General features: G+C 76.0%; 49 protein-coding genes and 1 pseudogene (1 of these 50 only partly in view). 30 read left to right on the forward strand and 20 right to left on the reverse strand.

From position 1 onward, the window contains the following. The 3 genes and pseudogenes from KVT14_RS03600 to KVT14_RS03610 all read left to right on the forward strand — a co-directional run. Positions 1-327 (forward strand): annotated as a pseudogene (locus KVT14_RS03600) (hypothetical protein); the annotation flags it as partial. A 240-nt stretch (positions 328-567) separates the two neighbouring features. Further along, on the forward strand, positions 568-975 hold the full coding sequence (gene msrB / locus KVT14_RS03605; RefSeq protein WP_217614408.1) for a peptide-methionine (R)-S-oxide reductase MsrB: 408 nt from the start codon (positions 568-570) through the stop codon (positions 973-975). 70 nt (positions 976-1,045) lie between these two features. After that, positions 1,046-1,942 (forward strand): NERD domain-containing protein, encoded by an 897-nt coding sequence (locus KVT14_RS03610; RefSeq protein WP_217614409.1) that lies wholly within the window; start codon positions 1,046-1,048, stop codon positions 1,940-1,942. A 29-nt stretch (positions 1,943-1,971) separates the two neighbouring features. Here KVT14_RS03610 and KVT14_RS03615 read toward each other — a convergent pair whose 3' ends face one another. The 4 genes from KVT14_RS03615 to KVT14_RS03630 form a co-directional block, all read right to left on the reverse strand. Further along, complete coding sequence (locus KVT14_RS03615; RefSeq protein WP_217614410.1) at positions 1,972-2,439, reverse strand: MarR family transcriptional regulator; 468 nt, start codon at positions 2,437-2,439, stop codon at positions 1,972-1,974. A gap of 86 nt (positions 2,440-2,525) precedes the next feature. After that, positions 2,526-4,217, reverse strand: coding sequence for an MFS transporter (locus KVT14_RS03620; RefSeq protein WP_217614411.1), 1,692 nt, complete (start codon positions 4,215-4,217; stop codon positions 2,526-2,528). 131 nt (positions 4,218-4,348) lie between these two features. After that, complete coding sequence (locus tag KVT14_RS03625) at positions 4,349-4,876, reverse strand: MarR family winged helix-turn-helix transcriptional regulator (RefSeq protein ID WP_217614412.1); 528 nt, start codon at positions 4,874-4,876, stop codon at positions 4,349-4,351. Between the two features lie 113 nt (positions 4,877-4,989). Continuing rightward, on the reverse strand, positions 4,990-6,831 hold the full coding sequence (locus tag KVT14_RS03630; RefSeq protein WP_217614486.1) for a gamma-glutamyltransferase family protein: 1,842 nt from the start codon (positions 6,829-6,831) through the stop codon (positions 4,990-4,992). 193 nt (positions 6,832-7,024) lie between these two features. Between KVT14_RS03630 and KVT14_RS03635 the strand changes: the two genes are divergently transcribed. Beyond that, positions 7,025-7,864, forward strand: coding sequence for an LLM class flavin-dependent oxidoreductase (locus tag KVT14_RS03635; protein ID WP_217614413.1), 840 nt, complete (start codon positions 7,025-7,027; stop codon positions 7,862-7,864). Between the two features lie 93 nt (positions 7,865-7,957). Here KVT14_RS03635 and KVT14_RS03640 read toward each other — a convergent pair whose 3' ends face one another. The 3 genes from KVT14_RS03640 to KVT14_RS03650 form a co-directional block, all read right to left on the reverse strand. Beyond that, positions 7,958-8,536: a YdeI family protein gene (locus tag KVT14_RS03640; protein ID WP_217614414.1), complete on the reverse strand. Its 579-nt coding sequence runs from the start codon at positions 8,534-8,536 to the stop codon at positions 7,958-7,960. Between the two features lie 32 nt (positions 8,537-8,568). Beyond that, positions 8,569-10,092 (reverse strand): amino acid permease, encoded by a 1,524-nt coding sequence (locus KVT14_RS03645; protein ID WP_308160870.1) that lies wholly within the window; start codon positions 10,090-10,092, stop codon positions 8,569-8,571. 102 nt (positions 10,093-10,194) lie between these two features. After that, positions 10,195-10,659 carry a tRNA (cytidine(34)-2'-O)-methyltransferase gene (locus KVT14_RS03650; protein WP_217614415.1) on the reverse strand — a complete coding sequence of 155 codons (465 nt, stop codon included), beginning with the start codon at positions 10,657-10,659 and terminating at the stop codon, positions 10,195-10,197. Positions 10,660-10,785: 126 nt separating this feature from the next. Here KVT14_RS03650 and mgrA point away from each other — a divergent pair, with 126 nt between their 5' ends. Together mgrA and KVT14_RS03660 are read left to right on the forward strand one after the other, a co-directional pair. Beyond that, positions 10,786-11,826, forward strand: coding sequence for an L-glyceraldehyde 3-phosphate reductase (gene mgrA / locus KVT14_RS03655; RefSeq protein ID WP_217614416.1), 1,041 nt, complete (start codon positions 10,786-10,788; stop codon positions 11,824-11,826). Next, entirely contained in the window at positions 11,823-12,650 is an 828-nt protein-coding gene (locus KVT14_RS03660) for an alpha/beta fold hydrolase (protein WP_217614417.1), read from the forward strand. The genes mgrA and KVT14_RS03660 overlap by 4 nt, the downstream gene beginning before the upstream one ends. A 285-nt stretch (positions 12,651-12,935) precedes the next feature. On the opposite strand, the gene KVT14_RS03665 is transcribed toward KVT14_RS03660, so the two are convergent. Beyond that, entirely contained in the window at positions 12,936-13,892 is a 957-nt protein-coding gene (locus KVT14_RS03665) for an AEC family transporter (protein WP_217614418.1), read from the reverse strand. Further along, entirely contained in the window at positions 13,892-16,066 is a 2,175-nt protein-coding gene (recQ, locus tag KVT14_RS03670) for a DNA helicase RecQ (RefSeq protein ID WP_217614419.1), read from the reverse strand. The genes KVT14_RS03665 and recQ overlap by 1 nt, the downstream gene beginning before the upstream one ends. A gap of 702 nt (positions 16,067-16,768) precedes the next feature. Between recQ and mgtE the strand changes: the two genes are divergently transcribed. From mgtE to KVT14_RS03690, 4 genes are all read left to right on the forward strand, one after another. Next, a complete protein-coding gene (gene mgtE / locus KVT14_RS03675) occupies positions 16,769-18,172 on the forward strand; it encodes a magnesium transporter (RefSeq protein WP_217614420.1) in 1,404 nt (467 codons plus the stop codon). A gap of 78 nt (positions 18,173-18,250) precedes the next feature. Continuing rightward, positions 18,251-19,057: an IclR family transcriptional regulator gene (locus tag KVT14_RS23380; protein WP_217614421.1), complete on the forward strand. Its 807-nt coding sequence runs from the start codon at positions 18,251-18,253 to the stop codon at positions 19,055-19,057. A 297-nt stretch (positions 19,058-19,354) separates the two neighbouring features. Continuing rightward, the gene (gene eda, locus KVT14_RS03685; protein WP_217614422.1) at positions 19,355-19,993 is read left to right on the forward strand and encodes a bifunctional 4-hydroxy-2-oxoglutarate aldolase/2-dehydro-3-deoxy-phosphogluconate aldolase; all 639 of its coding nucleotides are present in this window, start codon (positions 19,355-19,357) and stop codon (positions 19,991-19,993) included. A 52-nt stretch (positions 19,994-20,045) separates the two neighbouring features. Continuing rightward, on the forward strand, positions 20,046-21,146 hold the full coding sequence (locus KVT14_RS03690) for a sugar kinase (protein ID WP_217614423.1): 1,101 nt from the start codon (positions 20,046-20,048) through the stop codon (positions 21,144-21,146). Positions 21,147-21,267: 121 nt separating this feature from the next. On the opposite strand, the gene glpK is transcribed toward KVT14_RS03690, so the two are convergent. The 3 genes from glpK to KVT14_RS03705 form a co-directional block, all read right to left on the reverse strand. After that, entirely contained in the window at positions 21,268-22,788 is a 1,521-nt protein-coding gene (glpK, locus tag KVT14_RS03695) for a glycerol kinase GlpK (protein WP_217614424.1), read from the reverse strand. 178 nt (positions 22,789-22,966) lie between these two features. Beyond that, positions 22,967-23,704: an MIP/aquaporin family protein gene (locus KVT14_RS03700; RefSeq protein ID WP_147796951.1), complete on the reverse strand. Its 738-nt coding sequence runs from the start codon at positions 23,702-23,704 to the stop codon at positions 22,967-22,969. Positions 23,705-23,814: 110 nt separating this feature from the next. After that, positions 23,815-25,632, reverse strand: coding sequence for a glycerol-3-phosphate dehydrogenase/oxidase (locus tag KVT14_RS03705; RefSeq protein WP_217614425.1), 1,818 nt, complete (start codon positions 25,630-25,632; stop codon positions 23,815-23,817). A 190-nt stretch (positions 25,633-25,822) separates the two neighbouring features. Here KVT14_RS03705 and KVT14_RS03710 point away from each other — a divergent pair, with 190 nt between their 5' ends. Genes KVT14_RS03710 through KVT14_RS03720 form a run of 3 tightly spaced genes read left to right on the forward strand, consistent with a single transcriptional unit; the run spans position 25,823 to position 28,197 of the window. Then, on the forward strand, positions 25,823-26,851 hold the full coding sequence (locus KVT14_RS03710) for a sugar-binding transcriptional regulator (protein ID WP_217614426.1): 1,029 nt from the start codon (positions 25,823-25,825) through the stop codon (positions 26,849-26,851). 25 nt (positions 26,852-26,876) lie between these two features. Then, positions 26,877-27,593, forward strand: coding sequence for a TetR/AcrR family transcriptional regulator (locus KVT14_RS03715; RefSeq protein ID WP_217614427.1), 717 nt, complete (start codon positions 26,877-26,879; stop codon positions 27,591-27,593). A 55-nt stretch (positions 27,594-27,648) separates the two neighbouring features. After that, positions 27,649-28,197, forward strand: coding sequence for an amino-acid N-acetyltransferase (locus KVT14_RS03720; RefSeq protein ID WP_147794439.1), 549 nt, complete (start codon positions 27,649-27,651; stop codon positions 28,195-28,197). Here KVT14_RS03720 and KVT14_RS03725 read toward each other — a convergent pair. Further along, the gene (locus KVT14_RS03725; RefSeq protein ID WP_308160878.1) at positions 28,194-29,078 is read right to left on the reverse strand and encodes an A/G-specific adenine glycosylase; all 885 of its coding nucleotides are present in this window, start codon (positions 29,076-29,078) and stop codon (positions 28,194-28,196) included. The genes KVT14_RS03720 and KVT14_RS03725 overlap by 4 nt on opposite strands. Before the next feature lie 328 nt (positions 29,079-29,406). Between KVT14_RS03725 and KVT14_RS03730 the strand changes: the two genes are divergently transcribed. Further along, positions 29,407-30,000, forward strand: a complete 594-nt coding sequence (locus KVT14_RS03730) for a hypothetical protein (RefSeq protein ID WP_217614429.1) — start codon at positions 29,407-29,409, stop codon at positions 29,998-30,000. Between the two features lie 84 nt (positions 30,001-30,084). Here the strand turns inward: KVT14_RS03730 and disA are convergent, their stop codons facing one another. Beyond that, positions 30,085-31,161 carry a DNA integrity scanning diadenylate cyclase DisA gene (gene disA / locus KVT14_RS03735; protein ID WP_166941069.1) on the reverse strand — a complete coding sequence of 359 codons (1,077 nt, stop codon included), beginning with the start codon at positions 31,159-31,161 and terminating at the stop codon, positions 30,085-30,087. Between the two features lie 118 nt (positions 31,162-31,279). Here disA and radA point away from each other — a divergent pair, with 118 nt between their 5' ends. From radA to KVT14_RS03765, 6 genes are all read left to right on the forward strand, one after another. Beyond that, complete coding sequence (radA, locus tag KVT14_RS03740) at positions 31,280-32,695, forward strand: DNA repair protein RadA (RefSeq protein ID WP_308160871.1); 1,416 nt, start codon at positions 31,280-31,282, stop codon at positions 32,693-32,695. 126 nt (positions 32,696-32,821) lie between these two features. Next, positions 32,822-33,481 carry a TetR/AcrR family transcriptional regulator gene (locus KVT14_RS03745; RefSeq protein ID WP_217614431.1) on the forward strand — a complete coding sequence of 220 codons (660 nt, stop codon included), beginning with the start codon at positions 32,822-32,824 and terminating at the stop codon, positions 33,479-33,481. Next, entirely contained in the window at positions 33,478-34,404 is a 927-nt protein-coding gene (locus KVT14_RS03750; RefSeq protein ID WP_217614432.1) for an ABC transporter ATP-binding protein, read from the forward strand. The genes KVT14_RS03745 and KVT14_RS03750 overlap by 4 nt, the downstream gene beginning before the upstream one ends. Continuing rightward, positions 34,401-36,050, forward strand: coding sequence for an ABC transporter permease (locus KVT14_RS03755; protein ID WP_217614433.1), 1,650 nt, complete (start codon positions 34,401-34,403; stop codon positions 36,048-36,050). Before KVT14_RS03750 ends, KVT14_RS03755 begins: the two co-directional genes overlap by 4 nt. A gap of 125 nt (positions 36,051-36,175) precedes the next feature. Continuing rightward, a complete protein-coding gene (locus KVT14_RS03760; RefSeq protein WP_217614434.1) occupies positions 36,176-37,384 on the forward strand; it encodes a hypothetical protein in 1,209 nt (402 codons plus the stop codon). Between the two features lie 305 nt (positions 37,385-37,689). Beyond that, complete coding sequence (locus tag KVT14_RS03765; RefSeq protein ID WP_217614435.1) at positions 37,690-38,625, forward strand: aldo/keto reductase; 936 nt, start codon at positions 37,690-37,692, stop codon at positions 38,623-38,625. 120 nt (positions 38,626-38,745) lie between these two features. On the opposite strand, the gene KVT14_RS03770 is transcribed toward KVT14_RS03765, so the two are convergent. The 3 genes from KVT14_RS03770 to KVT14_RS03780 all read right to left on the reverse strand — a co-directional run bounded on the left by KVT14_RS03770 (position 38,746) and on the right by KVT14_RS03780 (position 41,590). Further along, on the reverse strand, positions 38,746-40,392 hold the full coding sequence (locus KVT14_RS03770; RefSeq protein WP_308160872.1) for a HAMP domain-containing sensor histidine kinase: 1,647 nt from the start codon (positions 40,390-40,392) through the stop codon (positions 38,746-38,748). Continuing rightward, entirely contained in the window at positions 40,389-41,123 is a 735-nt protein-coding gene (locus KVT14_RS03775) for a response regulator transcription factor (protein WP_217614436.1), read from the reverse strand. The genes KVT14_RS03770 and KVT14_RS03775 overlap by 4 nt, the downstream gene beginning before the upstream one ends. Before the next feature lie 89 nt (positions 41,124-41,212). After that, entirely contained in the window at positions 41,213-41,590 is a 378-nt protein-coding gene (locus tag KVT14_RS03780) for a VOC family protein (protein ID WP_217614437.1), read from the reverse strand. 222 nt (positions 41,591-41,812) lie between these two features. Between KVT14_RS03780 and KVT14_RS03785 the strand changes: the two genes are divergently transcribed. Together KVT14_RS03785 and topA are read left to right on the forward strand one after the other, a co-directional pair. Further along, complete coding sequence (locus KVT14_RS03785) at positions 41,813-42,838, forward strand: phosphatase PAP2 family protein (RefSeq protein WP_217614438.1); 1,026 nt, start codon at positions 41,813-41,815, stop codon at positions 42,836-42,838. A gap of 84 nt (positions 42,839-42,922) precedes the next feature. Continuing rightward, positions 42,923-45,712 (forward strand): type I DNA topoisomerase, encoded by a 2,790-nt coding sequence (gene topA / locus KVT14_RS03790; protein WP_217614439.1) that lies wholly within the window; start codon positions 42,923-42,925, stop codon positions 45,710-45,712. 5 nt (positions 45,713-45,717) lie between these two features. Here the strand turns inward: topA and KVT14_RS03795 are convergent, their stop codons facing one another. Continuing rightward, entirely contained in the window at positions 45,718-47,067 is a 1,350-nt protein-coding gene (locus KVT14_RS03795) for an alpha-amylase family protein (protein WP_217614440.1), read from the reverse strand. Between the two features lie 103 nt (positions 47,068-47,170). Continuing rightward, on the reverse strand, positions 47,171-47,878 hold the full coding sequence (locus KVT14_RS03800) for a response regulator (protein WP_217614441.1): 708 nt from the start codon (positions 47,876-47,878) through the stop codon (positions 47,171-47,173). Between the two features lie 231 nt (positions 47,879-48,109). Here KVT14_RS03800 and KVT14_RS03805 point away from each other — a divergent pair, with 231 nt between their 5' ends. The 6 genes from KVT14_RS03805 to frdD all read left to right on the forward strand — a co-directional run bounded on the left by KVT14_RS03805 (position 48,110) and on the right by frdD (position 54,484). Then, positions 48,110-49,615 carry an anion permease gene (locus KVT14_RS03805; protein WP_254630346.1) on the forward strand — a complete coding sequence of 502 codons (1,506 nt, stop codon included), beginning with the start codon at positions 48,110-48,112 and terminating at the stop codon, positions 49,613-49,615. A gap of 85 nt (positions 49,616-49,700) precedes the next feature. Then, positions 49,701-51,119 carry an aspartate ammonia-lyase gene (locus tag KVT14_RS03810; protein ID WP_217614442.1) on the forward strand — a complete coding sequence of 473 codons (1,419 nt, stop codon included), beginning with the start codon at positions 49,701-49,703 and terminating at the stop codon, positions 51,117-51,119. Continuing rightward, positions 51,119-52,921 carry a fumarate reductase (quinol) flavoprotein subunit gene (frdA, locus tag KVT14_RS03815; protein WP_217614443.1) on the forward strand — a complete coding sequence of 601 codons (1,803 nt, stop codon included), beginning with the start codon at positions 51,119-51,121 and terminating at the stop codon, positions 52,919-52,921. The genes KVT14_RS03810 and frdA overlap by 1 nt, the downstream gene beginning before the upstream one ends. After that, entirely contained in the window at positions 52,918-53,679 is a 762-nt protein-coding gene (gene sdhB / locus KVT14_RS03820) for a succinate dehydrogenase iron-sulfur subunit (RefSeq protein ID WP_368858776.1), read from the forward strand. The genes frdA and sdhB overlap by 4 nt, the downstream gene beginning before the upstream one ends. Continuing rightward, entirely contained in the window at positions 53,676-54,125 is a 450-nt protein-coding gene (locus KVT14_RS03825) for a hypothetical protein (RefSeq protein ID WP_217614444.1), read from the forward strand. Before sdhB ends, KVT14_RS03825 begins: the two co-directional genes overlap by 4 nt. Beyond that, the gene (gene frdD / locus KVT14_RS03830) at positions 54,125-54,484 is read left to right on the forward strand and encodes a fumarate reductase subunit FrdD (protein ID WP_217614445.1); all 360 of its coding nucleotides are present in this window, start codon (positions 54,125-54,127) and stop codon (positions 54,482-54,484) included. The genes KVT14_RS03825 and frdD overlap by 1 nt, the downstream gene beginning before the upstream one ends. A 42-nt stretch (positions 54,485-54,526) precedes the next feature. Here the strand turns inward: frdD and KVT14_RS03835 are convergent, their stop codons facing one another. Next, entirely contained in the window at positions 54,527-55,684 is a 1,158-nt protein-coding gene (locus KVT14_RS03835; RefSeq protein WP_308160873.1) for a glycerol dehydrogenase, read from the reverse strand. A gap of 143 nt (positions 55,685-55,827) precedes the next feature. Between KVT14_RS03835 and KVT14_RS03840 the strand changes: the two genes are divergently transcribed. After that, entirely contained in the window at positions 55,828-56,832 is a 1,005-nt protein-coding gene (locus KVT14_RS03840; protein ID WP_217614447.1) for a Gfo/Idh/MocA family protein, read from the forward strand. Between the two features lie 88 nt (positions 56,833-56,920). Next, on the forward strand, positions 56,921-56,955 hold the 5' end (the start) of the coding sequence (gene tmk, locus KVT14_RS03845; RefSeq protein ID WP_308160874.1) for a dTMP kinase. The gene runs 649 nt beyond the window's last position; 35 of the gene's 684 nt are visible here — the first part of the coding sequence; its start codon is at positions 56,921-56,923; the stop codon falls past the right edge of the window.

Genomic DNA, 56,955 nt, shown 5'->3' on the forward strand with positions numbered 1-56,955 from the left:
GGTGCCCCGGCCGGCGGTGCGCGCCCGGCGCGCCAGGGCGGGGGCTCCTCCGCTCCGGCGTCCGGCGGCCGCGGCCGGTCCGACCGCGGGCGCGGCGTCCCGGTGCTCGGCGGCTCGATGGTCGCGTGGACCTCGGGCGGCGACGCGCCGTCCACCGGCTCGTACGGCGGCCGGGGCGGTGCCCCCGCGGGCGCGCGCTCGGGCGGCGCGGGCCGGTCGCGCGGCGCCGGTCAGGCCGGCGGCGCGGGTGCCGGTGCCGAGGGCCAGGGCGGTGCCCGTCGCCGCCGCGGCGGCCGCGGCCGCTCGGGTGGCGGCGCCCAGCAGTAGCCGACGTCGCGCCCTACGGGTTCCGGGCGGGCCCACGCCGATGGGCGTCGGCCCGGCCGGAAACCGCAGGCCGCGCGCCGAGACACCCGGCAGCACCGCCCGCGACCGGCCTCCGGTCGCGGGCGGTCGCGCGTCCGGGCAGGGTCGAGGAACACCGCGCCCCGCATCCGCGTTCTGCTGCCGGCGGACCAGCCCCGGCCGCACCGGGCGGGGCGTCCGCAGGGCGAGAGGAGCACCGCGATGGCGGACAAGACCTACGAGGTCACCAAGGACGAGTCGCAGTGGCGGGTCGAGCTGGACCCCGCCGAGTTCCAGGTGCTGCGCCTGGCCGGGACCGAGCGCCCGTGGACCGGCAAGCTGCTCGACGAGGAGCGCGAGGGCGTGTACCGCTGTCGCGCCTGCGGCAACGAGCTGTTCCGGTCCGAGACCAAGTTCGACTCCCACTGCGGGTGGCCGAGCTTCTTCTCCCCGCTGGCGGGTGACAAGGTCGAGCTGATCGAGGACCGCAGCCTGGGCATGGTGCGCACGGAGGTGCGCTGCGCGAAGTGCGGGTCGCACCTCGGGCACGTGTTCGACGACGCGCCGCAGACGCCGACGGGTGACCGCTACTGCATGAACTCGGTGAGTCTGACCTTCGACCCGAAGTAGGCTGCCCCCCGTGTGGGGGAGGGGAGCGCCGATGCTTCAGGGAAAGCGGTCTGCTGCCGATATCCCGGAGGTGGAACAGGCCCTGATCGTCCGCCGGTGGCGCCGCTACGGCGCCGACCGGCTGTACGTCACGGCCGAGACCGGCGCGCCCCTCGGCAGCGTCGACCTCGCCACGGGCCAGGTGGCCGTGGAGGCCGACGCTGCCGCGCTCGAGGGCGAGGGCCTGGAGCAGGCCGTGCGCGGCGCCGCGCAGGCCTACCTGCGCGCCGACGTGCCCGAGCTGGTCGTCCCGACCGCCGACGTCCTCCCGGAGGACGAGCCGCAGCCCGAGCCCGAGCCGCGCCCCCGGGGCCGGCGCGCCCGCCGGGACGCGTGCGAGGAGGCCCCGGCCGACGACGCCGCGGACACCCCCGCGCGCCGCGGCCGGCACCGCGCCGACGACCTCGTGAGCCCGCGCCCCGACGCCGAGCCGCGCGGCGCCCGCGAGAGCCTCTGCGACCGCCTCGACCGGCTGATGCTGGACGGGTGGCACGTGCTGCACGACGTCCCCGTCGGCCGGCAGGGCTCGGTGGTCGCCCACCTGCTGATCGGCCCGCCCGGGGCGTTCGCCGTCGCCGAGCGGCCCGCCGCCGCGTCCGGGCCGGAGCGCCTGGTGCTGGACTCCCGGCACCTGTCCGCGGACGGTCGCGGCGTCGCCGACCTGCGCGACGTGCGGCTGACGGCCGCCCGCGCGGGGTCGCTGCTGCGCGCCGCCGTCGGGTCGCCGGTCGCGGTGCGGGGCGTGCTCGTCGTGCACGGCACCGTCGAGGTGCTGGCCCCGTCGCCCTACGACGCGCTGGTGCTGCCGGACGCGGACGTGCCGGACGTGTTCGCCGCGATGCCCGTGCGCTGGTCGCCGGGGCGGGTCGACGCGGTCGCGGCGATCGCCCGGCGCCGGAGCACCTGGGCGCTCAGCCGCGCGGTCTGACGCGCGCGGTCCCGGGAGGGCGCGCGCCGTCAGGACCCGGGCTGCACCCGCGGCGGCGTGGCCGCCAGCGACTCGTTGAGCCGGTGCAGCTGGTCCGCGAGCAGCCCCCGGTCCTCCGCCGCCCAGGTGCCCAGCGCGGCCGACAGGTAGGCCCGCCGCGCGACCCGCGCCGCGTCCACCCGGCGCGCGCCCTCGGCCGTGACGCGGATGAGCTGCCCGCGCGAGTCGTCGGGGTCGGGCCGGCGCTCGATGAGCCCGAGCTGCTCCAGGCGCCCGAGCTGGCGCGACATCGTGCCGCGGCCGACGCCGATGTGCTCGGCGAGCTCGCTGGCCCGGACGTCGGGCTCGCGCTCGATCCGGACCAGCAGCGGGTACGCCGAGGGCTCGAGGTCGGGGTGCACCTCGCGGGCGAGGCGCTCGGCCGAGGCGCGCGCACGGCGGAGCAGCAGCCCGAGCTCGGACTCGATGCGCGCGACGGGGTCGGTCGGGGTGTCCACCGACCCATTGTGGACGACGCGAGGCGCCCGGCCGTCGGTGGGACGGCCGGGCGCCTCGCGTCGTGCCGCGGGCGGACCCGCGGTGGTCAGGCCCGGTGGGCCGGGGTGCCCTGCTGGGCGTCCGTCAGCTCGGCCTCGGCCTGCTGGCCGACCGCCTGCTGGGCGCCGGGCGTGCCGGCCTCGGCCAGGACGGCCTCACCGGTCTGCTCCTGGTCGAGCAGCTGCTCGACGCCGGACCGGCGGCCGAGCGGCACCTCCTTGAGGAACAGCACGGCGATCAGGGCGATGACGCCCAGCGGGACCGCGATGAGGAACAGGTCCGCGATGCCGTGGCCGTAGGACGACTCGACGATCGTCTTGACCGGCTCCGGCAGCGTGGAGACGTCCGGCACCGAGGTGGTGCCGCCGCCGAGCGCGGCGGGGTCGATGCCCGCGGACACCAGGCCGTCGGTGAGGTAGCCGGTGATCCGGTTGCCGAGCACCGCGCCGAGGGCCGAGACGCCGATCGCGCCGCCGAGGGTCCGGAAGAACGCCACGGTCGCCGTGCCGGAGCCGGTCTCGGAGACGTCCAGGATGTTCTGCACCGCGAGGACCAGGTTCTGCATCAGCATGCCGACGCCCGCGCCCATGACGAACATGAACAGGCCGACCAGGACGAAGCTGGTGTCGTACCGGATGGTGCCCATCAGGGCCAGGCCGCCGGTCAGCAGCACGCCGCCCGCGATCATGAAGCCCTTGTAGCGGCCGTACTTGGTGATGAACCGCCCGGCGATCGTCGACGACAGGAACAGGCCGAGGATCATCGGGATGGTCAGCAGGCCGGACTGCGTCGGGGTCTTGCCGCGCGCCACCTGCATGTACTGGCTGAGGAACACCGAGGTGCCGAACATCGCCACGCCGACCGCGACCGACGCGATGACGGACAGGACGACGGTGCGGTTCTTGAACAGGTGCATCGGGATGATCGGGTCCGCGACCTTGTTCTCGACCACCACGGCGATCGCCAGCACCACGAGGGCGCCGACCACCATGACGGCGGTCTGCCACGACAGCCAGTCGAACTTGTCGCCGGCGAAGGTCACCCACAGCAGCAGCGAGGCGATGCCCACGGAGATGAGCGCGGCGCCCCAGTAGTCGATCCGCACGACCTTGCGGGCCATCTGCGGCAGGTGCAGCGTGCGCTGCAGCACGATGATCGCGGCGACCGCGAACGGCAGGCCGACGAAGAAGTTCCAGTGCCAGGACAGGCTGTCGGTGATGACGCCGCCGAGCAGCGGGCCGCCGACCATGCCGATGCCCATGATGCCGCCCATGAGGCCCATGTACCGGCCGCGCTCGCGGGGGCTGAGGATGTCGGCCATCAGGACCGTGGCGAGGGCGGTGAGGCCGCCGGCGCCGATGCCCTGCAGGGCGCGCATGCTGATCAGGAAGCCGACGGTCTGCGAGAAGCCGGCCGCCGCGGACGACAGCACGGAGATGACCAGCGCGATCTGGATGAGGAGCTTGCGGTTCACCAGGTCGGCGAGCTTGCCCCAGATCGGGGTGGTGATCGTGGTGGTGAGGAGGGTCGCGGTGACGACCCAGGTGTAGGACGACTGCGACCCCTTGAGGTCGCTGACGATCTTCGGCAGGGAGCTCGACACGACGCTCGTGGCCAGGATGGACACGAACATGCCGAGCAGGATGCCGGAGAGGGCCTCCATCACCTGCCGGTGGTTCATCGCGGGCGCGGGCCCGCGGTCGACGGTCGGGCTCTCGGCCCGGGTGGTGCTGCTCATGCGTGAACTCTGCTTTCGCCCTGGGATGCGGTGCCCGGCGCCGTCGGCGGACGTGGTGGTGGTGCGGCGCGGCCGGTGCGGTCGCGTGCTGCGGGGGCCGGTGCGCGCGGCTGCGCACCGACCGGGGTCGGTCAGGTGGCCGCTGCGGCGAGCGCCGGCGCGCGGGGGTCCTCGGCCGGGGTGCCCGTCGGGACCGGGTCGGCGGCGGGGCGCGTGCCGAACTCGGCCATCGTGTCCGCGATCCGCTCGAGGACCGTGGACGCCTCGGCCAGCTCCGCGGGCGTCCAGGCGCTGAACGCCTCGGCGGCCCGCGCGTCCATCGCGACCTTGGTGTCGGCCGTGAACGCCCTGCCGCGCTCCGTGAGCCGGACCGTGCGGACGCGGCGGTCGGTGCCCGGCGCGTCCGGGGTGGTGCGCTCGGCGTAGCCCGACTCGACCAGCTGGCTGGCCTGCCGGCTCGCGACCGAGATGTCGACGTGCAGGTGCTGCGCCACGTCGCCGATGCCCAGCTCGCCGACCTTGTCCAGCAGCCAGAGCAGGCTGAGGGCGGCGCGCGGGCACTCGAGGTCGCGCGCCAGCTCGGTGCCGACCTCGCGCTGCACGCGCTGCAGACGCGCGATGGCGTCGATGAGCACGCGGTAGGCGGGGGTGCTGGGCACGGCGGGGACCTCTTTCATTGGTTGCAGCAGGCAAACTATCACAACGGTTGCGCTGGGCAACTTGTTCCCCGGGTGATGTGAGGGTGATCACCGCGCCGGTGTGAGGTGCGGGGTCAGCGGCCCGCGGCGTAGCCCTGCATGCCGCGCGGGTTGGCGCCCGCGTGCAGCAGCCCGTCCGGCCGCACGCCCGCCGCGCTGACCCGGCCGAGGCTCCACGGCCCCGCGTCCCGCACGACGTGCCCCCGGCGCCGGAGCTCCGCGAGCACGTCGTCCCCGAGCCGCGACTCCGCCTCGACGCCCCGCCGCGTGCTCGTGCGCGGGTGGAACGACGACGGCACGTGCGTGGAGTGCCAGCCGGGCGCGTCGATCGCGGCCTGCAGGTCGAGCCCGCCGAGCAGGTGGTGCAGCAGGAACGGGATCGTCCACTGGTCCTGCTGGTCGCCGCCGGGCGTGCCGAACGCGAACCCGCCGCCGTCGCGGAGCACCAGGCCCGGGCTGAGGGTGGTCCGCGGCCGGCGACCGGGTGCGAGCGACGACGGCAGACCGGGCTCGAGCCAGAACATCTGCGCGCGGGTCGGCAGGCCGAACCCGAGGCCGGGGACGACGGGCGAGCTCTGCAGCCAGCCGCCCGACGGGGTGGCCGACACCATGTTCCCCCAGCGGTCGACGACGTCGACGTGGCAGGTGTCGCCGCGGGTCTCCCCGGACGGCCGGACGTCGAGCGCGGGCCCGTCGACCGCCGCCGCGCCCGCCGGCTCCGGCGCAGGACCCCGCGTCGGCTCGCCCGTCCCCAGCGCCGGCCCGCCCGCGGCGTCCTCGTACCGCCCGGGCCACACCGGCGAGCCGTCCGCGCCGGTGGACGGCGACCCGAACAGCGCGGCCAGCCGCGGCGTGCGGCCGTCCGGCGACCCGGGCCGCACCCCGTCCGACGCCGCCGGCCCGACGAGCCGCGCCCGCTCCGCGGCGTACGACCGGGACAGCAGCGCGTCGAGGGGCACGTCGCCGTCGGCCGGGTCGCCGTACCAGGCCTCGCGGTCGGCGAACGCCAGGTCCGTCACCTCGAGCGCGGTGTGCACCAGCTCCGCCGACCCGAGGTCCGCGTCCGCGACGCCGAGCTCCTCCAGCATCCGCAGCTGCTGCAGCAGGACCGGTCCCTGACCCCAGGCCGCGGTCTTGTGCACCTGCACGCCCGCGAAGTCGACGGCGACGGTCGGCTCCTCGGTGGGCCGCCAGGCCGCGAGGTCGTCGGCCGTCAGGAGCCCCGCGTGCGCCGAGCCGGACGAGTCGAGCACCGGCTGCCGCACGAACGCCGCCATCGCCTCCGCGACGAACCCCTCGTAGAACGACCGCCGCGCCGCCTCGATCTGCGCCAGCCGGTCCGCGCCCGCGGCGCGCGCCTCGGCGAGCACCCGCTCGTAGGTGTCGGCCAGCGCGGGGTTCCGGAACCGGGCCTCGGCCCCGGGGACGTCGCCGCCCGGGAGGTACACCTCGGCGGACGTCGGCCAGTGCTCGGCGAACAGCCGCTCGACGGTCCGGATCGTGCGCACCGCCGCGGGCACGAGCGGGTAGCCGTCGCGGGCGTAGCCGATCGCGGGGGAGAGGACGTCGGCGAGCGGCAGGGTGCCGTACCGCGCCAGGAGGTCGAGCCACGCGCCGAACGCGCCCGGCACGACCGCTGCGAGGTGGCCGGTGCCCGGGACGACGTCGAGCCCCTGGTCGGTGTACGCCTCGATCGTCGCCGCCGCGGGCGCCGTGCCCTGGCCGCAGACGACGAACGTGTGCCCGTCCGCTGCGCGGTGCCCGATGATCGGGGCGTCGCCGCCGGGGCCGTTCAGGTGCGGTTCGACCACCTGCAGCGTGAACCCTGCCGCCGCGGCGGCGTCGAACGCGTTGCCGCCCCGCTCGAGGACGGACTGCCCGACGGCGCTGGCGAGCCAGTGCGTCGAGGCGACCATGCCGTGCGTGCCGACGAGCTCGGGGCGGGTGGTGAACACGGGCGGCTCCAGGTGGTGCGGGCGGGCGGGGCACCGTCACGGTACGTCGACCCCCCGTCGACGCGCCGCCGGGCCGGGAGGCGGCCGTGTCGGAGGTCGTCGGTAGCGTGGCGGACGCAGCACAACGGTCGAGCACGGCGGCGAGGGGGACGCGATGAAGTTCGGCATCGTCGGGACGTTCGGCACGGTCGACCAGCTGGTCGGGCTGGCGGCCGAGGCGGAGGACGCGGGCTGGGACGGGTACTTCACCTGGGACGCGGTCGACATCGGGGTCGACGGCGACGTGTGGGACCCGTGGGCGGTGCTCGCGGCCGCCGCCGTCCGCACGGAGCGGATCACGCTGGGCGCGCTGGTGTTCGCGCTGCCGCGGCGCCGGCCGTGGGTCGTCGCGCGGCAGGCGCTGACCGTCGACCACCTCTCGGGCGGCCGCCTCGTGATCCCCGCGGGGCTGGGCGTGCCGGTCGACCGCGCGTTCGCGGGCGTCGAGGGCGAGCTCACGAGCACGCGCGAGCGTGCCGAGCTCCTCGACGACCACCTCGCGATCCTCGACCTGGCCTTCGGCGGGGAGACGTTCTCCTACCAGGGCACGCACCACCGCGTCACCGATCTGCGGTTCCGGCCGCGGCCGGTGCAGCGCCCCCGCGTGCCGATCTGGGTGGTCGGCGCCTACCCCAGCGAGCGGTCCATGGGGCGGGCGGTGCGGTACGACGGCCTGGTCCCGCAGCTGCGCGGCGACCGCGCGATGGACGAGCTCGGGCCGGCGGAGGTCGCGGAGATCGCCGCGTGGGTGCGCGAGCACCGGGCCCCCGACGCCGGCCCCTACGAGATCGTCCTCCAGGGCGTCCTGCCCGAGGACCCGGCCGAGGCGCAGGACCGGGTCGCGGCGCTCGCCGAGGCCGGCGCGACCTGGTTCGTCGAGTCGCGCTGGGAGGGACCCGGCTCGACGTACGAGGCGCTCGCGGAGCGCGTGCGCCAGGGCGTCCCGCGCGGGTGACCTGGCGCCGGACGGCGGCGCCACCTCGGGGTCCGTCGACGCCGGACCGCGTGGACGCACCCCACCGCGGCCCCGCGCGAGCCCGACGACGCGTCACCGCCGCGCCGGCACTCCCTCCGCGGCCCTCGTCGCCGTCTCGGCCACCCGTGCCGCCCGCGTCTCGGGGCGGCGGGCGTCGACCAACCACCGCAGCACGACCTTGCGGGCGCTCGGCGCGAACCCGTCCCAGTGCGCCCGCGCCCCCGGCAGGGCGTCCAGAGCCGCCGCGAGGTCCGGCGGCACCACCAGGTCCTCGACGTCGTCCAGCAGCGTCCACGACCCGTCCGCGCGCGCGGCGGCGACCACGGCGGCGCCGGCCGGCCCCATCCGCCCCGCGGCCTCCAGTCGCGCCACCCGCTCCTTGCTCAGCCGGGACCAGCCGCTCCCGCGCCGCCGGGGCGCGAACCACTGCCGGGTGCTGTCCGGGTCCGGCGCCCACGCCTGGCCGTCGATCCAGCCGACCGCCAGCGCCTCGGCGACCATCTCCTCGTAGCCGAACGTCGGCCGCCCGGAGCCGGGCTTCCAGCGCACCAGCCACACGCCGTCCGACGTGGCGTGGTGCTCCGCGAGCCACGCCCGCCAGTCCTCGACGGACTCGGCGTGGAACCGCGGCCGGTCGGCGAGCGACGCCATCGTCCCGGTCCTCGGGTCCGCCCGCGCCGGGGTCAGTGCCCGCCGGCGGGGGCGGGCAGGTCGTCGGCGGGGTCGGGCGCCTCGCCCTTGCCGACCCGCGAGTGCCGGTACGAGTACACGGCGTAGATCGCCAGGCCGACGGCCAGCCAGGCCGCGAACCGGACCCAGGTGAGCACCGTCAGGTTGGTCATCAGCCACAGGCAGGCCACGCCGGCGAGGATCGGCAGCACAGGCGACCACGGCACCCGGAACCCGCGCTTCAGGTCGGGGCGGGTGCGGCGCAGGATCGGGATGCCGAAGCTCACCAGCACGAACGCCGACAGCGTGCCGATGTTGATCATCTCCTCGAGGCGCTCGACCTCGGACAGGCCGGCGATGAGGGCGACGATGATGCCGACGCCGACCTGCAGCCGGATCGGGGTCTTGTACTTGTGCGAGGTGCGGGAGATGCCGCGGGGGAGCAGACCGTCGCGGCTCATCGCGAACACGATCCGGGTGAGGCCGAGCAGCAGCACCATGATCACGGACGTCAAGCCGATGAGGATGCCGATCGAGATCACCTTGCCCGCCCAGTCGGCGCCGACCAGGACGAACGCCGTGGTCAGCGAGGGCGAGTCGGACGCCGCGAGCTCGGTGTACGACACCATGCCGGTCACGACGACGGTGACCAGGATGTAGAGCACGGTGACGATGGCGAGGCCGCCGAGGACGCCGCGGGGGACGGCGCGCTGCGGGTTCTTCGTCTCCTCGGCCGTGGTCGCCACGACGTCGAAGCCGATGAACGCGAAGAACACCAGGGCGGCGCCGGACAGGATGCCCATGACGCCGTACTGCGACGGGTCGAAGCCGGACAGGAAGCCGAACAGCGGCTGCTCCAGGCCGGACGCCGACTCCGCGGGCTGCGACGGCGGGATGAACGGCGAGTAGTTCTCGGCGCGCACGTAGAAGAACCCGGCGACGATGACGAACAGCGTGATCGCGACCTTGATGATCGTGAAGATGCTGTTCACGCGGGTGCTGAGCTTGGTGCCGACGGCGAGCAGGGCGGTGAACACCGCGACGACCAGCACGGGTCCCCAGTCGAGGTCGACGGGCCCGAGCTCCAGCGTCGTCGGCACGTCGATGCCGAACAGGCCGAACGCGTCCGACAGGTACACGCCCCAGAACTTCGCGATCACGGCCGCGGCGAGCAGCATCTCGAGGATGAGGTCCCAGCCGATGATCCAGGCGACGAGCTCGCCCGCGGTGGCGTACGAGAACGTGTACGCCGACCCGGCGACGGGCAGCGTCGACGCGAACTCGGCGTAGCACATGATCGCCAGCGCGCAGACGACCGAGGCGATGAGGAACGAGATGATCACGCCCGGGCCGGCGTAGTTCGCGGCGGCGGTCGCGCCGACCGAGAAGATGCCCGCGCCGACGGCGACGGCGACGCCCAGGACCGCGAGGTCCCAGGCCGTGAGCGAGCGCTTGAGGGACCGGTCCGGGTCCTCGACCGACGCCAGCGAGTCCTCCACGGACTTCCGGCGCAGCACGCTGCGGTTGCTGATGGCCACGGGGACTCCCTCGGACGACGGCACGACGACGCGCGAGCATGCCGAAGCCTGTGCCTCCTCGCACGGCGGGGTCCGGTGGGTGAGACCGGATTAGTCGACCCGTCAGATCCCGCCCGGGAAGCCTAGTTGCCGCCAGGCCTCGTAGACAGCCGTCGATGCGGCGTTCGTGAGGTTGAGGGACCGGCGGCCGGGCTGCATCGGGATGCGCAGCAGGTCGGTGACGGCCGGGTGCTCCAGCGCCTCGGGCGGCAGGCCGGTCGGCTCGGGGCCGAACATCAGCACGTCCCCGTCCCGGTACTCGACGTCGGTGTACCGGCGCTCGGTGTGCGTGGTGAACGCGAACACCCGCGCGGGGGCGAGCGCCGCCATGCAGGCGTCCAGGTCGGGGTGCACGACGACGTGCGCGAGGTCGTGGTAGTCCAGGCCGGCCCGCTTCAGGCGCGGCTCGTCCATCACGAAGCCGAGCGGTTCCACCAGGTGCAGCGTCGCCCCGGTGGCGGCGGCCAGCCGGATGGCGTTGCCGGTGTTGCCGGGGATGCGGGGCTCGAAGAACACGACGTGCAGCACGCCGGTGATCCTCTCACCGGTCGGGCGGGGGTCCGACGCCCGGGGCCCCGACCTGCGTGGACGTGGGTGGTGGGGGCTAGCGTGGGGGCGGTGGGGCGAGGGCCCCGCACCCCCGAGAGGACGACGATGCCGACGATCCCTGTCTACCGTGCCGCCGACGACCGGTACGACGCGATGCCCTACCGCCGCACCGGACGCAGCGGGCTCGACCTGCCCGCCCTGTCGCTGGGGCTGTGGCACAACTTCGGCGACGTGAACCCGCTGGAGACGCAGCGCGCGGTCCTCCGCCGGGCGTTCGACCTCGGCATCACGCACTTCGACCTGGCCAACAACTACGGCCCGCCGTACGGCTCCGCGGAGGAGAACTTCGGCCGGCACCTGGTGCAGGACCTCGGCCCGTACCGCGACGAGCTCGTCATCTCCTCCAAGGCCGGCTACGACATGTGGCCCGGCCCGTACGGCGACGGCGGCTCCCGCAAGTACCTGCTGTCGTCGCTCGACCAGTCGCTGCGCCGGCTCGGCCTCGACTACGTCGACGTCTTCTACTCGCACCGGCCGGACCCGTCCGTGCCGCTCGAGGAGACGATGGGCGCGCTGCACACCGCGGTGACCAGCGGCAAGGCGCTGTACGCGGGCATCTCCAACTACTCGCCGTCGGCCACCCGCGAGGCCGCGCGGATCCTCGCCGACCTGGGCACCCCGCTGCTCATCCACCAGCCGTCGTACTCGATGTTCAACCGGCACGTGGAGCAGGTCGCCGAGGGGGAGACCGAGTCGCTGCTCGACGCGGTCGGCGACCTCGGCATCGGGATGATCGTGTTCTCCCCGCTCGCGCAGGGGCTGCTCACCGGCCGGTACCTGTCGGGCGACGTGCCGGCGGACTCGCGCGCCGCGACCAGCCGGTTCCTGTCGCCCGAGCAGATCGGCGACACCTACCTGGAGCGGGCGCGGGCGCTGAACGCGATCGCCGAGGCGCGGGGGCAGTCGCTCGCGCAGCTCGCGCTGTCCTGGGTGCTGCGTGACCAGCGGGTCACGTCGGCGCTCATCGGGGCGTCGTCGGTGGCCCAGCTCGAGGACAACGTCGCCGCCCTCCGGGCCGAGCCGCTGACGGCCGAGGAGATCGCGGCGATCGAGCCGCACGCCGTTGACGGGACCGCCCGCCGGTGAGCGCACGGCCGGTGCCGGTCGTGCTGCTGCACGGGCTCACCGACGCGTCGACGTGCTGGCCGACCGTCCTGCCGCGGTACGCGGGCGACGGCCGGGCGGTCGTCGCGCTGGACGCCCGCGGCCACGGCGGCACGCCGCTGCCGGACGAGCCGTTCACCGTCGCGGCGCTCGCGGCCGACGCCGCGGAGGCGCTGCGGGCGCTCGACCTCGGGCCGGCGCTCGTCGTCGGGCACTCGATGGGCGGGGTGACGGCGGAGGATCTGGCGCTCACGGCGCCCGAGCTCGTGGCGGGCCTGGTGCTCGAGGACCCGGCGTGGCGGACCGCGGAGGCCGAGGGCGTGGACGCCCCCGGAGCGGACGGGTCGGTGGTCGGCGTCGCCGGTGCCGCGGGCGGCGAGCGGACCCCGGGCGGCGTCCCGGACTGGCTCGCCCCGGCGATCGCCGCCGTCCAGGGCCGCACGGTCGAGCAGATCGCCGCGCGCGGCCGGCTCGACAACCCGCGGTGGTCCGAGGCGGAGGTCCTCGGCTGGGCGGAGGCGAAGGCGCAGGTCGACCCGCGGCTCGCCGAGGTCCCGCACGACTGGCTCGGCCGGGACTGGGTCGAGGCGCTCGCGGGCGTCCGGGTGCCGGTCACGCTGCTCACCGCGGGTCCGGGGCTCGGGGTCGTGACGGACCGCCAGGCGGCGCGGGCGGCGGAGCTGCTCGGCGACCGGCTGACCCACGTCGCGTTCCCGGACGCGGGGCACAACATCCGCCGCGAGGCCCCGGATCGCTACCTGGCGGCCCTGGACGCCGCGGTGGCCCGCGCCGACGCCGCCCGCTGACTCTCGCGGTCGCGGGTCGCCGCGTCGGGCGCGGGTCCGCCCGCCCCGCCCGCGCCGCCCGCGCCGCCCGAACGACTCTTCGGCTCCCGCACGCCGTGCTCCCGCGCTCGCACGCCGTGCTCCCGTGCTCGCTCGCTCCCGCACCGAGAGAGGACCGTGCCGCCGAGATCGGACCGTCCACGGCCCTATCTCGGCGGCACGGTCCTATCTGGCAGCAGTGCTCGCGCGCGGACCCGCGTGGTGCGCCGCCCGCGCCGCCCGCCGGGCTCGGCGACGGCCGCGCACTCAGCCCAGGACCGCCGCGATCACCAGGAGCGACGGCACCGCCAGGATCGTCGTCACCAGGCCCGCATCCCGGGCGAGCGCGGTGCCCTGCCGGTACTGGATCGCGTACACCAGCACGTTCTGCGCCGTCGGGAGCGCCGACACCACCGCCACCGCCAGCAGCGCGTCGCCGCGCAGGCCCAGCAGCGTCCCCAGCCCGATCGCGAGCGCCGGGTGCACGACGGCCCGCAGCACCGCCACCAGCGCGACGTCGCCCCGGGGCGCCTGCTCGCCGCCGACCCGCGGCACCGCGAGCGACATCCCGAACGTCAGCAGCGCGAGCGGCGGGGCCGCCGCGCCCAGCAGCTCGAGCGGCTGGAACACGACGGCCGGCAGCGAGAACGGCAGCGCGGCCAGGGCGATGCCGGTGAGCGTGCCGATGATCACCGGGTTCCGCAGCGTGCGCCGGAGCACGGAGCGCAGCGTCCCCAGGGCCCCGGCGGGCGCGGTCCCGGCGACCACCCCGTCCCGGGCCCGGCGCCGGGCGTCGAGCACCACCATCGCGATCGGCCCGAGCACGAGCTGCTGGTAGAGCGTCGGCGGCACCACGGACACCACGCTGCCGAGCAGGTACGCGGTCAGCGGGATGCCGATGTTCCCGGCGTTGACGTAGGAGGACGCGAGCACACCGACGACCACGTCCCCGGACGACCGCCGCCGGATCAGGCCGAGCACCGCCGCCGCGACCAGCGCCACGACCGTGGTCGTCGCGAAGGTGACCAGCGCCGACCGGGACAGCAGCAGCCCGAGGTCCGCCCGGCCGATCGTCTCGATCAGCAGCGCGGGCGTGGCGACCGTGAACGCGGTGGCGGCGAGCACCCGCTGGGCGTTCTCGCCGAGCACGCCGGTGCGGCCCACGAACCAGCCCGCTGCGACGACGACCGCGATCGTGCCCAGCGCCGAGAGGACGGCCAGCATCAGGCGCCGGCGCCTCCGCCCGGCCCGCCCGTGGCTTGGTCGTCGTCGTCCGCGAACAGCCCGACGGACGCCGCGTCGCGCGCGACCTCCTCCGCCGTCGGGGGCTCCCGGCCCTCCAGCGTCGCGATGACGCCGGGTCCGTACCGCTCGAGCTTGGCCGCGCCGACGCCGCCGATCCGGGACAGCGCGTCCAGGTCCGCGGGCCGGGCGGTCGCGATCTCGCGCAGGGTCGCGTCGTGGAACACGACGTACGCGGGCACGCCCTGCTCCTTCGCCGCCGCGGCCCGCCAGGTGCGCAGCCGCTGGAACACCGCCGCCGCGTCGTCGCCGAGCTCGGCGGCCGCCTGCGCCGCCGCGGCCGCGCGCCCGCCCGACCCCGCGCCGGAGCCCGACCGGGACCGCGACCTCGTCGTCCGCGTCTCCTCCCGGAGCGGCACCGGGCGGTCGCCGCGCAGCACCTCGGCGCTCGCCGGGGTCAGCCGGAGCGTCCCGTAGCCGTCCGCGTCGACCGCGAGCAGCCCCTGCGCGAGCAGCTGGCGCACGACGCCGCGCCACTGCGCGTCGGACAGGTCGGCACCGAGGCCGAAGGTCGAGAGCTCGGTGTGGCCGAGCTGCTCGATCCGCGAGGTGCGCTTGCCGAGCAGGATGTCGACGAGGTGCCCGGCGCCGTAGTGCTGGTTCCGCTCGCGCTCCAGCCGGACGACGGTCGACAGCAGCTTCTGCGAGGGGACGGTGCCGTCCCAGGTCGTCGGCGGCGACAGGCAGGTGTCGCAGTTGCCGCACGGCTCCGCGTCCTGGCCGAAGTACGCGAGGAGCTGGACTCGGCGGCAGGTGACCGTCTCGCACAGCGCGAGCATCGCGTCCAGGTGCGCGGACAGCCGCCGGCGGTGCTGGGCGTCGCCCTCGGAGGTGTCGATCATCCGCCGCTGCTGCACGACGTCCTGCAGCCCGTAGGCGAGCCACGCGGTCGACGGCAGCCCGTCGCGGCCGGCGCGGCCCGTCTCCTGGTAGTACCCCTCGACGGACTTGGGCAGGTCGAGGTGCGCGACGAACCGCACGTCCGGCTTGTCGATGCCCATGCCGAACGCGATGGTCGCGACCATGACGAGGCCGTCCTCGCGCAGGAACCGGGACTGGTTCCGGGCGCGCACCTGGCGGTCGAGACCCGCGTGGTACGGCAGCGCGGGCACGCCCTGGGACGACAGGAACTCGGCGGTCTGCTCGACGGAGTTCCGCGACAGGCAGTAGACGATCCCGGAGTCGCCGGCGTGCTCGGACCGGACGAGGTCGAGCAGCTGCTGGCGCGGGCTCGCCTTGGGCGCGATGCGGTACTGGATGTTCGGGCGGTCGAACGACGCGACGAACTGCCGGGCGTCGGTCAGCTCCAGCCGCTCGGCGATCTCGGTGCGGGTCGCGGCCGTGGCGGTCGCGGTCAGGGCGATGCGGGGGACGCCGGGCCAGCGCTCGTGCAGCACCGACAAGCCCAGGTAGTCGGGCCGGAAGTCGTGGCCCCACTGGGACACGCAGTGCGCCTCGTCGATCGCGAACAGGCTGATCGCCGCCCGGTCGAGCAGCGCCATGGTCTCGGGCACCCGCAGCCGCTCGGGGGCCAGGTAGAGCAGGTCGAGCTCGCCGTCCAGCAGCGCGCGCTCCACGTCCCGGCGCTGGCCCAGGTCCTGCGTCGAGTTGAGGAAGCCGGCGCGCACGCCGAGCGCGGACAGCGCGTCGACCTGGTCCTGCATGAGCGCGATCAGCGGGGACACCACCACGCCGGTCCCGGCCCGGACGAGGGCCGGCACCTGGTAGCAGAGCGACTTGCCGCCGCCGGTCGGCATGAGCACGAGGGCGTCGCCGCCGCCGACCACGGTGTCGATGATGTCGGCCTGCTCGCCGCGGAACGCGTCGTAGCCCCACACCTCCTGCAGCACCTCGAGCGGCGCGCGGCCGGTGGTGGCGTCGTGCGCGGGGTGCGCGACCGGGCGGGCCGCGGCGGGGTCGCCGTGCGCGGCGGCCGAGCGGTCGTCGGGACGCGGCGCAGTGCCTCCGGAGCGGGCCGGCCCCCCGGCGGGCGCGGACCCGCGCGCCGCGTACCCGGGGTCGTACGGCGGCTCCTCGGCCGGGTCGTACGGCGGCTCGTCCGGCAGCGGCCACTCGTCGTCCCATGCCTGCGTCACGCCGTCCACCCTAGCGGCGGGCACCGACCCTCCCGGCCCCTCGTCCACAGGTCCGGGGAGCACGCCGGGACCACCGCCCGACCGTCCTGGCGGCCCGCCGGGCGACCTCGGTCACACGGGGTTGGCACCGCACCGGGCCGGGTCTAGGGTGCCTGCGGGGCCGGCCGGCCCGACCCGCACGACGGCGAGGAGGTGGACGCGATGGACGACACCGCGAGTAGTCGGCATCCGTCGACGCCCGTCGTGCTGCGCGCGCAGGCCTGAGCCGCCCCCGGGTCGGCAGGGGTCCGCGCGCGGAGGCCCGGCGCGGCGTCGGCGGAGCACCGGCGCCGCCCACCGCAGCGCCCCCCCGGCGCCGCCGACCGCGGCGTCCCGAACCCGTCACCGCCCCGCGCCGTGACGTCCCCGCCCGCCCGACGTCCGACGGACCGGCCGCTCCCCGCGCCGGACCGGGTCCGCGTCGGCAGGCACCCGCCGACCGCGCCCGCCGCGGTCGCGACCGACCGTGCCGTGCCGCCCCCGGCGCGCGCCGCCTCACCCCCGAGGCGACCCGCGCCGCCGACGGTGCCGCACCACGGCCCCGCGACCGCCCGGTCCCGCCGGTCCGTGCGCCGCCCGGCGTGCGTCCCGGCCGGGCGTGCGCGACCGCGCACGGGTGCCACCGGGACGTCCCGCCGCGGCCTCCCCACGAAGGAGCGCGCCATGACCCGCCGTACCCCCGTCCTGCCCCGTCGCCCGGCCGACCAGCGGACACCGCTCGACCTGCACGACGTCGTCGCCGTCGGCACCCGCCGCGCCGTCGAGGTCTGGCTGGAGCAGACCCCCGACCCCCGGCGCCGCGCCGACCAGCTCGCCGACCTGTCCGACGCGCAGGTCCGCGCGCTCGTCGGCCTGCTCGACCCCGCGACCGCCGACGACCTGCTCGGCACCCTCGACCCGCACGCCGCGGCCGAGGTGCTGCACGTGGTCCCGGCCCAGGTGGCCGCCGGGCTCGTCGACAGCCTCGACCCCGACGAGGCCGCCGAGCTGCTCCGCGCCCTGCCCGACGGCGAGCGTGCCGCGGTGCTCGGTGCGATGCGCGTCGTGCGGTCCGCCGTCGTGCGCGGGCTGCTGGCCTGGCCCGACGACTCGGCCGCCGCCCGGATGAACCCCGAGGTCGCGACGGTCCGCCCGACGATGACCGTCCGCGAGGCCGTCGACTCGCTGCGCGCCCAGCCCGAGGCGACCGCCGACAGCGCCGAGGTCTGGGTGACCAGCGACCCCGCGGCCGTGGGCGGCCCCGCGCTGCTCGGCATGGTGTCGTTCCGGGACCTGGTGCTGGCCGCGCCGGAGCTGCTGATCGCCGACCTCATGCGCGAGGACGTCGTGACCGTGGAGCCGACCGCCGACCAGGAGCGCGCCGCACGGCTGCTCCAGGACCACCACCTCGCGGTGCTCCCGGTGGTCGCCGACGGGCAGCTGCTCGGCGTGCTCACCGGCGACGACGTCGCGGACATCGTCGAGGAGGAGGCCACCGAGGACGCCGTGCGCCAGGGCGGCGCCGCGCCGATGGACGTGCCGTACCTGCGCGCGTCGCCGCTGCTGCTGTGGCGCAAGCGGATCGTCTGGCTGCTGGTGCTGTTCGTGACCGCGACGATCACCAGCAGCGTCCTGCAGCACTACGAGGACGAGCTCGAGACCGTCATCGCGCTGACGCTGTTCGTGCCGCTGCTGATCGGCGCCGGCGGCAACGCGGGCACCCAGATCACCGCCACCGTCATCCGGGCGATGGCCACGGGCAGCGTCCGGCTGCGGGACGCGGGCCGGGTGGTGCGCAAGGAGATCACGACCGGGCTCCTCGTGTGCGTCACGATCGCGGCGGTCGGGTGGCTGCGTGCCTGGACGATGGGGGTCGGGGGCGAGGTCGCGCTGACCGTCGCCGTCTCCGCGGGGGCGATCATCCTGTGGGCGTCGATGATCGCGTCGCTGCTGCCCCTGCTGCTGCGCAAGGTCGGGCTGGACCCGGCCGTCGGCTCGGGGCCGCTCATCACGACGCTCGTCGACGGCACCGGGCTGGTCATCTACTTCACGGTGGCGCGGTGGTTCATCACGGCGCTCGGGGGGTGACCCCGCCCGGCCCGCGAGCCGGCACGACCCGGGCCCGGCCGGCGCGGGTCCGCCCGCGCCGCCCGTAGGGTGGGCGCCGTGGCGGAGGAGACGAGCGGCGCGGGCGCGCCGGGCACCGCGGCGGCTGCCGCGTCGCCGGTCGAGAGCGTCGACCGCGCCCTCCGGACGATCGAGGCCGTCGCCGCCGCGGGCCCGGCCGGGGCGAGCCTCGCGGACCTGTCCGCGGCCCTGGGCGTGCACAAGACGACCGTGCACCGCTCGCTCGCCGCGCTCCGGCACCGCGACTACGTCGCCCAGGACCCGGGAACCGGGCGGTACGGCCTCGGGCCGGCCGCGCTCGGGCTCGCCGACCGGTACTTCGCGGAGGACGACCTGCCGGCCCGGCTGCACGGGGCCCTGGTCGCGCTCTGCGCCGCCACGGACGAGCTCGTGCACCTCGGCGTCCTGAGCGGGGCCCAGGTGGTGTACCTCGACAAGGTCGAGCCCGAGCGGCCCGTGCGGGTGTGGTCCGCCGTCGGCCGGCGGAACTGGGCGGCGACGACCGCGCTCGGCCGGGCGATGCTGGCGTTCGGCGACACCCCGGCCGCGGCGCTCGACGGGTACGTCGGGGCCGTGCAGCCCGCGGGCCGGGTCGACGTCGAGCACGTCGCCGAGGAGCTGGCGGCCGCCCGTCGCCGCGGCTACGCCGTCGAGGTCGAGGAGAACGAGCCCGGCATCGCCTGCCTGGGCGTGCCGCTGCTGCGCGGGTCCCGGCCGGTCGCCGCGCTCAGCGTCACGGCCCCGGCGGACCGGATGACCGCCGAGCGCCGGGCCGAGGTGCACGCGCGCGTCCGCGCGGTGGTGCCGCCGCTGCTCCCGCCGGGCCTGGCGCTGCCCCCGGCCTGAGCCCGGGTCGCCGCCGGCGGTCGCTGCCGGCCGCTCGCGGCGGTGGGTTCGGTGGGTCCAGCCGAGTTCGGTGCCCGGGGCCACCGAACCGGGCGGGAACCGCCGAACTCGGCAGAGCGACCGAGCTCGGCAGAGCCACCGAGCGCGGCAGAGCCACCGAGCTCGGCGGGCACCGCCCTCGCGCGCCTGCCCCCGCGCCATCCGGCGTTGCCGCCGTGCGCCGGCGTGTGCCACGATCGGTGCGCATAGCGCAGCGCGCGTTGCGCGCAGCGGAACGCAAGGACGAAGGAGTTCGACATGGCGGACGTGCTCGACCGGCTCGCGGCGCACCGGCTGGTGCCCGTGGTGGTCCTCGACGAGGCCCGCGACGCCGGCCCGCTCGCGGACGCCCTCGTCGCCGGCGGCCTCCCGGTCGCCGAGGTCACGTTCCGCACCGCCGCCGCGGCGGACGCCATCCGCGCCATCGCCGACCGGGGCGGGGACGTGCTGGTCGGCGCGGGCACGGTCGTGACGCCCGCGCAGGTCGACGACGCCGTGGCCGCGGGGGCGCAGTACCTCGTCTCGCCGGGCACGTCCCGCGCGGTCGTCGAGCGCGCGCAGGAGCACGGCGTCCCGGTGCTGCCCGGCGCGGTGACCGCCACGGAGGTGCAGGCCGCGCTCGAGCTCGGCCTCGACACCGTCAAGTTCTTCCCGGCCGGCACCTCCGGCGGCAGCGCGGCGATCGCGGCGCTGGCCGCCCCGTTCGGCGGCGTGCGGTTCGTCCCGACCGGCGGCGTCGGCCCCGGCAACCTCGACCAGTACCTGGCGCTGCCGTGCGTCGCCGCGGTCGGTGGCTCCTGGATGGTGCCGCGCGACCGGGTGCGCGCCGGCGACCTCGACGGGGTGCGGACGCTCGTCGCCGACGCCGTCGCGCTCGCCACCCGCCTGCGCCCTTGACCGCCCGCCCCGCCCGCCCGCCCTCGCCCGCTCGCCCCGAAGGAGCGCACCCATGCCCCTGCAGATCCGCCCCGCCGCCGAGTGCCGCTACGACGCCGTCTCCCTCGGCGAGGTGATGCTCCGCCTCGACCCCGGCGAGGGCCGCATCCGCACGGCCCGGCAGTTCCGCGCCTGGGAGGGCGGCGGCGAGTACAACGTCGCCCGCGGCCTGCGCCGGGCGTTCGGCCTGCGCACCGCGGTCGTCACGGCGCTCGCGGACAACGAGGTCGGCCGCCTGGTCGAGGACCTCATCCTCCAGGGCGGGGTCGACACGTCGTTCCTGCGCTGGCTGCCGTACGACGGCATCGGCCGCGACGTCCGCAACGGCCTGAACTTCACCGAGCGCGGGTTCGGGGTGCGCGGCGCCGTGGGCGTCAGCGACCGCGGGCACACGGCCGCGTCGCGGCTCGCACCGGACGACGTCGACTGGGACCACCTGTTCGGGCACCTCGGGGTCCGGTGGCTGCACACCGGCGGCATCTACGCCGCGCTGTCCGAGACCGCCGCCGAGACCGTGGTCGCCGCCGTCACCGCCGCGCAGCGGTACGGGACCGTCGTGTCCTACGACCTCAACTACCGCCCCAGCCTGTGGCGCGCGACGGGCGGGACGGCCCGGGCGCAGGAGGTCAACCGGGAGATCGCCTTGCACGTCGACGTGATGATCGGGAACGAGGAGGACTTCACGGCGGCCCTCGGCTTCGAGGTCGAGGGGGTCGACGAGCAGATCTCCGAGATCGAGGTCGACTCGTTCGCCGCGATGATCGACCGGGTCGCCGCGGAGTTCGACAACTTCCGGGTCATCGCCACCACGCTCCGCACGGTCCGCAGCGCCACGGTCAACGACTGGGGCGCCATCGCCTGGTCGCGGGACGAGGGCCTGGTCCGGGCCACGCACCGCCCGGGTCTGGAGATCCTCGACCGGGTGGGCGGCGGGGACTCGTTCGCGTCGGGGCTCGCCGCGGGCCTGCTCGACGGGCAGCCGCTCGCCACCGCCGTCGAGTGGGGCGCCGCGCACGGCGCGCTCGCGATGACCACCCCGGGCGACACGACGATGGCCTCGAAGGCCGAGGTGCTCAAGCTCGCCGGCGGCGGCTCGGCCCGCGTCGACCGCTGATCCGCCGCGGGCAGCCCGGCACGGGAACGGCCCCGTCCCCCTCGCGACGAGGGGGACGGGGCCGTTCGGGTCGTACGGTCCCGCGGCTGCCGGTGCCGGCAGCCGCGGGGGAGGCGCGGCGTCAGCGCACGTCGTCGTCGACCCAGTCGAGGGTCTTCTGCACGGCCTTCTTCCACAGCCGGTACTGCCGGTCACGCTCGTCCGACTCCAGGTCGGGGGTCCAGCGCGCGCCCTCGGCCCAGTTGTCGCGCACGTCCTGCTCGCCGTTCCAGAACCCGACGGCGATGCCCGCGGCGTACGCGGCGCCGAGCGCGGTGGTCTCGGCGACCTTCGGCCGGATGACCGGCACGTCGAGGATGTCGGCCTGGAACTGCATGAGCAGGTTGTTGGCGGTCATGCCGCCGTCCACCTTGAGCTCGGTCAGGTCGACGCCGGAGTCCGCGTTCATCGCGTCGAGCACCTCGCGGGTCTGGAAGGCGGTGGCCTCCAGCGCCGCGCGGGCGATGTGGTTGCGGTTGACGTAGCGGGTGAGGCCGACGAGGGCGCCGCGGGCGTCCGAGCGCCAGTACGGGGCGAACAGGCCGGAGAACGCCGGCACGAAGTACGCGCCGCCGTTGTCCTCGACCTTGGACGCCAGGTACTCGATGTCCGGGGCGTCGGTGAACATGCCCAGGTTGTCGCGCAGCCACTGCACCAGGGAGCCGGTGACCGCGATCGAGCCCTCGAGCGCGTAGACCTGCGGGGCGTCGCCGATCTTGTAGGCGACGGTGGTGAGCAGGCCGTTCTTCGACTGGACGGGCTCGGTGCCGGTGTTCAGCAGCATGAAGTTGCCGGTGCCGTAGGTGTTCTTGGCCGTGCCGACCTCGAAGCACGCCTGGCCGAAGGTCGCCGCCTGCTGGTCGCCGAGGATGCCGGCGATCGGCACGCCCGGGACGAAGCCGCCCTTGCGGCCGTGGCCGTAGACCTCGGAGGAGGACCGGATCTCCGGGAGCATGGAGAGCGGCACGCCCATCTCCGCCGCGATCTCCTCGTTCCAGGTGAGCGAGTCGACGTTCATCAGCATCGTGCGGGACGCGTTGGTGACGTCCGTGACGTGCACGCCGCCGTCGACGCCGCCCGTCATGTTCCACAGCACCCAGGAGTCGGTGTTGCCGAACGCGAGCTCGCCGCGCTCCGCCTTCTCGCGGGCACCCTCGACGTTGTCGAGGATCCAGCGGATCTTCGGGCCGGAGAAGTAGGTCGCCAGCGGCAGGCCGACGCGCTCCTTGTAGCGCTCGGCGCCGCCGCCGAGGGCCGCGAGGTCGTCGCAGATCTTCTGGGTGCGGGTGTCCTGCCAGACGATCGCGTTGTAGACGGGCTGCCCGGTGGTCCGGTCCCAGACCACCGCGGTCTCGCGCTGGTTGGTGATGCCGACGGCGACGATGTCGGAGTAGGTCTTGTTCGCCCGGGAGAGGGCGACGCTGACGACCTCGCGGGTGTTGGTCCAGATCTCGTTGGGGTCGTGCTCGACCCAGCCGGCCTTGGGGAAGATCTGCTGGTGCTCGGTCTGGCCGACGGACACGATCTGGCCGCCGTGGTCGAAGATGATCGCCCGCGTCGAGGTGGTGCCCTGGTCGATCGCCATCACGTACTGCTCGGACATGGTGCTTCCTTCGCGTCGGTCTGACCCCGCCCGGGGGCGGGTGGCGGCACCGCGGGGGCGGCGCTGCCGGGGAACGGTGCGGCCTCCGGGCCGCGACGAGCGGGCCGCGACGAGGGGCGTCGCGGCGGAGGGGACGCCCGCCCGCGTGGCGGGCGGGCGTCCGCTCAGGGCAGGACGGTCAGGCGACCCAGCCGATGGACATGGCCAGGAGGCCGCCGAGGATGCCGCCGACCGCGGGGCCGAGCACCGGCACCCAGGCGTACGACCAGTCGGACGAGCCCTTGCCGCGGATCGGGAGCAGGGCGTGCGCGATGCGCGGGCCGAGGTCACGGGCCGGGTTGATGGCGTACCCCGTGGGGCCACCGAGGCTGGCGCCGATCGCGACCACGACGAGCGCGACGCCGAGCGGGCCGATCTGGGCGGGCGTGTTGCCGCTGATGACCACCCAGAACACCAGGACGAACGTGGCGACGACCTCGGTGAGGAAGTTCCAGCCGTAGGAGCGCAGCTCCGGGCCGGTCGAGAACACCGCGAGCTTGATGCCGGGGTCGGCGTCCTGGTCGAAGTGCTTCTTGTAGGTGAGGTAGGCCAGGGCCGCACCGACGGCGGCGCCGGCGAACTGCGCCGCGATGTACAGGAAGCCGTTGGCGGCGTTCACCTCGATGCCCGGGGCGAACTCGTCCTTGCCGGCCGCCCAGATGCCCAGCGTCACCGCGGGGTTGAGGTGCGCACCGGACTTGAAGGCCACGTAGACGGCGGTGAACACGCCGAGGCCCCACCCGAAGTTGATCAGCAGCCAGCCGCCGCCGAAACCCTTCGTCTTCGGGAGGATCACGTTGGCGACGACACCCGCACCCAGGAGGAGCAGGGTGGCGGTGCCGAGGAACTCGGAGAGCATCGCTTCTCCGATCGAGATGGACTCCACGGTCGACCTCTTTCTTGACGGACGTCGTTGTCTCGCAGGGTCCCGCCCGGTCGAGGACCGACCGGGCGGGGCGCGGCCGGGGGACCGCTAGGTGGTACTGATCATGTCCCTGCCGGACCGGCAGTGGCAGGGGTGTGGGGCGAGGAACCCGGCTTGGTGCCGGGCCGGACCGGGTCGGCGTCGAGCGGCAGGAGCGGCGCGAGGTCCTCCGCGGCGTCGCGCGCGGCCTGCGCGGCGGCGTCGTCCGTCTTCTCCGCGGCGGCCTGCTCGGCGGCGGCGCGCTGCCGGTAGGCGTCGATCTCCCGGGCCCGGGTGGCGTCGTCCCAGCCGAGCCGCGGCGCGATGATGTCCGCGATCGCGTCCAGCGCGCTCACGCCCTTGTCCGCCACCTCGTAGTTGAGGCGCGTGCGGTGCATGAGCACGTCGTCGAGGTGCAGGGCGCCCTCGTGCGTGACGGCGTAGGCGATCTCCGCACCGATGTACGCGGCCGCGCCGGGGACCGGCTGCCCGAGGGACGGGTCCTCGTCCACCATCTCGAGCAGCTCGCCGAGCAGGGAGCCGTACCGGTGCAGCAGGTGGTCCATGCGGCCCCGGTCCCAGCCGTACCGGCTACCGATGTCGCGGGCCTGGCGCTGCAGGACCTCGAGGCCCTCGGCGCCGACCAGCGGGATCTTGTGCGTGATCGAGGGCAGCGTGGTGGCGCGGGAGCCGATCGCGAAGTCGACGGCGTCCTTGGCCATGACGCGGTACGTGGTGAGCTTGCCGCCCGCGATGACCGTCAGGCCCGGGGTCGGCGAGGCCACGGTGTGCTCGCGGGACACCTTGGCGGACGAGGTGCCCTCCTTGGTGCCCGGCTGCAGCAGCGGGCGCAGGCCGGCCCAGGTGCCGATGACGTCCTCGCGGGTGATCGGCCGGGACAGCACCGCGTTGGCGTGGTCGATGACGTAGTCGATGTCCTCGCTGGTGGCGACCGGGTGCACGAGGTCCTGCTCGTACGGGGTGTCGGTCGTGCCGATCACCCAGTAGCGGGACCACGGGATCACGAACAGCACCGACTTCTCGGTCTGCAGGATGAGGCCGACGTTGCCGGCGATGCGGTCGCGCGGCACGACGATGTGGATGCCCTTGGAGGCGAGCACGCGGAGGCCGCCCTCGGTGCCCGCGAGCGACTCGGTCTGCTCGGTCCACACGCCCGTGGCGTTGATGACGTGCCGCGCCCGGACGGTCAGGCGCTCGCCGGTCTCGAGGTCGACGAGCTCGGCCCCGGTGACCGCGCCGCCCGAGGTGGTGGTGAGGCCGACGACCTGGGTGCGGGACGCCGCGTGCGCGCCGTAGGACGCGGCGGTGCGGATCAGGGTCGAGACCAGGCGGGCGTCGTCGACGTTCGCGTCCCAGTACTGGATCGCGCCGACCGCGGCGTCGTGGCGGAGGTCCGGGAACTTGCGCTCGAGGCCCTTGCGGGTGACGTGCTGGTGCAGCGGCATCGCGCGCTTGCGTCCGTTGACGCTGGCCAGCGTGTCGTACAGGGCGATGCCGGCACCGACGTACGCGCGCTCCCAGACCCGGTTCTCCAGCGGGTACAGGAACGGCACGGGCTTGACCAGGTGCGGGGCGAGGTCGCTGATGAGCAGGTCGCGCTCGGTGAGGGCCTCGCGCACGAGGTGGAAGTCGAGCATCTGCAGGTAGCGCAGGCCGCCGTGCACGAGCTTGCTCGACCGGCTGGAGGTGCCGGACGCCCAGTCCTGGGCGTCGATGACGGCGGTCGACAGGCCGCGGGTCACGGCGTCGAGCGCGATGCCGGCGCCGGTGACGCCGCCGCCGATGACGAGGACGTCGAGCTCCGGCCCGCCCTCCGTGGTCGCTCGCAGGGCCGCCAGCGCGTCGTCACGCAGGCGAGGGGTCAGTGCTGCGGTCCTCATGTCAGCTCCATCGCGGTCTTGCCTCCCGGCCGTCGGTGCCCTGGCCGCGGGCGCTCGTAGCCCCGCAGACTGGGACCTCGGTCCTGTCTGTTCGCTATCGTCGTCACGTCGCGAACAGACGCGCAACCGCAGTGCACGAATGTGCAGGGACCGAGGTCCCAGCACGAGCCCGACGAGGAGGTCGCGGACGATGACCGACCGGGAGCAGGACGTGCTGCGCGCGGCGTCCATGTACTACCTGCAGGACGTCAAGATGGACGTCATCGCGCGGCACCTGCACACCTCGCGGTCGACCGTCTCCCGGCTCCTGAAGCGGGCGCGGGAGACGGGCCTCGTCGAGATCACCCTCCGCCCGTCCAGCACCCGGGCGCCGAGCCTGGGCCGGTCCATCTCCGCCGCCTTCGGCATCGACACCTACGTCGTACCCGTCCCCGACTCCGGGGAGCCCGCCGACACCCTCGACCAGGTGGCCCGCGCGACCGCGCGCCTGCTGGCCTCGTGGTTCGACTCCGACATGATCCTCGGCGTCGCCTGGGGGACCACGCTGGCGGCGGTGTCCCGGCGGCTGCCGCCCAAGGCGACGCACGGCAGCGTCGTGGTCCAGCTGAACGGCGCGGCCAACACCCGGACCTCCGGCATCGAGTACGCCAGCGACCTGATCGCGTCGTTCGGCAGCGCGTTCGGGGCGACCGTGCACCACTTCCCGGTGCCCGCGTTCTTCGACTACCCGGAGACCAAGCAGGCCATGTGGCGCGAGCGGTCCGTGCGCCGCGTGCTGGACGAGCAGGCCCGGGCCGACATCGCGCTGTTCTCGGTCGGCTCGGTGACCGGGTCCGTGCCGAGCCACGTGTACTCCGCCGGCTACCTGGACGACGACGACGTCGAGCTGCTGCACGAGCAGTCGGTCGTCGGCGACGTGTGCACGGTGTTCCTGCGGGCGGACGGGTCGTGGCAGGACGTGCCGCTGAACGCCCGCGCGACGGGACCGTCGCCCGAGCAGCTCCGGCGCATCCCGCGGCGGCTGTGCGCGGTGGCGGGGGACAACAAGGCGGTGCCGCTGCTCGCGGCGCTGCGGGCGGGGACGATGACCGACCTGGTGGTCGACGAGCGGACGGCGGCCCGGCTGCTGGAGCTCGCGCGGGCCGGGTCGGGGGTGCGGGCGCGCGGGGGCGCCGGGGGCGCGACCGGCGGGACGGGGGCGCGCGCAACATCCCGGTGACGCGCGGCTGCTACCGTCCGCGCGCATGACGGCCCCCACCCCCGACGCGGCGCGTCCCGCCGCCCGGCCCGGGCGTCCGCGCGCCGCGGACTCCCGCGACACCCGGGGCGACGTGCTCGCCGCGGCGGCGGCCCTGTTCAGCAGCGTCGGGTACACGGCCACCTCGACCTACGCGATCGCCGAGCGCGCCGGGGTGAAGCAGGCGTCGATCTACCACCACTTCCGCGGCAAGGACGTCCTGCTGCGGACCCTGCTGCTCGACACCGTGCGCCCGTCCCTCGACCTGGCCGACGAGCTGCTGGACGCCCCGGGCGACCCGGCGGCCCGGCTCTGGGCCCTGTGCGACGCCGACGCCCGCTGGCTCGCCCACGGGCCGGTGAACATCGGCGGGCTCATGCAGCTGCCCGAGGTGGAGGGCGAGGCGTTCGCGGAGTTCCACGAGGAGCGGTCGCGGCTGCGCGCGCGGTACGACGCGCTGGTCGCCGCCGTCCTGGGGCGGCCCGAGTCCGGGCGGCCGGCGGAGGCGACGCTCGTGTTCGGGCTGGTCGAGACCGTGATCACGGCCCGGCGCTCCGGCGGCCAGGCCGGGGCCCGGGACGTGGCACCCCTCGTCGGCGACGCCGCGCTGCGGGTGCTCGGGCTCGACGACGCGGCGCTGCGCCGGGCGCGCGCGGGCGCGGCGGAGCTGGCGCCGGGCGTGCCGGAGCCCCCGGGCGACGCGCGGGCTGCGGCGGCGGGCTGAGCGCCGGCGTGGACCCGGCGGGCGTCGGCGCCGGTGCGCGTCGTAGGTTGAGGGCGTGACCGACCCCGCCGCGCCGTCGACCCCCGCCACCCCGCCCGACCAGCCCGGCTACCGGGTCCGACCCGCGCGCCCGGCCGACGTCCGCGGCATCCGCGACCTGGTGCAGCCGTACGCGGACGAGCGGATCCTGCTGGCCAAGGAGCTGGTCGGCTACTACGAGGCGATCCAGGAGTTCCAGGTCGCCGAGGCGCCGGACGGCACGCTCATCGGCTGCGGCGCGCTGCACGTCATGTGGCAGGACCTCGCGGAGATCCGGACGCTCGCCGTCGCGCGCGCGTGGCGGGGCCGGGGCGTGGGCCACGCGCTGCTCGAGGGGCTGACCGGGCGCGGGCGGGAGCTCGGCCTGAGCCGGCTGTTCTGCCTCACCTTCGAGGTGGACTTCTTCGCCGCGCACGGCTGGGGCACGATCGCCGGCCCCGCGGTGCCGCCCGAGGTGTACGCCGAGCTGCTGCGGTCCCACGACGACGGGGTCGCGGAGTTCCTCGACCTGGCCCGCGTGAAGCCGAACACCCTGGGCAACACCCGGATGATCGTCGACCTCTAGGCCCCCGCGGGGAGGCGGTAGCGCGGGCGCTCCGGGTCCTCGCCCGGGACCCGCTCGACCAGGCCGTCGACCAGGAGCCCGGCGAGGCAGCGGTCCCGCTGGACGTCGTCGGGCCAGACCGCCGCGACCGCCTCGACCGGCGCCGGCTCCAGCGCCTCGCGCAGCAGCGCCATGATCCGCCCGCGCACCTGCCGGTCGGTGCCGGCCCACTTCTGCGTGCGGCGCCGCAGGGCGTGCGCGTCGTCGGGCTTGCCGGCGAGCCGCCACGCGCACCGGTCGGCCACGGGGCACGCCTCGCACCGCGGCGCCCGGGCGGTGCACACCAGCGCGCCGAGCTCCATCGAGGCGGCCGCCCAGCGCGCGGCGCCGTCGTCCTCGGCGGGGACGAACGCCTCCGCCAGCCGGCGCTCCCCGACGGTCAGCGCCGGTGCCGGCAGCGCGGCGCCCTCGGCCACCCGCGCGAGCACCCGGCGCACGTTGGTGTCGAGCACGACGGACCGCAGCCCGAACGCGAACGCCCGCACCGCCGCCGCCGTGTAGGACCCGATCCCGGGCAGCGCGAGCAGGGCGTCCTCGTCGGACGGCACCACGCCGCCGTGCCGCTCGACGACCGCCCGGGCGCAGTCCTGCAGCCGCAGCGCACGCCGGGGGTAGCCGAGCCGGTCCCAGGCGCGCAGCACGTCGGCCGGGCTCGCGGCGGCGAGGTCGGCGGGCGTGGGCCAGCGGGTGGTCCACGCGCGCCAGGCGGGCTCGACGCGGACGACCGGCGTCTGCTGCAGCATCACCTCGCTGACCAGCACGCCCCACGGGGTCCGGTCGGGGTGCCGCCAGGGGAGGTCGCGGGCGTGCGCGCCGAACCAGTCGACGACGTCCGCGCGGATCCCGTCGGCGAGCGCGGGGTCCACGAGCGGCGCGTCGGGGGAGGGCGGGGGCACGGCGCACATCCTCACCCGCCGCGGCCGCGGGCGCCGAATCGCCTGGCCCACGCTTCCCGGCCCCGCCTACGCGGATCTGCGTGGGCCGCGCCGGAAGCCGTAGGCGGCCCGCCCGTGCCCGCCCGCCCGCGCCCGCCTGCCCGTGCCGGCCGGCCCTCCCGCCCGCTTGCCCGTGCCCCCCCGGGCCCCCGGCCCGCGTGTCCCTCCCGAGGTGACGGGGGGTGGGGGCTCGCCGCGTTAGCGTGGGCGGCAGATCGAGCGGAGGGACCGGGACATGGGCGTGCTGCGGCCGGAGGGCTCGCTGCCTGCGCGCGTGTACTGGATCCGGCGGGCCGTGGTCGTGCTGGTGCTCGTGCTGGTCGTGGTGCTCGCGGTGTTCGGCGTCCGGGCGCTGCTCGGCGGCGGGGGTGGCGACGACGCGGCCGCGCCCACCGACGGCGCGACGACCCCGGCACCCACCGAGGAGGAGACGACCGACGGCACCCCCGCGTGCGACCCGGGGGCGATCGGCCTCGAGATGTCCGCTGACGCGACGACCTACCCGGCGGGCGCGCTGCCGACCTTCACGATCCGCATCACCAACACCGGCGGCACGCCCTGCCTGCTCGACGCCGGCGACGCGCAGCGCCAGGTGCTCATCACCTCGGGCAGCGACCGCATCTGGGCCAGCACCGACTGCGCCAGCGGCGAGACCCTGCAGCTGCTGCTGGCGCCCGACCAGGCTGACGAGCGCCAGGTGCAGTGGGACCGCACCCGCTCCGTCGAGGGCTGCGCGCCCGACCAGCCGCAGGCGCAGCCGGGGACCTACCAGGCCGTGCTCGCGCTCGGCGGGGTCAGCACCCAGCCGGTGGTGTTCGGGCTGGAGTGACCCGCGGGGCGACCCGCCGGTCAGACGTGGCGCCGGTCAGACGTGGCGCCGGTCAGACGTGGCGCCGGTCCGACGTGGCGCCGGTCAGACGTAGCGCTCGAGGATGCTCGACTCCGCGAGCCGGGACAGGCCCTCGCGGACCGCGCGGGCGCGCTGCTCGCCGACGCCGTCCACCGCCATGAGGTCGTCGATGTTGGCGGCCAGCAGCTTCTGCAGGCCGCTGAAGTGCCCGACGAGCCGGTCGACGATCGCCGCGGGCAGGCGCGGGACCTTGGAGAGCAGCCGGTAGCCGCGCGGGCCGGTGGCGGCGTCCAGCATCTCGACGCCCGACGGCAGGCCGAGCTCGCGCGCGATGAGCGCGAGGTCGAGCAGCTCGGTCGAGTCGAGCGCGGACAGCGAGGCGGCGATGGCGTCGCCGTCGCGGCGGGAGGCGTCGAGGTAGTCGCGGATCACCAGCTCGCTGTCCGAGCCGATGCCGCCGGTGAGCTCGTCGAGCTGCAGCGACAGCAGGCGGCCGTCGGTGCCGAGCTCGACCACGTAGCCGGCGATCTCCTCCGAGATGCGGCGCACCATCTCCTGGCGCTGCACGACCACGCACACGTCGCGGACGGTGACGAGGTCCTCGATCTCGAGTGCCGAGAGCGTGCCGCTGACCTCGTCGAGCCGGGCCTTGTACCGCTCCAGCGTCGCGAGCGCCTGGTTGGCCCGGGACAGGATGGCGTCGGCGTTCTCCAGCACGTGCCGCTGCTCGCCGACGTACAGCGCGATGATCCGCATCGACGCGGACACCGAGATGACCGGCAGGCCGGTCTGCTTGGCGACGCGCTCGGCCGTGCGGTGCCGGGTGCCGGACTCGGACGTCGAGATGGTCGGGTCCGGGAGCAGCTGCACCGCGGCGCGCAGGATCCGGCGCGAGGCCGGGTCCATGACGATCGCGCCGTCCATCTTGGCGAGCTCGCGGAGCCGGGTGGCGGAGAACTCGACGTCGAGCTCGAACCCGCCGGAGCAGATGCTCTCGACCGTCGCGTCGTGCCCGAGCACGATGAGCGCGCCGGTGCGGCCGCGCAGGATGCGCTCCAGGCCGTCGCGCAGCTCGGTGCCGGGGGCGACCGCGGCGAGCGTGTGCCGCAGCAGGTCGTCGGGCGGCGTGGTGGTGGGCACGGCGCGATCCTACGGGCCGCCGGGGACACGCCGCGTGCGGTGCGCGCGGCGTGGACGTCGCGATTCGGTCACGGTGCGGTGCCGGGGGCTGTCGGTGGCGGCCGTTAGCGTGACGGCCGTGTCGACCACCACCTCCTCCCGGTCCGCCCGGCCCGCCTTCCGCTGCACCGAGTGCGGCTGGACGACGTCCAAGTGGGTGGGTCGGTGCGGCGAGTGCCAGACCTGGGGCTCGGTGTCGGAGGACACGGGCCCGGGCGGGGCGGCGCCGCGGACGGCGGTCATGGTGCCGCTGCGCGGGGCGGCCCGGCCGATCGCGGAGATCGACGTCGAGGCGGCGCGTGCGCTGCCGACCGGCGTGGGGGAGCTCGACCGGGTGCTGGGCGGCGGCCTGGTGCCGGGGGCCGTCGTGCTGCTCGCGGGGGAGCCGGGGGTCGGCAAGTCGACCCTGCTGCTCGACGTCGCCAGCCGCGCCGCGACCGGCGGGCGCACCGTGCTCTACGTGACCGGGGAGGAGTCCGCGGGCCAGGTGCGGCTGCGCGCCGAGCGGATCGGGGCGCTCGCGGACACGCTGCTGCTGACGGCCGAGACGGACCTCGGCACGATCCTCGGGCACCTCGCGCAGACCGAGCCGGACCTGCTCGTGCTCGACTCGGTGCAGACGGTCGCGTCGTCGGCCGTCGAGGGATCGCCGGGCGGCGTGGCGCAGGTGCGCGAGGTCGCCGCCGCGCTGATCTCCGCCGCCAAGGAGCGGTCGCTGCCGGTGCTGCTGGTCGGGCACGTCACCAAGGACGGCTCGGTCGCGGGGCCCCGGACGCTGGAGCACCTGGTCGACGTGGTGTGCCAGTTCGAGGGCGACCGGCACTCCCGCCTGCGGCTCCTGCGCGCGACCAAGAACCGGTTCGGCCCGACCGACGAGGTCGGCTGCTTCGACCTCACCGAGACGGGCATCGTCGGGCTGGCGGACCCGTCCGGGCTGTTCGTCTCGCACGAGCGGCACCACGTCCCGGGCACCTGCGTGACCGTGACGCTCGAGGGCCGGCGCCCGCTGGCCACCGAGGTGCAGGCGCTCGTCGCTCCGTCGATGCTGAGCAACCCCCGCCGGACGACGAGCGGGGTCGACGGCAGCCGGCTCGCGATGGTGCTCGCGGTGCTGCAGCGGCGCGCGGGACTCAAGGTCGGGGACCAGGACGTGTACGTGTCGACCGTCGGGGGCGCGCGCGTCGTCGAGCCGGCGGCCGACCTCGCGCTCGCGCTCGCGACCGTCAGCAGCCGGGAGAACGTGGCGCTGCCGCCGCGGCTCGTCGCGATCGGCGAGGTCGGGCTCGCGGGGGAGATCCGCCCGGTGACCGGGACGGCGCGCCGGCTCGCGGAGGCGGCGCGGCTCGGGTTCACGCACGCGGTGGTGCCGGCCGGGTCGCTGGAGAAGGGCCAGGCGCCGGAGGGGATGCGGGTCGCGCAGGCGGCCGACCTCGGCGAGGCGGTGCGGCTCACGCGCGCCGACACCGCGCGGGTGCAGGCGCGCGCCGAGGGCTGACACGCCGGGGACGCGTCCGCGGGGAGCAGCGCACGACGGTGCGCCCGGGTCGCGCGCTGACCGCCGGGCACTCGGCCCGGGTGACCCCCTTGCCGCCGGGCTGAACGCGCGTTTACTCTGCTGAACGTGCGTTCAGCGACGACCGACGACGACCTGACCGCCCGCGCCCGGATCCGGGACGCGGCGCTGCTGCGGTTCGCCCGCGACGGCTTCGGCGCCGGCCTGCGCGCCGTCGCCGCCGACGCAGGCGTGAGCCCGGCGCTGGTCATCCACCACTTCGGGTCCAAGGACGGCCTCCGGGCCGCCTGCGACGCGTACGTCCTGGACCGCATCCGGTCGCAGAAGGAGGCGTCGCTCACCACCGAGACGCCCCGCGAGTCGATGGCGCACCTGGCCGACCTCACGCAGTACGGGCCGGTGTTCGGCTACGTCGTCCGCAGCCTCGCGGCCGGCGGCGCGCTCGCGTCCCGGTTCGTCGAGGACATGGTCGCCGCGACGGCGGAGTACCTGGCGCTCGGGGTCGCGGCGGGCACCGTGAGCCCGTCCGTCGACCCGGCGGGCCGGGCCCGGTACCTGGTCGCCCAGAGCGTCGGGCTGCTGCAGCTCGCGCTCATCGACGCCGAGGCGGGCCGCGCGCCGTCGCCGACGCTCGAGCCCGTCGCCGCGTTCACCGCGCTGTCCCGCTGGGCGGTCGTCCCGGCGATGGAGATGCTGACCGAGCCGCTGCTCACCGACCACGACCTGCTGGCGGCGGCCCTCGACGAGCTCGCCCGGGAGGAACCATGACCAGCCACCCGACCACCTCCGCCGCCGTCGAGGTCCGCGGCCTCGTCAAGGCGTTCGGCCGCCGACGGGCGCTCGACGGGCTCGACCTGACCGTGCGCCAGGGGGAGGTGCACGGCTTCCTCGGCCCGAACGGCGCCGGGAAGTCGACGACCATCCGGGTGCTGCTCGGCATGCTGCGCGCCGACGCGGGGGAGGCCCGGGTGCTCGGCGCCGACCCGTGGCGGGACGCCGTCGCGCTGCACCACCACCTGGCGTACGTGCCGGGGGAGGTCGACCTGTGGCCCAACCTGACCGGCGGCGAGGCGATCGACCTGCTCGGCCGGCTGCGGGGCGGTCTCGACCCCCGGCGGCGGGACGATCTCGTCGGGCGGTTCGAGCTCGACCCCACCGTGCGGGTGCGGGCGTACTCCAAGGGCAACCGGCAGAAGGTCGCGCTGGTCGCCGCGCTCGCCGCCGACGTCCCGCTTCTGGTCCTCGACGAGCCGACGAGCGGGCTGGACCCCCTGATGGAGGCCGAGTTCCAGCGGTGCATCCGCGAGGCCGCCGGGGACGGCCGCACGGTGCTGCTGTCCAGCCACATCCTCGCGGAGGTGGAGGCGCTCTGCGAGCGGGTCACGATCATCCGCGCCGGCCGCGCCGTGCGGTCGGGCACGCTCGACGAGCTCCGCGGGCTGACCCGGACCGCGGTCGTCGTCTCGCTGCGGGACCCCGACGCCGCGCTCGCCGCCCTGCAGGGCGCGCCGGGCGTGCACGACCCCGCGCACGTCGACGGGCACGTCCGGCTCGGCGTCGACGCCGAGGCGCTGGACGACGTGCTGGCGCTGCTGCCGCGGTTCGGGGTCCGGGGCGTCACCGCGCACCCGCCGACGCTCGAGGACCTGTTCCTCCGGGAGTACGGCGAGACCGTCGGGAGCCCGCGGTGACCGCCGTGGCCGCGCCCGCCGCCCGCCCCGCGGCACCGGTGTCCCGAAGCGCGACGGACCGCTGGGCCGGCACCGGCGCGCTGGTCCGGGTGGCGCTGCGGGTCGAGCGGGTGCGGCTGCCCGTGTGGCTGGTCGCCGTCGCCGGGCCGACCGCCGTGTCCGCGTCGTCGGAGGCGGACCTGTTCCCGACGCCCGAGTCCCGCGCGGCGCGCGCGGAGCTCATGCGGTCGCCGGCGGCGACCGCGCTCGGCGGTCCGGGGTACGGGCACGACGACTACACGATCGGCGCGATGGTCGCGAACGAGCTCGGCGCCTGGGTCGCGCTCGCGCTCGCGATCATGTCGGTGCTGCTCGTGGTGCGGCACCTGCGCGGGGCGGAGGAGTCGGGACTGCTCGAGGTGGTCCGCTCGACGCCGGTGGGGCGGGACGCGCCGGTGCTCGCGGCGGTCGTCGTCGTGACGGTCGCGGACCTCGCGATCGGGCTCGCGCTCGCCGCCGCGCTGGTCGGCACTGGCTTGCCGGCCGCCGGGGCGCTGGCCTTCGGGCTGGGCTGCGGCCTGGTCGGGCTCACGTTCGGCGCGACCGCCGCGGTGGCCGCCCAGCTCGTCACGCACGCCCGGACGGCCTCGATGCTGGGGACGGCCGCGATCGGCGCGGGGTTCGTGCTGCGCGCCGCCGGGGACGTCCGCGCCCCGGAGAGCGGCAGCGTGCTGAGCTGGCTGTCCCCGTTCGGCTGGTCGCAGGCGACCCGCGCCTGGGTCGACGAGCGCTGGTGGCCGCTCGCGCTGCCGGTGCTCGCCTCGGCCGCCGCGTTCGGGGTCGCGGCGCTGCTGGCGGAGCGGCGCGACCTCGGCGACGGCCTGCTGCCCGAGCGCCCCGGCCGCGCGCACGCCTCGCCTCGGCTGACGGGGGTCGCGGCCGTCACGCTGCGCCGGCTCGCCGGGGCGCTCACGGGCTGGGCCGTCGGGGTGGCCGCGATCTGCGGGCTCGTCGGGGTGCTGGCCCGCGAGGTCGTGCAGTTCATCGAGGACGAGCCCGCCCTCGGCGCGTTCTTCGGCGAGGGGTCGGCCGCGGCGGCGGACGCGGCGCTGGCCCGGTACCTGCTCGTGGCGGTGGCGCTGGCCGCGGCGGCGGGCGTCCAGGGGGTCGGGGCGGTGCGCGCGGAGGAGGCGGCTGGGCGCGCCGCGCACGTGCTCGCGGGACCGGTGGGCCGGGCCCGGTGGCTCGGGGCGCAGCTCGCGGTCGTGCTCGGCGCGGTGATGGCCATGGTGCTGCTCGGCGGGCTGGTCATGGGCCTGACGGCGGCGAGCACCCTCGACGACCCCGCGCTGGTGCCCCGGCTGCTCGGCGCGGCGCTCGCGCAGGTGCCCGCGCTGCTGGCGGTGACCGGCGCGGCGGTGCTCGTCCTGGGGGTCGCGCCCCGCGCGTTCGGGCTGGCGTGGGCGTACCTCGGCTACGTCGCGCTGACCGCGATGCTCGGCGGGGTGCTCCCCGACGGCAGCGACGTCGCGTCCCCGCTCCGGTACACGCCGGGGATGCCCGCCGAGCCGATGGACTGGCCCGCGGTGCTCGTCCTCGCGGCGGTCGCGGTGCTCCTGGTCGGCGGGGGCGTGCTGGCGTTCCGGCGGCGGGACCTGCTCGCCTGAGGGGCGCGCGCCCGCCCGCGCCGGTCCGCCGGGAGCCGCCGCCCGGCCGCTAGGCTGCCGCGGGACCTCCGGGCCGGCGCGCTGACGCGGCCGCGCCCGACCGGAAGGCGGCAGGGAGTTCGTGCATGAGTGACACCGACGGGCGCTTCGCGCGCCGGGAGACCGGCACGCCGGCGCCGGGCGTCGGGCGGTTCGGGGACGACCGGCCGCAGTGGCCGAGCCTGCGAGGCGACACGGGCGGGGCCGCCGGGGCGGGTGCACCGTCGGCTCCGGCGACGGCCTCGGGTGCGACGACCCCGGCGGCTCCGGCGACGGCCTCGGGTGCGACGACCCCGTCGGTGCCGGTGGCGCCCGCCGCCCCCGCCGCGCCCGCGGCCCCCGCCGCTCCTGCCGCCGCGTGGACCCCCGCGGGCATGCCCGCCGACCCGACCCCCGGCGACGTCCCGCCGCCCACCCGGCGCAGCCGGCGGTTCGCCGCCGCGGACGACGCCGCCCCGTCGCAGCCGGTCGACCCCGCCGAGCGGACCGCGGCCCTCGCCCGTGCCGACGCCGCGCTCCAGGCCGGCGAGGCCCAGGCCCGCACCGCGGCCCTGGCGCGCGCGGACGCGGCCCTGCACGTCGCGGGAGCGGGCGGCGCGGCCGACGCAGGCCCGGGCGGCGACGACCCGGACGGGCCCGACGCCACGACGCCCGCCCGTGGCCGGCGCCGGTGGGTCGTCGTCGGTGCGGTCGCCGCCGCGGTGCTCGTGCTCGGCGGCGCGGGTGCGGCCTGGTTCCTGACGCGCGACGACGCCGGCGGCACGGCTGCCGCCCCGCCGGACGTGGTGCTGCCGTCGCCCACCGCGTCGGTCGCCCCGACGGCCCGCGCGGCGACCACGGCGTTCGCGAGCGCGCTGCCCACCACGCTGCTGCAGTACGCGCTGGCGTCCTCCGCCGACGACGAGGCCTGGCTCGCCCAGGGCGCCGTCGAGGCCTACGCCGAGACGTACACCGACGGGGCCGACGGCACCGTCACAGTGCAGGCAGGCCAGTGGGAGACGCCCGAGGAGGCCGCCGCGGCGCTCGCGGCGGTCACGGCGACGCTCCCGGCGGCGGCGGACGCAGCGACCGGTGAGGCCACCGACGGCGCCTCCGCCGACCCGACCGCCGCGGCGGGGCCGGCCGTGCTGCTGCAGGGCGAGGTCCTCGTCGGCGGTGCACCCACCGGCACGGTCACGGTCGTCGACGCGGGGGACGGCACCGGCGTCGCGGCGTGGAGCAACGGCACCACGGTGTTCGTCGTCCGGGGACCGGCCGCTGACATCCGCAACCTGTACGCCGCCTACCCCCTCTGACCCGCGCGAACCGCCCGGCGCGGCCCTGCGGGACCGCCCCGCGCGCCGCGAGGCCGCCTTCGCGCGCCCGCCGAGCGAGCAGCCGACACGTCGAGCGAGTAGTCGGCGACTGCTCGCTCGACGCGTCGGTGACCCCGTCGCCACGGAGTCCCGGTCCGCGGTCCCGCCGGGCGGCGGCGCGGTCCGTGGGGTAGACCGGAGGTCGGCGGCCCGACGGCGCGACCGCCCCACGCCCGCCGCCACCCCGCGGCGCGCCCCGCAGGCGCCGTGCCCCCCCGGCCGGCGCCGCCCGACCGAGGAGGACCATGGCACGCATCGGCACCACCGACCTGGACGTCCTGCCGCTGAACCTGGGCGGCAACGTGTTCGGCTGGACCGCGGACGAGCAGGCCTCGTTCGCCGTCCTGGACGCGTTCGCCGAGGCCGGCGGCAGCTTCGTCGACACCGCGGACGTCTACTCCGAGTGGGGCGACGGCCACGAGGGCGGCGAGTCCGAGGCGACGATCGGGCGCTGGATGGCCGCGCGCGGCAACCGCGCGGACGTGGTCGTCGCGACGAAGGTCGGCAAGCTCAGCACCCGCCGCGGCACCTCCCGGGCGGTCGTCCGGGCCGCGATCGACGACTCGCTGAAGCGGCTCGGCACGGACTACGTCGACCTCTACTACGCGCACGAGGACGACCAGGACACCCCGCTCGAGGAGACCGTCGCGGCGCTGGGCGAGGTGGTCGCGGACGGCAAGGCCCGGTACGTCGCGGCGTCGAACTTCTCGCCCGAGCGGCTGGCCGAGGCGCTGCGGATCGCCGACGAGCTCGGGGTCGCCCGGTTCGTCGCCCTGCAGCCGCACTACAACCTGGTGCACCGCGGCGCCTACGAGGGCCCGCTGCAGGAGCTCGCCGTCCGCGAGGGCCTCGGCGTGCTGCCGTACTCCTCGCTGGCGAGCGGCTTCCTCACCGGCAAGTACCGCGACGGGTCGCCCGCCGTGGACAGCCCGCGCGCCGGATCGGCCGGGCGCTACCTGGACGACCGCGGCCGCCGGGTGCTGGCCGCCCTCGACGCGGTCGCCGCCGCGCACGGCACGTCGGTCACCGCCGTGAGCCTGGCGTGGCTGCGGGTGCAGCCGGGCGTGGTCGCGCCGATCGCGAGCGCGCGCTCGGTCGAGCAGCTCCCCGACCTGCTCGCCGGCGCGACGCTGGAGCTCGCGGACGACGAGATCACGGCCCTGTCGGACGCCTCGGCCTGACCAGGGCGCCGACCACCTCCGCGACGGGAGGATCCACTCGCACCGGAACACCCGGGCGTGCCCGTGCGAGTGGATCCCTCCGCACGCCGGAGCGGGGGCGCCGGGGCCCCGCCGCGCGCCTCAGCCGCCCGCCGAGGCCCCGGCGGCGCCCGCGGGCAGCGCGTCCGGGGCGGTCGCGAGCGGGAGGCGCACCGTGAACGTGGTCGCCCCGGGGGTGCCGTCGACGTCGATCGTGCCGCCGTGCGCCGTGACCACCGCGTGCACGATCGCCAGCCCGAGGCCCGTCGACCCCGCGGCGCGGTTCCGGGAGGCGTCGCCACGGGCGAACCGCTCGAACAGCCGCGACCGCAGCGGCTCGGCGATGCCGGGGCCGTCGTCCCGGACCCGCAGCACCGCGCGGTCGCCCTCCCGCGCGACGGCCACCACCACGGTCGTGCCGGCCGGGGTGTGCACGCGGGCGTTCGACAGCAGGTTGACCAGGACCTGCCGGAGCCGGTGCTCGTCCCCGACCACCAGCGCGGGCTCCGCCCCGTCGTCGTCCGCCCCGTCGGGTCCGGCGTCTTCGCTGTGCAGCGCGCCGAGGTCCAGCCGCCAGGCGTGGTCGGGGCCCGCCGCGTGCGCGTCGGCGACCGCGTCGACCGCGAGCGCGGCGAGGTCCACCTCCTCGAGGTCGAGGTCCCGCCCGGCGTCCAGCCGCGCGAGCAGCAGCATGTCCTCGACCAGCGTGGTCATCCGGCGAGCCTCCGACTCGACGCGGCCCATCGCCCGCACGACGTCGTCGGGCAGGTCGCCCGGCAGCCGCTGCACGAGCTCGGCGTAGCCGCGGATCGACGCCAGCGGGGTGCGCAGCTCGTGGCTGGCGTCGGCGACGAACCGGCGCACCTGCGTCTCGGACTCGTGCCGGGCGGTCAGCGCGGACTCGACGTGGCCGAGCATCCGGTTGAGCGCCGAGCCCACCTGGCCGACCTCCGTGGCCGGGTCGGTGTCCTCGTCCGGCACCCGCTCCCGGATGTCGACCTCCCCGCGGGACAGCGGCATCTCGGACACCCGGGTCGCGGTCGCGGCGACCCGGTCCAGGGGGCGCAGCTCCCGGCGCACCAGCACGGTGGCGATCGCGGCGGCGACCAGCAGACCGAGCACGGCGACGACGACCTCGACCACGACGTAGTCGTCGACGGTGGACGTGATCCCCGCCAGCGGGACGGCGGTGACCGAGGTGCTGCCGTTGTCGGACTCGACGGCGATCGCGCGGTAGCTGCCCAGGTCCGGGAGCTCCACCGTGCCGGGGTCCTGGTCCGGCTCGACCGCGAGCAGCGCGGCCAGCTGCTCGTCGGTCAGGCCCTGCACGTCGCCGGAGGCGTCCAGGTAGCCGGCGACCGGCGTACCGTCCGCGGTCTCGAACACGCTCACCGTGCCGACGTCCTGGCCCGGCAGCCCGAACGCGGGCGGGATGCTGCCGCCGCCCTGCTGCCCGTCGCCGGCCTGCGACCCGGCACCGGACCCCGACCCGTCGTCGGCCCCCGCCGTCGGCGCCCCGGACGGCAGCTGCCCCGGCGCCGCCCCCCGGTCCAGCCGGTCGGGCGCGGCCGCGGCCCGGCGGCTCGCGTCCTCCAGCCGCTGGTCGACCTGCGTCATCAGGGAGCTGCGGAGCGCGAGCGTCGACACCAGGCCCATGACGGCGGCGACGGTCGCCAGCAGCGCGACGACGACCGCCACCAGCCGCCGGCGCAGCGTCCACCGGGACCGCGGGGGCCGGGCGGCCGTCACGCCGCGGGCTTGAGCACGTACCCGACGCCGCGCAGGGTGTGCAGCATCGGCGTCCGGCCCTTGTCGATCTTCCGGCGCAGGTAGGAGACGTACAGCTCGACGATGTTGGCCTGGCCGCCGAAGTCGTACTGCCAGACGCGGTCGAGGATCTGCGCCTTCGACAGCACGCGCTTGGGGTTGCGCATGAAGTAGCGGAGCAGCTCGAACTCGGTCGCGGTCAGCCGGATGTCGTCGCCGCCGCGGCTGACCTCGTGCGAGTCCTCGTCCATCCGCAGGTCGCCGACGACCAGCACGGCCTCCTCGCGCTCCGAGACGGCGCCGGCGCGGCGCAGCAGGGCGCGCAGCCGGGCGACGACCTCCTCCAGGCTGAACGGCTTGGTGACGTAGTCGTCGCCGCCCGCGGTCAGGCCGGCGATCCGGTCCTCGACGGCGTCCTTCGCGGTGAGGAAAAGGACCGGGACGTGCGGGTGGGTGGCGCGGATGCGGCGCAGCACCTCCAGCCCCGACAGGTCGGGGAGCATGACGTCGAGCAGGATCACGTCCGGCTCGAGCGACCGGGCCTGCTTGATGGCGGCCTGGCCCGTGAGGGCGTGCTCGACCTGCCAGCCCTCGTACCGGAGCGCGGTGGAGAGCAGCTCGGCCAGGGTGGCCTCGTCGTCGACGACGAGGGCCCGCACCGGCTGGCCGTCCGGGCGGGTGAGGGCGTCGCGCTGGAGCGTGGAGGTGGTCATGGCACGAGCATGGCCGCGCGACCTGGGGCGCCCCTGACGTCGACCTGTGGGAACCCTGTGAGCCGCTCAGGTGCGCGCCGGGTGGCCGGTCAGTCGCGCTCGATCACGGACAGCACGTTCCCCGACGGGTCGGTGAACCAGGCGATCAGCGGGCCGCCGCCCCGGAACACCCCGTCCTCGTCCGTCTGCGTCGGCGCGCCCTCGTACCGCTCGAACCGCACGCCGCGGCCGCGCAGCTCCGCCACGGCGGCGGGCACGTCCTCGACCGGGAAGTTCAGCACCGTGAACGAGGCGGGCACGTGCGCCTCGCCCTTGGGGTAGAGCAGCACGTCCCGGCCCGCGAGGTGCAGGAGCAGCATCCCGTCCCGCTCCTCGGCGTCGAGGCCGAGCACGTCGGCGTAGAAGGCGCGGGCGGCGGGCACGTCCGCCACCGAGTAGCCGCTGAAGGACTCGCGGAGGTCGAGCATGACGGACTCCCTCGTCGTCGTGGGCCCGGGCGGCGGGCGCGCGGCCGCGTGGGCCGGGTGCGCCCAGCGTGCACCCGGGACGGCGTCCCCGGGAAGACGCCCGGCCCGACCGGACACGACCGGCCCCGCCCCGCGCACGCCCCTCGCCGACTCGGTGGAGGATTCGTGTGCGGCCCCGGCGCCGCCCGGACCGCGGCGACCCGCTCGCCTACCGTGGTGCCCATGCCCCGCCCGACCTCCGCCCCGGCGACCCCCTGGCGCGCCCCCGAGGCCGCCGACGGGGGACCGGGCCGCGTCGACCCGCCGGTCCGCTGGCGCACCCCCGCCGGCACCGCGCGCCGGGTCGCGTCGGCCCTGCTGGTGGCGCTGGTCGCCGTCGTGGGCATCGGCGTGACGTGGCGGGTGTTCGTCGGGACCGAGCAGGGGCAGGCGGTCGACCAGGCGTCGCTGGACGGCGCCCACATCGGCCAGAACCGGCTCTGGGAGGTCGCCGAGCCGGTGCTGGACGTGGTCTCGGTCGGGTTCATCGCGGCGGCGATCGTCGCGTGCGCGGTGATCGCGTTCGTCCGGCGCCGCTGGGGCCTCGCGCTGGTCGCCGCGGGCGTGCTGGCCGGGGCGAACGTCTCGACCCGCGTCCTCAAGCACTGGGTGCTCGACCGGCCGGACCTCGGCTACGGCCCCGACTTCAACACGCTGCCCAGCGGGCACACGACGGCGGCGGCCTCGGTCGCCGCGGCGGTGCTGCTCGTCGTGCCGCCGCGCGCCCGGCCCTGGGCCGCTGTGCTCGGCGGCGCCTACGCGGGGGCCACGGGCGTCAGCACGCTCGTCGGCCAGTGGCACCGGCCGTCGGACGTCGTGGCGGGCCTGCTGGTCGTGCTGGCGTGGGGCGCGCTCGCGTGCGCGGTGCTGGCGCTCGGCGTCGACACCGCCACGGACCGCCGCCCGCCGACGGCCGCCCTGCGCACGGTCCCGCGCGCCGGCCGCCCCGCCCGCGGGGACGGTCCCGGCACCGCCGTGGCGGCCTGGCTGCTCGCCGCGGTCACGGCCCTCGCCGGGGGCGCAGCCGCGGTCGCGCTGCGCCGCACCTGGCTGTCCGACGACCCGGTCGGGTCCACGGCCGCGCTGCTGACGTCGTACGGTGGCGGGGCGCTGGGCATCGTCGCGGTCGCGGCCGCGTCGTCCGGCGCGCTGCTGGTGCTGCGCCGGTCCGCCACCTCGGGGTCGGACCGGGTGGGACCGACGTCGTAGAGTTCCCCCGCACCGGCGGTGGCATGCTGTCGCCGCCCGCACGCCCGGCACCACGGGTCGGCAGTCCGAAGGAAGCAGGAGCGCATGTCCGCAGGTCGCAAGCTGGTCATCGTGGAGTCGCCCGCCAAGGCGCGCACGATCGCCGGGTACCTCGGCGACGGCTTCGACGTCGAGGCCAGCGTCGGTCACATCCGTGACCTGCCGCAGCCCAGCGAGCTGCCCGCGGAGATGAAGAAGGGCCCGTTCGGCAAGTTCGCGGTCGACGTCGACAACGGCTTCGCGCCGTACTACGTCGTCGACTCGGACAAGAAGAAGAAGGTCACGGAGCTCAAGCGGCTGCTCAAGGACGCCGACGAGCTCTACCTCGCCACCGACGAGGACCGCGAGGGCGAGGCCATCGCGTGGCACCTGCTGCAGGAGCTCAAGCCCAAGGTGCCGGTCAAGCGGATGGTGTTCCACGAGATCACCCGCGAGGCCATCACCCGCGCGCTGGAGAACACCCGCGAGCTCGACGACCGCCTGGTGGACGCGCAGGAGACCCGGCGCATCCTCGACCGGCTGTACGGATACGAGGTCAGCCCGGTCCTGTGGCGCAAGGTCCGCCAGGGCCTGTCCGCCGGCCGCGTGCAGTCCGTGGCGACCCGCCTGGTGGTCGAGCGCGAGCGCGAGCGCATGGCGTTCCGCGCCGCGGACTACTGGGACCTGACCGCGACGTTCGCGGTGGCCGACGCCGACGAGCCGTCGTTCGGCGCCCGCCTGGTGCAGCTCGGCGAGCGGCGCGTGGCAGCGGGCCGCGACTTCGGCGACGACGGCGTGCTCAAGGGCTCCGGCGCGTCCCGCCCGGTGCACCTGGACGAGGGCGCCGCGCAGGCCTGGGTGTCCGCGCTGGACGGCGCCGGGTACGCGGTGCGCTCGCTGGAGACCAAGCCGTATACCCGCCGCCCGGCGGCGCCGTTCACGACGTCGACGCTGCAGCAGGAGGCCAGCCGCAAGCTGCGCATGTCCTCCCGGCAGACGATGCGCACCGCGCAGACGCTGTACGAGAACGGCTACATCACCTACATGCGGACCGACTCGCCCAACCTGAGCACGCAGGCGATCGACGCCGCGCGCCGCCAGGCGTCGGAGCTCTACGGCGCGGACCACGTCCCCGACGCCCCGCGCGTCTACGCGTCCAAGAGCAAGGGCGCGCAGGAGGCGCACGAGGCGATCCGCCCCGCCGGTGACAACTTCCGCACCCCCGCCCAGGTGGCGCGCGAGCTGTCCGGCGACCAGTTCCGGCTGTACGAGCTCATCTGGAAGCGCACCGTCGCCTCGCAGATGGCCGACGCCCGCGGCTCGACCGCCTCGGTGCGGATCGCCGCGACGGTGCCCGCCCCGGAGCTGCCCGCCGGCAGCACCGCGGCCCACGCCACGACCGCCGGAGCGCCGACCGACGCGCTGTTCGCCGCGTCCGGCACCGTCATCACGTTCCGCGGCTTCCTCGCCGCGTACGAGGAGGGCCGGGACGTCGACCGATACGCCTCGGACGCCGAGGGCAAGGCCGCCGAGGGCGCCAAGGAGACCCGGCTGCCGCAGATGGCCGAGGGCGACCCGGTCACGGAGTCGGACCTCACGGCCGACGGCCACCGCACGTCCCCGCCGCCGCGCTACACGGAGGCGAGCCTGGTCAAGGCGCTGGAGGAGCGCGGCATCGGCCGCCCGTCGACCTACGCCGCGACGATCTCGGTCATCCAGGACCGCGGCTACGTGACCAGCCGCGGCCAGGCGCTGGTGCCGAGCTGGCTCGCGTTCGCCGTCACCCGGCTGCTGGAGGAGAACTTCGACCGGCTCGTCGACTACGACTTCACCGCCTCCATGGAGGAGGACCTCGACGCCATCGCCGCGGGGCAGAAGGACCGCGTCGACTGGCTGACCCGGTTCTACTTCGGATCCGAGGCGGCCGAGGGTCCCGACGGGGACGGCCTGCGCGAGCTCGTCGCGAACCTCGGCGAGATCGACGCCCGCGAGGTCAACTCGATCGAGATCGGCGACGGGCTCACGCTGCGCGTCGGCCGGTACGGGCCGTACATCGAGGAGTCGGGAGGCGAGCCCGGCCCGGACGGCAACCCGCGCCGCGCGTCTGTGCCGGACGACCTGGCGCCCGACGAGCTGACGGCCGAGAAGGCCCGCGAGCTGCTGGAGACCCAGCCCGAGGGCGACCTCGTGCTCGGCACCGACCCGACGACGGGCACGACGATCGTCGCCAAGAACGGCCGGTACGGTCCGTACGTCACGGAGCTGCTGCCCGAGCCCGAGCTCGACCCGGGCCTGTCGGCGGCGGCGAAGAAGCGCGCGCTCGCGGCGGCCCCGAAGCCGCGCACCGGCTCGCTGCTGAAGTCGCAGTCGCTGCAGACGATCACGCTCGACGAGGCGCTGCAGCTGCTCAGCCTGCCGCGCGTCGTGGGCACGGACCCGGAGACGGGCGCCGAGATCACCGCGCAGAACGGCCGCTACGGCCCGTACCTCAAGAAGGGCACGGACTCCCGCACGCTGCCGTCGGAGGAGGCGATCTTCACCACGACGCTGGAGGAGGCGCTGGCCATCTACGCGCAGCCCAAGCGGGGCCGCGGGGCGACCGCGACGCCGCCGCTGCGCGAGCTCGGCGAGGACCCGACGTCGGGCAAGCCGATCGTGGTGAAGGACGGCCGGTTCGGCGCGTACGTCACCGACGGCGAGACCAACCGGACCCTGCCGCGCGACACGACGCCCGAGTCGATCACCCGCGAGCAGGCCGTCGAGCTGCTGGCGGAGAAGCGCGCGTCGGCGCCCAAGAAGAAGCCGGCCGCCAAGAAGGCCGCGGCGCCCCGCAAGAAGGCGGCCGCCAAGAAGTAGGGGCCTCAGACCTCGAGCACGACCCAGCCGGGCCCCGGGACGTCCACGGACGCGCCGGGGCCCGGTCGCGTCCCGGGTGCGACGGCTGGGTCAGCGTGTGCCGCCACCGAGGCACCGGCCGGCACCGCGAGCGACCACGGCGCGGCGTCCAGGTTGAGCGCGACCAGCAGCGCGGCGCCGGAGCCGTCGGACGCCCGCGCCTCGTAGGCCAGCCGGGTGTTCGTCACCTCGACCACCCGGGTGCGCGCGGTGTGCAGCCACGGGTGCCGGCGGCGCAGCCCGAGCAGGGCGGCGTGCCGGTCGTGCGTGGCCCGGCCGTCCGGCGCGACGTCGGGGCCGGCGAGGTCGGCCGGCGTCGGCGGGTACGGCGGGCGGACCTCGTCGTCGCCGCCCGCGCGGTCCTCCTTGACCCCGCGGTAGGCCTGCTCGTCGCCGTAGTAGACGGCCGGGGTGCCGCCGACCGTGGCGAGCACGACCAGCGCGAGGCCCGCGAGCGTCGCGTCGCCGACCCGGCTGGTGATCCGGGTGACGTCGTGGTTGCCGACGAACGTGTACGGCACGAAGTGGTCGAGGAAGCCGTCGTGCCGGCCGAGCGTCCACACGAGCTCGTGGAAGTTGCGCTCGGCGATCGACGACCAGGTCGCCTTCCACAGCTCGTACTGGGTGACCGCGTCCAGCCCGGACTCCGCGACGAACGCCGGGTAGTCGCCGTGGATCACCTCGCCCACCAGGTAGGCGTCCGGGTGCACGGCGCGCACCCGCTCGGTCACCCGCGCCCAGAACTCGGTCGGCACGGCGTACGCCGCGTCCAGCCGCCACCCGTCCGCGCCCGCGTCGAGCCAGTGCGTCATGACGTCGGCGACCAGGTCGACGACCCGCGGCTCGTCGTGGTTCAGCGTGACGAGCGAGCGGTGCCCCTCGAAGCAGTCCCAGTCGGGGCCGTCGTCGGTCCAGCGGATCCGGAACAGGTCGGCCTCGGGGGAGCCGGGTCCGGCGGCCAGCGCGGCGCGGAACAGCGGGTGCCCGTCGCCGACGTGGTTGAACACCCCGTCCAGCAGCACCCGCACGCCGCGCCCGCGGGCCGCCGCGAGCAGCCGGTCCAGGTCCGCGCGGTCACCCAGGCGCGGGTCGACCCGGTAGTGGTCGACGGTGTCGTAGCCGTGCGTGCCCGACGCGAACACCGGGCCGAGCGCCAGGCCGTTGAGGCCGAGGTCGACCAGGTAGTCGAGCCAGCGTTCGAGGTGCCCGAGCCGGTGGGTCACCGGGGCCGCGGGATCCAGGGCGCGCTCGGCGCCCGTGAAACCCAGCGGGTAGACGTGCCACCACATCGCGTGCTGCACCCACGGCGCGGCCATCGGCGTCCTCCCTCGTCAGCGGCTCCCCGCGACCCTCGCAGGTCCCGGCCGGTCTGTCACACGGGAGCGGTCCGTCCCCCGACCACGGCGCGGCCGCGCGGGCTCACCAGGCGACGTAGCGCAGCGGCGGGCGTCCCGAGCCGCCGTACCGCGGCGCGCGCCGGCACGCGCCCCGGTCGGCCAGGTGCTCCAGGTAGCGGCGCGCCGTGACCCGGGCCAGCCCGGTCGCGGCGGCCGCCTCGTCGGCCGTGAGGCCGCCGGCCGCGGCGCGCAGCGCGGCGCGCACCCGGTCGAGCGAGTCCGCCGCGAGGCCCTTCGGCAGGTCCTCGCGCGCCGACGGGCGCAGCGTGGCGAGGAGCGCGTCCACCTCGCGCTGGTCGACGACGGCCGGGCGGGCCGTCACGGCGGCGCGGTACGCGGCGTACCCGCAGAGCCGCTCGCGCAGGGCCGCGAACCGCAACGGCGTCACCAGGTAGTGCACCGCGCCGAACCGCACGGCCGCGCGCACCGCGGCCCGGTCGCGGACGGCGGTGGCCACCAGCACGTCCGGGGCGCCGCGCAGGTGGTGCAGCGCCCGGCACACGTCCAGCCCCGGCCGACCGGGCAGCGCGAGGTCGAGCAGGACGAGGTCCACCCCGCCGCGCACGGCCCGGGCGAGCGCGGCGTCGCCGTCGCCCGCCGTGCCGACGGCGCGGAAGCCGGGGACCCGGTCCACGAGCCGGCCGTGCTCGCGCGCGGTGCCGGGGCGGCCGTGGGCGACGAGGACGCGCAGGTCGTCGCCGGGGGCGGAGGGGCGGTCGGCGGACGGCATGCTCCCCAGTCTCGGAGCGTCGCGGCACCCACCCGCGGGCGCTGAGTGGTCGGCGCCGTGCGGCTGAGGGGTGCGTGCCCGGGGCCCGTTCCGCGACCACAACGACCACAACGCCCGGTTCGCCCCGGTCTGCGACCCCCCAGGGGTCGCGGGGCCGCCAGCGTCGGGAGCGTCCGGCCCCGGGGCACCGTCGCCCCGGGGCGACCGTCCCGCCACCGGAGGCCCCCGCGCATGAACCAGGACACCGCCGGACCCGGACCGGGCACGGCAGCCGCGCCCGCACCCGATCGCGATCCCGGCGCCGCGCCGCCCGCCGCCGCCCCGGAGCGCCTGCGGCCCGTGCCGCTCGTCCGGATGGCGATCCCGCTCGTCGTCGGCGTCGTCCTGTGGTTCGTGCCGCCGCCGGAGGGCGTGGACGCGCCCGCCTGGCACATGTTCGCGATCTTCGTCGCGACGATCGTCGGCGTCATCGCCCGCCCGCTGCCGATGGGCGCGGTCACGATCGTCGGTCTGGTGGCGACGGTCGTCACCGGCGTCCTCGAGCCGGCCGAGGCGCTGCAGGGGTTCTCCAACACGACGATCTGGCTGATCGTCGTCGCGTTCTTCATCTCGCGCGGCGTCATCAAGACCGGGCTCGGCGCCCGGCTCGCGCTGTTCTTCGTGTCCCGGCTGGGCCGCAGCCCCCTCGGCCTCGCGTACGGCCTGGCCGCCACGGACCTGGTGCTCGCCCCGGCCACCCCGTCGAACACCGCGCGCGCCGGCGGCATCATCCAGCCGATCGTCCGGTCGATCGCGTCGTCGTACGGCAGCGAGCCCGGCCCGACCTCCCGCCGGATCGGCTCCTACCTGACCAGCACGGCGTTCCACGTGAACGCCGTGACCTCGGCCATGTTCCTCACCGCGATGGCCGGCAACCCGCTGGCGGCGCAGCTCGCCGGCGACCAGGGCGTCGACCTCTCCTGGGGCACCTGGGCGCTCGCGGCGATCGTGCCCGGCCTCGTCGCGCTGGTCGTCGTCCCGCTGGTGGTGCGGGCGGTCGACCCGCCCGAGGTGCGCCGCACCCCCGAGGCCGCCGAGCGCGCCCGCACCGCGCTCCGCGAGCTGGGGCCGCTGTCCGCGGGGGAGAAGGTGATGACGGGCACGATCGTCGGCCTGCTCCTGCTGTGGACGCTCGGCGACGCGCTGCTCGACCTGTCGGCGACCACGACGGCCCTGATCGGCCTGGTCGTGCTCCTGCTCACCGGGGTGCTGACCTGGGACGACGTGAAGTCCGAGACCCAGGCCTGGGACACGCTGGTCTGGTTCGCGGTGCTGGTGATGATGGCGACCCAGCTCAACGCCCTCGGCCTCATCCCGTGGCTCAGCGGGGAGATGGCCGCCCTGGTCGGCGACCTGGGCTGGCAGCAGGCGTTCGTGCTGCTGACGCTCGTCTACTTCGCCACCCACTACCTGTTCGCGTCCAACACGGCGCACATCTCCGCGATGTACGCGGCCTTCCTCGCGACCGCGATCATGGCCGGCGCGCCGCCGGTGTTCGCCGCCCTGGTCCTCGGCTTCATCTCCAGCCTGTTCGCCTCGCTCACGCACTACTCGTGCGGCCCGGCGCCGGTGCTGTTCGGCTCCGGCTACGTCCCGGTCGTCCGGTGGTGGCGCACCGGCGGGGTGGTCGCCGTCGTGAACATCGCCGTCTGGATGGGCGTCGGCGGCCTCTGGATGAAGGCGATCGGCCTGTGGTGACGGCCGGGCCGACCGCGCACGACCGCGCCCGGCGCGCGGCCCGACCCCCGCACGCCCCCACCCCGCCCGGACCGAGGAGAGCCCGATGACCGAGACCCCGACCGAGATCCCCGCCGGCTTCCGGCTGGAGCACGACACGATGGGCGACGTCCTCGTGCCCGCGGACGCGTGCTACCGGGCGCAGACCCAGCGCGCGGTGCAGAACTTCGCGATCTCCGGCACCCGGCTGCACCCCCGGCACGTGGCGGCGCTCGCCGAGATCAAGCGGGCCGCGGCCCTGGCGAACGCCGAGCTCGGCGTGCTGCCCGACGACGTGGCGGCCGCGATCGCCGCCGCGGCGGAGGAGGTGGCGGCCGGGCGGTGGGCCGACCAGTTCCCGGTCGACGTGTTCCAGACCGGCTCCGGCACCTCGTCCAACATGAACGTGAACGAGGTGCTCGCCACCCTGGCGACCGAGCGGCTGGGCCGCCCCGTGCACCCGAACGACCACGTCAACGCCTCGCAGTCCTCCAACGACGTGTTCCCCGCGTCGATCCACGTCGCCGCGGCGCAGGCGGTGCTGACCGACCTGCTCCCGGCCCTCGGCCACCTCGCCGAGACGCTGGAGACCCGGGCGGCCGAGCACGCGGACGTGGTCAAGGCCGGGCGCACGCACCTCATGGACGCCACGCCGGTGACGCTGGGCCAGGAGCTCGGCGGGTACGCCGCGCAGATCCGGCTGGGCGTCGAGCGGGTGGTCGCGGCGCTGCCCCGGCTCGCCGAGCTGCCGCTGGGCGGCACCGCCGTCGGCACCGGGATCAACACCCCGCCCGGGTTCCCGCAGCGCGTCATCGCGCTGGTGGCGGACCACACCGGCCTGCCGCTCACCGAGGCCCGCAACCACTTCGAGGCGCAGGGCGCGCAGGACGCGCTGGTCGAGACCTCCGGCGCCCTGCGCACGGTCGCGGTGTCGCTGGTGAAGATCTGCAACGACCTGCGCTGGATGGGCTCGGGCCCCCGCACCGGCCTCGCCGAGATCGCCCTGCCGGACCTGCAGCCCGGGTCGTCGATCATGCCCGGCAAGGTGAACCCGGTCATCCCCGAGGCGGTGCTCATGGTCGCCGCCCAGGTGATCGGGAACGACGCCGCGGTCGCGTTCGCCGGCACGACCGGGACCTTCGAGCTCAACGTCATGCTGCCGGTCATGGCGCGCAACCTGCTGGAGTCGGTCGCGCTGCTCGCGACCGGCTCGCGGCACCTGGCCGACAAGTGCGTGGCCGGGTTCGTCGCCGACCGCGAGCGCTGCCGGCAGCTCGCCGAGTCGTCGCCGTCGGTCGTCACCCCGCTCAACCGGCTGATCGGCTACGAGGCCGCGGCCGCGGTGGTCAAGCACGCGGTGGCGCACGACCTGACGATCCGCGAGGCGGTGCTCGGGCTCGGGCACGTCGACGAGGGCCGGCTCACCGTCGAGCAGCTCGACGCGGCCCTCGACGTGCTGGCGATGACCTCCCCGGCGGCGCGCTGATGCAGGCGGTCCGGACGGACGTCGTGGTCGTCGGCGGCGGGGGCGCCGGACTGCGCGCCGCCATCGCCGTGGCGGAGGCGCACCCCGAGCTCGACGTCACCGTGCTGTCGAAGGTGTACCCGATGCGCTCGCACACCGTCGCGGCCGAGGGCGGGGCGGCGGGCGTGGTCGGCGCCGACGACTCGCTGGAGCAGCACTTCGCGGACACCGTCTCCGGCGGCGACTGGCTGTGCGACCAGGACGTCGTGCAGTACTTCGTCGAGCACGCGGCGCACGAGATGTACCGGCTGGAGCGGTGGGGCTGCCCGTGGAGCCGCACCGACGCCGGGTCCGTGGCCGTCCGGCGGTTCGGGGGGATGAGCCGCCCGCGCACCTGGTTCGCCGCGGACAAGACCGGGTTCCACGTGCTGCACACCCTGTTCCAAACCTCGCTGCAGCACCCGTCGATCGCGCGGATGGACGAGTGCCTGGCCCTCGAGCTGGTGGTCCGGGACGGCCGGGTCGCGGGCGTGCTCGCCTACGACCAGCGCGAGGGCTACCCGGTCCTGGTCGAGGCCGGCGCCGTCGTCATGGCCACCGGCGGCGCGGGCCGGCTGTACGCGCAGAACACCAACGGCGCGATCGTCACCGGCGACGGCATGGCGATGGCCTACCGGGCCGGGGCGCCGCTGCGGGACCTGGAGTTCGTGCAGTACCACCCGACCGGCCTGCCCGGCTCCGGCATCCTCATCACCGAGGGCTGCCGCGGAGAGGGCGGCACCCTGCTCAACGCCGAGGGCCGCCGGTACCTGCAGGACTACGGGCTCGGTCCGGAGACCCCGGTGGGGAAGCCCGAGAACAAGCACATGGAGCTCGGCCCGCGCGACCGGCTGTCCCAGGCGTTCTGGCACGAGCAGCAGGCGGGACGGACGATCCCGACCCCGCGCGGCGACGCCGTGCACCTCGACCTGCGGCACCTCGGGCGCGCGCACCTGCACGAGCGGCTGCCCCTGATCTGCGAGCTCACCGAGCAGTACCTCGGCATCGACCCGGCGACGGCGCCCGTCCCGGTCTGCCCGAGCGTGCACTACTCGATGGGCGGCATCGAGACGGACGTGACCACCGCGACCCCGCTGCCCGGGCTGTTCGCCGTGGGGGAGTGCGCGTCCTCCGGTCTGCACGGCGCCAACCGGCTCGGGTCGAACTCGCTCGCCGAGCTGGTGGTGCTCGGCCGGGTGGCGGGGGAGCGCGCCGCGGCGTTCGCCCTGGCCGAGCCGACCCCGGCCGATACGCGGGTGCGCCGGGACGCCGCCGACGCCGCGGCGCGGCACCTGTCCCTGATGGGCCGGGGCTCCGAGCCGCAGGTCGAGATCCGCGAGGAGCTCGGCCGGGCGATGGACGACGGCGTCGGCATCTTCCGCACCCGCGCGGGCATGGAGCGCACGGCGGCCACCGTCCGGGGGCTCCGCGACCGGTACGCCGAGGTGCGCGTGGTCGACACCTGCCCGGTCTACAACACCGACTGGGCGAGCGCGGTCGAGCTGGGCGCGATGCTCGACGTCGCGGAGGCGCTGGTGGCCTCCGCGCTGGCCCGGGAGGAGTCCCGGGGCTCGCACCAGCGGCTCGACGGCTTCGGCGAGCGCGACGACGCGCGGTTCCTCGCGCACACCCGCGCGTGGTGGACGCCCGACGGGCCGCGCCTGGAGCACACGCCGGTGACGATCACGACCTCGCCGCCGGCGACCCGGGCCTACGGCGCTGCCGGGGCGGCGGGCGCTGCCGGGGCGGCGGGCGTCGCCGGGGCCGAGGGGGCGGACCGGTGAGCGGCGAGGTGCTCGGCACGATCACCCTGCGCGTGCAGCGCTACCGCCCCGACACCGACGAGGCGCCGCACCTGGTCGACTACGAGGTGCCGTGGGGCCGGGACACCTCGGTGCTCGACGCGCTCACCTGGGTCAAGGACCACCTCGACCCGACGCTCGCGTTCCGTTGGTCCTGCCGCATGGCCATCTGCGGGTCGTGCGGGTTCGTGCTGAACGGCACCCCGCGGCTCGGCTGCGAGCACTTCGTCCGGGACTACGCACCGGGGCCGCTGCTCGTGGAGCCGCTCGCGAACCTGGCGGTCGAGCGGGATCTCGTCGTCGACCTCGAGCCGTTCCTCGCGTCGCTGGAGCGGGCGCGCCCGTGGCTGGTGCCGGACCCGGAGGACCCGCCCGGCGAGGCGGGAAACCGGCAGACGCCGGAGCAGATGCTGGCGTACCACGACTACGCGATGTGCATCGACTGCCTGCTCTGCTACGCCGCCTGCCCGCAGGTCGCACTCGCCCCGGACTTCCTCGGGCCTGCGGCGATCACGGCGGCCGTCCGGTACGACAAGGACTCCCGGGACCACGGCTCCGACGACCGGCTGCCCGCGCTCGACCGCGAGGACGGGCTGTGGACCTGCACGTTCGTCGGGGCGTGCTCGACGGCGTGCCCCAAGGGCGTCGACCCGGCGGCGGCGATCCAGCAGGCCAAGGCGGCGACCGCGGCGGCGTGGGCGGCGGAGTTCCTGCTGCCGCGGCGCGGGGGCCGGCCGTGACCGCCCGCGAGCAGGCCCCGCCGGCCCCGCCGCCCGCGCCGGGCCCCGCCGTCCGATCCGCGCGGCGCCCGCACCGCCCGTCCGTCCGCCGCACCTGGTTCCTGGCCACCGGCGAGTACCGGGCGTACGCGCTGCGCGAGGCGTCCAGCGTCGTCGTCGGGCTGTTCGTGCTCAACCTGGTGATCGGCCTGGTGTCCGCGCACCGCGGGGTCGACGCGTTCACCCGGTGGGTCGAGCTGCAGACGTGGCCGCCCGTCGTCGTGCTCACGGTCGTCGCCCTGGTGATGGCGGTGGTGCACGCGACGACCTGGTTCCAGGCGACCCCGGCGGTCGTCCGGGTGCGGCGCGGCCGGCGGCACCTGCACCGGCGCTGGGTGGTGCTGGCGCACTACCTGCTGCTCGCGGCGTTCGCCGTCGTCGTCGTGCTCTGGCTCGGGAGGTCCTGATGCGCCGCTGGGAGGGGCGGACGAACGAGCCGCTGCTCTGGGCCCTGTTCGGCGGCGGCGGGATGCTCGCCGTGTGCACGGTGCCGGTGCTGGTCGTCGTCTTCGGGCTGCTGGTGCCGTTCGGGGTGTTCGGCGAGCCCGCCGACGTCCACGCCACCGTGGCCGGGTTCGTCACCCACCCGCTCGGGGCGCTCGCGATCAGCCTCGCGCTCGGTCTGGTGCTGTGGCACTGCTGCCACCGGACCTGGCACGCGCTGCGCGACCTCGGGCTGCACCCGCCGGAGGTGGTGCGCGCCGGGATCTACGGCGTCGCGCTGCTGACGCCGGCGATCACCTACGCGCTCTGCCTCGCGGCCTGACCGCGGGGACGCCCCGGGGAGCCCGGGGCGTCCCGGGCCGCGTCAGTGCGCGACGTGCGGCACCGGCTCAGGAAGGCCCGCGTCGGCCCGGACCCGGCGCGAGAAGCCCTCGATCGACCGCAGCGCGTCCACCAGGTCCGGCACCCGGACCGTGAACGGCATCGCGTGGATCGTCTCGCCCTCCGCGGTCGCCGCCTCGGCCACCCGGGTCAGGTCGTCCACGTCGCCGGGCGTCAGCCCGATCTCGGTCAGCGTGTTCGGCAGGCCGACCCGCGTCGTGAACTCCACGAACTCCCGGATCTCCTCGACCGGCGCGCCCTCGAGCACCAGCTGGGTCACCGAGCCGATGTTCACCTTCTGCCCGTGGGTCAGCCCGTGCGTCTGCGGCGCGGCGGTGAGGCCGTTGTGGATCGCGTGCGCGGCGGCGAGCCCGCCCGACTCGAACCCGAGCCCGGACAGCAGCGTGTTGGCCTCGACGACCTTCTCCACCGACGGGGTCACCAGGTGGTCGCGCACGGCGTCGATCGCGGGCAGCGCGTGCTCCCAGAGGATGTCCCACGACAGCCGGGCGAGCGCGGTCCCGGTCGCGGTCGGCAGCCCGCCGGCCATCGTCGTGCCGTCGCCGCGGGCCACCGCACGGGCCTCGATCCAGGTGGCGAGCGCGTCGCCGACCCCCGCGACGAGAAACTTGACCGGGGCGTTCGCGACCAGCCGGGTGTCGACGAGCACCAGGTCCGGGTTGTGCGGGAAGAACCGGTACTCCTCGAAGCCGCCCTCGTCGTCGTAGATCACCGAGAGCGCGGAGCAGGGCGCGTCCGTCGAGGCGACGGTCGGCACCGACACCCAGCGCGCCCCCGCGAGGTGGCCGGCGGCCTTCACCGCGTCGATCACCGACCCGCCGCCCACGCCCACCACGACGTCGGCGCCGACCTCCTTGACGCGGTCGGCGATCGTCTCGACCGCCTGCGCCGTGGCGTAGACGCCGAACCCGTCGCGGGTCAGCGGCAGCCCGGCGGCGTCGAAGGACCGGGTCACGGCGTCGCCGACGAACGACCAGACGGTGTCGTCGGCGACGACGAGCGGGGTGCGGCCGATCGGCGTCACCAGCTCCCCGAGCCGTTCGATCGCGCCCGGGCCCTGGGCGTACCGGGCCGGGCTGATGAGGGTGCGGACGGGCGGGTGCTCCTGGGTCGCGGACACGGCTCCTCCTCCTGGGGTCGCGTCGGCGCCGGGCCCGTCGGTCGCGGTCGTCTCCGGCCGCCGACACCTCCACCGTACGGACCACCGGTGCCGGTCCGCCACCGGCATGGGCGCTGGTCGGGGGCGCGCAGTAGGGTCGCGGCATGGCACTCACCGAGGACCCGCGCACCGCACCGTCGATCCGCTGGGGCATCCTCGGCGCGGGGGGCATCGCCGCCGCCTTCGCCGAGGCGGTGCGGAGCAGCACCCGCGCCCCGATCGTCGCCGTCGGGTCCCGGGACCGCACCCGGTCCGAGCGGTTCGCCACCGCCCACGGCATCCCCACCACGCACGTCGGCTACCGGGACCTCGTCGAGGACCCGCAGGTCGACGCCGTCTACGTCGCCACCCCGCACTCCGAGCACCGGGAGCACGCCCTGCTCGCGATCGCCGCCGGGAAGCACGTGCTGGTGGAGAAGGCCTTCACCCGCAACGCCGCGGAGGCGGAGGAGGTGTTCGAGGCCGCGCGCGCCGCCGGGGTGTTCGTCATGGAGGCGATGTGGACGCGGTTCCTCCCGCACGTCGCCGCCGTGCACCAGGTGATCGACTCCGGGGAGATCGGCGAGGTCGTCGCCGTGCACGCCGACCACGGCCAGTACTTCCCGTTCGACCCGTCGCACCGGCTGTACGACCCGGCGCTCGCGGGCGGCGCGCTCCTCGACCTCGGCGTGTACCCGGTGGCGTTCGCGCAGGACTTCCTCGGCGTGCCCACCCAGGTCCGCGCGGTCGGTGCGCTGACCGAGACGGGCGTCGACGGGCAGCTCGCGATCGTGCTGAGCTACGGCGACCGGACGCAGGCGGCGCTCACCACGACGCTCTGGGCGAAGACCCCGACGACGGCCGCGATCTCCGGCACCGAGGGCAGCATCACGATCGAGGGGTCGTTCTACGCGCCGACGTCGTTCCGGGTCAGCCGGCGCGACGGCCGGTCCTGGACGTTCGACCAGCCGGTGCAGCACGGGCTGCAGTACGAGGCGGCCGAGGTCGCGCGGCGCGTCGCCGAGGGCGCGACCGAGAGCCCGCGGATGACCTGGGCGGACACGCTCGGCGTGCTGCGGACGATGGACGAGGTCCGGGCGCAGGTCGGGGTCGTCTACCCCGGCGAGTGACCCGCGGGGCCCCTGCGCGCGCCGCTCGCGCGGCCGGGGCGCCGGCGGTGGCGGCGGGGTGTCGGCGGGGGTGGATACCCTGGCGCGCGTGACGCTGCCCCACCCGCCGACGCCCGCGCCCCT

Source organism: Cellulomonas sp. GbtcB1 (assembly GCF_019091725.1).
In the GTDB taxonomy this organism is placed as follows: Bacteria; Actinomycetota; Actinomycetes; order Actinomycetales; family Cellulomonadaceae; genus Cellulomonas.

What these genes read in the sequence shown, in the direction of transcription:
- msrB (WP_217614408.1), top strand. Translation starts at nt 568, where the DNA reads ATGGCGGACAAGACCTACGAGGTCACCAAGGACGAGTCGCAGTGGCGG.
- KVT14_RS03620 (WP_217614411.1), bottom strand. Translation starts at nt 4,217, where the DNA reads ATGAGCAGCACCACCCGGGCCGAGAGCCCGACCGTCGACCGCGGGCCC.
- KVT14_RS03630 (WP_217614486.1), bottom strand. Translation starts at nt 6,831, where the DNA reads ATGGTCGCCTCGACGCACTGGCTCGCCAGCGCCGTCGGGCAGTCCGTC.
- KVT14_RS03635 (WP_217614413.1), top strand. Translation starts at nt 7,025, where the DNA reads ATGAAGTTCGGCATCGTCGGGACGTTCGGCACGGTCGACCAGCTGGTC.
- KVT14_RS03640 (WP_217614414.1), bottom strand. Translation starts at nt 8,536, where the DNA reads ATGGCGTCGCTCGCCGACCGGCCGCGGTTCCACGCCGAGTCCGTCGAG.
- mgrA (WP_217614416.1), top strand. Translation starts at nt 10,786, where the DNA reads ATGCCGACGATCCCTGTCTACCGTGCCGCCGACGACCGGTACGACGCG.
- KVT14_RS03665 (WP_217614418.1), bottom strand. Translation starts at nt 13,892, where the DNA reads ATGCTGGCCGTCCTCTCGGCGCTGGGCACGATCGCGGTCGTCGTCGCA.
- mgtE (WP_217614420.1), top strand. Translation starts at nt 16,769, where the DNA reads ATGACCCGCCGTACCCCCGTCCTGCCCCGTCGCCCGGCCGACCAGCGG.
- eda (WP_217614422.1), top strand. Translation starts at nt 19,355, where the DNA reads ATGGCGGACGTGCTCGACCGGCTCGCGGCGCACCGGCTGGTGCCCGTG.
- KVT14_RS03690 (WP_217614423.1), top strand. Translation starts at nt 20,046, where the DNA reads ATGCCCCTGCAGATCCGCCCCGCCGCCGAGTGCCGCTACGACGCCGTC.
- glpK (WP_217614424.1), bottom strand. Translation starts at nt 22,788, where the DNA reads ATGTCCGAGCAGTACGTGATGGCGATCGACCAGGGCACCACCTCGACG.
- KVT14_RS03705 (WP_217614425.1), bottom strand. Translation starts at nt 25,632, where the DNA reads ATGAGGACCGCAGCACTGACCCCTCGCCTGCGTGACGACGCGCTGGCG.
- KVT14_RS03710 (WP_217614426.1), top strand. Translation starts at nt 25,823, where the DNA reads ATGACCGACCGGGAGCAGGACGTGCTGCGCGCGGCGTCCATGTACTAC.
- KVT14_RS03715 (WP_217614427.1), top strand. Translation starts at nt 26,877, where the DNA reads ATGACGGCCCCCACCCCCGACGCGGCGCGTCCCGCCGCCCGGCCCGGG.
- KVT14_RS03730 (WP_217614429.1), top strand. Translation starts at nt 29,407, where the DNA reads ATGGGCGTGCTGCGGCCGGAGGGCTCGCTGCCTGCGCGCGTGTACTGG.
- KVT14_RS03750 (WP_217614432.1), top strand. Translation starts at nt 33,478, where the DNA reads ATGACCAGCCACCCGACCACCTCCGCCGCCGTCGAGGTCCGCGGCCTC.
- KVT14_RS03760 (WP_217614434.1), top strand. Translation starts at nt 36,176, where the DNA reads ATGAGTGACACCGACGGGCGCTTCGCGCGCCGGGAGACCGGCACGCCG.
- KVT14_RS03765 (WP_217614435.1), top strand. Translation starts at nt 37,690, where the DNA reads ATGGCACGCATCGGCACCACCGACCTGGACGTCCTGCCGCTGAACCTG.
- KVT14_RS03775 (WP_217614436.1), bottom strand. Translation starts at nt 41,123, where the DNA reads ATGACCACCTCCACGCTCCAGCGCGACGCCCTCACCCGCCCGGACGGC.
- KVT14_RS03780 (WP_217614437.1), bottom strand. Translation starts at nt 41,590, where the DNA reads ATGCTCGACCTCCGCGAGTCCTTCAGCGGCTACTCGGTGGCGGACGTG.
- KVT14_RS03785 (WP_217614438.1), top strand. Translation starts at nt 41,813, where the DNA reads ATGCCCCGCCCGACCTCCGCCCCGGCGACCCCCTGGCGCGCCCCCGAG.
- topA (WP_217614439.1), top strand. Translation starts at nt 42,923, where the DNA reads ATGTCCGCAGGTCGCAAGCTGGTCATCGTGGAGTCGCCCGCCAAGGCG.
- KVT14_RS03795 (WP_217614440.1), bottom strand. Translation starts at nt 47,067, where the DNA reads ATGGCCGCGCCGTGGGTGCAGCACGCGATGTGGTGGCACGTCTACCCG.
- KVT14_RS03800 (WP_217614441.1), bottom strand. Translation starts at nt 47,878, where the DNA reads ATGCCGTCCGCCGACCGCCCCTCCGCCCCCGGCGACGACCTGCGCGTC.
- KVT14_RS03805 (WP_254630346.1), top strand. Translation starts at nt 48,110, where the DNA reads ATGAACCAGGACACCGCCGGACCCGGACCGGGCACGGCAGCCGCGCCC.
- KVT14_RS03810 (WP_217614442.1), top strand. Translation starts at nt 49,701, where the DNA reads ATGACCGAGACCCCGACCGAGATCCCCGCCGGCTTCCGGCTGGAGCAC.
- frdA (WP_217614443.1), top strand. Translation starts at nt 51,119, where the DNA reads ATGCAGGCGGTCCGGACGGACGTCGTGGTCGTCGGCGGCGGGGGCGCC.
- frdD (WP_217614445.1), top strand. Translation starts at nt 54,125, where the DNA reads ATGCGCCGCTGGGAGGGGCGGACGAACGAGCCGCTGCTCTGGGCCCTG.
- KVT14_RS03840 (WP_217614447.1), top strand. Translation starts at nt 55,828, where the DNA reads ATGGCACTCACCGAGGACCCGCGCACCGCACCGTCGATCCGCTGGGGC.